Annotated in this window: 41 protein-coding genes, 11 pseudogenes and 2 other annotated features (1 of these 54 only partly in view); of the genes and pseudogenes, 29 read left to right on the forward strand and 23 right to left on the reverse strand. The window is 43.4% G+C overall.

Features of this window, described 5'->3' with window-relative positions:
• From O4M77_RS15220 to O4M77_RS15240, 5 genes are all read left to right on the forward strand, one after another.
• Positions 1-1,047: the 3' portion of an HNH endonuclease signature motif containing protein gene (locus tag O4M77_RS15220; RefSeq protein ID WP_168396477.1), read on the forward strand. It extends 609 nt beyond the left edge of the window; only the last 1,047 of its 1,656 coding nucleotides appear in the window; the start codon falls outside the window, past its left edge; the stop codon is at positions 1,045-1,047.
• Positions 1,048-1,597: 550 nt separating this feature from the next.
• Positions 1,598-2,830: an ATP-binding protein gene (locus tag O4M77_RS15225; RefSeq protein WP_004778435.1), complete on the forward strand. Its 1,233-nt coding sequence runs from the start codon at positions 1,598-1,600 to the stop codon at positions 2,828-2,830.
• Positions 2,831-3,223: 393 nt separating this feature from the next.
• On the forward strand, positions 3,224-3,790 hold the full coding sequence (locus O4M77_RS15230; RefSeq protein WP_004282172.1) for a recombinase family protein: 567 nt from the start codon (positions 3,224-3,226) through the stop codon (positions 3,788-3,790).
• A gap of 89 nt (positions 3,791-3,879) precedes the next feature.
• Positions 3,880-4,812: an IS5 family transposase gene (locus O4M77_RS15235; protein ID WP_166134749.1), complete on the forward strand. Its 933-nt coding sequence runs from the start codon at positions 3,880-3,882 to the stop codon at positions 4,810-4,812.
• Between the two features lie 222 nt (positions 4,813-5,034).
• The gene (locus tag O4M77_RS15240; protein ID WP_166134746.1) at positions 5,035-7,023 is read left to right on the forward strand and encodes an oleate hydratase; all 1,989 of its coding nucleotides are present in this window, start codon (positions 5,035-5,037) and stop codon (positions 7,021-7,023) included.
• A gap of 125 nt (positions 7,024-7,148) precedes the next feature.
• On the opposite strand, the gene O4M77_RS15245 is transcribed toward O4M77_RS15240, so the two are convergent.
• The 3 genes and pseudogenes from O4M77_RS15245 to O4M77_RS15255 all read right to left on the reverse strand — a co-directional run bounded on the left by O4M77_RS15245 (position 7,149) and on the right by O4M77_RS15255 (position 10,726).
• On the reverse strand, positions 7,149-7,853 hold the full coding sequence (locus O4M77_RS15245; RefSeq protein ID WP_200230923.1) for an IS6 family transposase: 705 nt from the start codon (positions 7,851-7,853) through the stop codon (positions 7,149-7,151).
• A 62-nt stretch (positions 7,854-7,915) separates the two neighbouring features.
• Positions 7,916-8,083, reverse strand: a pseudogene (locus tag O4M77_RS15250) (transposase); the annotation flags it as partial.
• Between the two features lie 231 nt (positions 8,084-8,314).
• Positions 8,315-10,726, reverse strand: a complete 2,412-nt coding sequence (locus tag O4M77_RS15255; RefSeq protein WP_032060263.1) for a membrane-bound PQQ-dependent dehydrogenase, glucose/quinate/shikimate family — start codon at positions 10,724-10,726, stop codon at positions 8,315-8,317.
• Between the two features lie 584 nt (positions 10,727-11,310).
• Here O4M77_RS15255 and O4M77_RS15260 point away from each other — a divergent pair.
• Together O4M77_RS15260 and O4M77_RS15265 are read left to right on the forward strand one after the other, a co-directional pair.
• Complete coding sequence (locus O4M77_RS15260; protein WP_323714118.1) at positions 11,311-11,598, forward strand: BrnT family toxin; 288 nt, start codon at positions 11,311-11,313, stop codon at positions 11,596-11,598.
• Entirely contained in the window at positions 11,585-11,899 is a 315-nt protein-coding gene (locus O4M77_RS15265) for a BrnA antitoxin family protein (protein ID WP_023274838.1), read from the forward strand. Before O4M77_RS15260 ends, O4M77_RS15265 begins: the two co-directional genes overlap by 14 nt.
• 127 nt (positions 11,900-12,026) lie before the next feature.
• Here O4M77_RS15265 and O4M77_RS15270 read toward each other — a convergent pair whose 3' ends face one another.
• Positions 12,027-12,590: a macro domain-containing protein gene (locus O4M77_RS15270; RefSeq protein ID WP_086384392.1), complete on the reverse strand. Its 564-nt coding sequence runs from the start codon at positions 12,588-12,590 to the stop codon at positions 12,027-12,029.
• A gap of 69 nt (positions 12,591-12,659) precedes the next feature.
• Here O4M77_RS15270 and O4M77_RS15275 point away from each other — a divergent pair, with 69 nt between their 5' ends.
• Positions 12,660-13,196, forward strand: coding sequence for a PD-(D/E)XK nuclease family protein (locus O4M77_RS15275; protein ID WP_166139238.1), 537 nt, complete (start codon positions 12,660-12,662; stop codon positions 13,194-13,196).
• Between the two features lies 1 nt (position 13,197).
• Here O4M77_RS15275 and O4M77_RS15280 read toward each other — a convergent pair.
• Positions 13,198-14,418 (reverse strand): annotated as a pseudogene (locus O4M77_RS15280) (IS3 family transposase).
• Positions 14,027-14,143 (reverse strand) — a sequence feature (AL1L pseudoknot). It overlaps the preceding pseudogene by 117 nt.
• A 184-nt stretch (positions 14,419-14,602) precedes the next feature.
• On the opposite strand from O4M77_RS15280, the pseudogene O4M77_RS15935 reads away from it, so the two are divergent.
• Both O4M77_RS15935 and tet(M) read left to right on the forward strand, forming a co-directional pair.
• A pseudogene (locus O4M77_RS15935) lies at positions 14,603-14,650 on the forward strand (hypothetical protein); the annotation flags it as partial.
• A gap of 15 nt (positions 14,651-14,665) precedes the next feature.
• Positions 14,666-16,585, forward strand: coding sequence for a tetracycline resistance ribosomal protection protein Tet(M) (gene tet(M) / locus O4M77_RS15290; protein ID WP_000691727.1), 1,920 nt, complete (start codon positions 14,666-14,668; stop codon positions 16,583-16,585).
• A gap of 39 nt (positions 16,586-16,624) precedes the next feature.
• Here tet(M) and O4M77_RS15295 read toward each other — a convergent pair.
• A protein-coding gene (locus tag O4M77_RS15295) for an IS3 family transposase (RefSeq protein ID WP_200230925.1) occupies positions 16,625-17,844 on the reverse strand; the annotation gives its coding sequence in 2 pieces (ribosomal slippage) (positions 16,625-17,568 and positions 17,568-17,844; 1,221 coding nt in all).
• Positions 17,453-17,569: a sequence feature (AL1L pseudoknot), on the reverse strand. It overlaps the preceding gene by 117 nt.
• A gap of 1,493 nt (positions 17,845-19,337) precedes the next feature.
• Between O4M77_RS15295 and brxL the strand changes: the two are divergent.
• Together brxL and O4M77_RS15305 are read left to right on the forward strand one after the other, a co-directional pair.
• Positions 19,338-20,741 (forward strand): annotated as a pseudogene (gene brxL, locus O4M77_RS15300) (protease Lon-related BREX system protein BrxL); the annotation flags it as partial.
• Between the two features lie 316 nt (positions 20,742-21,057).
• Positions 21,058-21,330: a hypothetical protein gene (locus O4M77_RS15305; RefSeq protein WP_225554357.1), complete on the forward strand. Its 273-nt coding sequence runs from the start codon at positions 21,058-21,060 to the stop codon at positions 21,328-21,330.
• Positions 21,331-21,487: 157 nt separating this feature from the next.
• Here O4M77_RS15305 and O4M77_RS15310 read toward each other — a convergent pair.
• The 5 genes and pseudogenes from O4M77_RS15310 to O4M77_RS15330 form a co-directional block, all read right to left on the reverse strand.
• Positions 21,488-21,592, reverse strand: a pseudogene (locus O4M77_RS15310) (transposase); the annotation flags it as partial.
• Positions 21,593-21,647: 55 nt separating this feature from the next.
• A complete protein-coding gene (locus O4M77_RS15315) occupies positions 21,648-21,962 on the reverse strand; it encodes a hypothetical protein (RefSeq protein ID WP_127800359.1) in 315 nt (104 codons plus the stop codon).
• Positions 21,963-22,185: 223 nt separating this feature from the next.
• Positions 22,186-22,736 (reverse strand): annotated as a pseudogene (locus O4M77_RS15320) (IS5 family transposase); the annotation flags it as partial.
• 351 nt (positions 22,737-23,087) lie between these two features.
• Positions 23,088-23,390 (reverse strand): I78 family peptidase inhibitor, encoded by a 303-nt coding sequence (locus tag O4M77_RS15325; protein WP_127800881.1) that lies wholly within the window; start codon positions 23,388-23,390, stop codon positions 23,088-23,090.
• Between the two features lie 219 nt (positions 23,391-23,609).
• A complete protein-coding gene (locus tag O4M77_RS15330; RefSeq protein ID WP_127800883.1) occupies positions 23,610-23,912 on the reverse strand; it encodes an I78 family peptidase inhibitor in 303 nt (100 codons plus the stop codon).
• A 292-nt stretch (positions 23,913-24,204) separates the two neighbouring features.
• Here O4M77_RS15330 and O4M77_RS15335 point away from each other — a divergent pair.
• Positions 24,205-24,444: pseudogene (locus O4M77_RS15335) on the forward strand (transposase); the annotation flags it as partial.
• 33 nt (positions 24,445-24,477) lie between these two features.
• On the opposite strand, the gene O4M77_RS15340 reads toward O4M77_RS15335, so the two are convergent.
• Together O4M77_RS15340 and O4M77_RS15345 are read right to left on the reverse strand one after the other, a co-directional pair.
• Complete coding sequence (locus O4M77_RS15340; protein ID WP_180025590.1) at positions 24,478-25,410, reverse strand: IS5 family transposase; 933 nt, start codon at positions 25,408-25,410, stop codon at positions 24,478-24,480.
• Positions 25,411-25,514: 104 nt separating this feature from the next.
• Positions 25,515-26,219: an IS6-like element IS1006 family transposase gene (locus O4M77_RS15345; RefSeq protein WP_004897650.1), complete on the reverse strand. Its 705-nt coding sequence runs from the start codon at positions 26,217-26,219 to the stop codon at positions 25,515-25,517.
• Positions 26,220-26,282: 63 nt separating this feature from the next.
• On the opposite strand from O4M77_RS15345, the pseudogene O4M77_RS15350 reads away from it, so the two are divergent.
• The 5 genes and pseudogenes from O4M77_RS15350 to O4M77_RS15370 all read left to right on the forward strand — a co-directional run.
• A pseudogene (locus tag O4M77_RS15350) lies at positions 26,283-27,113 on the forward strand (IS91-like element ISVsa3 family transposase); the annotation flags it as partial.
• Positions 27,114-27,143: 30 nt separating this feature from the next.
• Positions 27,144-28,028, forward strand: coding sequence for a DUF3363 domain-containing protein (locus O4M77_RS15355; RefSeq protein ID WP_001447541.1), 885 nt, complete (start codon positions 27,144-27,146; stop codon positions 28,026-28,028).
• A 216-nt stretch (positions 28,029-28,244) separates the two neighbouring features.
• On the forward strand, positions 28,245-29,459 hold the full coding sequence (gene floR, locus O4M77_RS15360) for a chloramphenicol/florfenicol efflux MFS transporter FloR (protein WP_059077757.1): 1,215 nt from the start codon (positions 28,245-28,247) through the stop codon (positions 29,457-29,459).
• Positions 29,460-29,486: 27 nt separating this feature from the next.
• A complete protein-coding gene (locus O4M77_RS15365; RefSeq protein ID WP_001255015.1) occupies positions 29,487-29,792 on the forward strand; it encodes a LysR family transcriptional regulator in 306 nt (101 codons plus the stop codon).
• 111 nt (positions 29,793-29,903) lie between these two features.
• On the forward strand, positions 29,904-31,397 hold the full coding sequence (locus tag O4M77_RS15370) for an IS91-like element ISVsa3 family transposase (protein ID WP_001120888.1): 1,494 nt from the start codon (positions 29,904-29,906) through the stop codon (positions 31,395-31,397).
• Between the two features lie 235 nt (positions 31,398-31,632).
• Here the strand turns inward: O4M77_RS15370 and glmM are convergent.
• Positions 31,633-31,875 (reverse strand): annotated as a pseudogene (glmM, locus tag O4M77_RS15375) (phosphoglucosamine mutase); the annotation flags it as partial.
• Positions 31,876-31,961: 86 nt separating this feature from the next.
• Complete coding sequence (sul2, locus tag O4M77_RS15380; protein WP_001043260.1) at positions 31,962-32,777, reverse strand: sulfonamide-resistant dihydropteroate synthase Sul2; 816 nt, start codon at positions 32,775-32,777, stop codon at positions 31,962-31,964.
• Positions 32,778-32,866: 89 nt separating this feature from the next.
• Here sul2 and O4M77_RS15385 point away from each other — a divergent pair.
• Positions 32,867-32,986 (forward strand): annotated as a pseudogene (locus O4M77_RS15385) (IS4 family transposase); the annotation flags it as partial.
• A gap of 53 nt (positions 32,987-33,039) precedes the next feature.
• On the opposite strand, the gene O4M77_RS15390 reads toward O4M77_RS15385, so the two are convergent.
• The 7 genes from O4M77_RS15390 to cadR all read right to left on the reverse strand — a co-directional run bounded on the left by O4M77_RS15390 (position 33,040) and on the right by cadR (position 41,635).
• Positions 33,040-33,744 carry an IS6-like element IS1006 family transposase gene (locus O4M77_RS15390; RefSeq protein WP_004897650.1) on the reverse strand — a complete coding sequence of 235 codons (705 nt, stop codon included), beginning with the start codon at positions 33,742-33,744 and terminating at the stop codon, positions 33,040-33,042.
• 157 nt (positions 33,745-33,901) lie between these two features.
• Positions 33,902-34,801, reverse strand: coding sequence for a cation diffusion facilitator family transporter (locus O4M77_RS15395; RefSeq protein WP_166139605.1), 900 nt, complete (start codon positions 34,799-34,801; stop codon positions 33,902-33,904).
• An 86-nt stretch (positions 34,802-34,887) separates the two neighbouring features.
• Positions 34,888-38,046: an efflux RND transporter permease subunit gene (locus tag O4M77_RS15400; RefSeq protein ID WP_166139607.1), complete on the reverse strand. Its 3,159-nt coding sequence runs from the start codon at positions 38,044-38,046 to the stop codon at positions 34,888-34,890.
• Positions 38,036-39,271: an efflux RND transporter periplasmic adaptor subunit gene (locus O4M77_RS15405; protein WP_004281853.1), complete on the reverse strand. Its 1,236-nt coding sequence runs from the start codon at positions 39,269-39,271 to the stop codon at positions 38,036-38,038. The genes O4M77_RS15400 and O4M77_RS15405 overlap by 11 nt, the downstream gene beginning before the upstream one ends.
• Before the next feature lies 1 nt (position 39,272).
• Positions 39,273-40,640 carry a TolC family protein gene (locus O4M77_RS15410; RefSeq protein ID WP_163170697.1) on the reverse strand — a complete coding sequence of 456 codons (1,368 nt, stop codon included), beginning with the start codon at positions 40,638-40,640 and terminating at the stop codon, positions 39,273-39,275.
• A gap of 49 nt (positions 40,641-40,689) precedes the next feature.
• A complete protein-coding gene (locus O4M77_RS15415) occupies positions 40,690-41,100 on the reverse strand; it encodes a hypothetical protein (RefSeq protein ID WP_005180699.1) in 411 nt (136 codons plus the stop codon).
• Between the two features lie 142 nt (positions 41,101-41,242).
• A complete protein-coding gene (gene cadR / locus O4M77_RS15420; RefSeq protein WP_004281856.1) occupies positions 41,243-41,635 on the reverse strand; it encodes a Cd(II)/Pb(II)-responsive transcriptional regulator in 393 nt (130 codons plus the stop codon).
• A gap of 90 nt (positions 41,636-41,725) precedes the next feature.
• On the opposite strand from cadR, the pseudogene O4M77_RS15425 reads away from it, so the two are divergent.
• The 3 genes and pseudogenes from O4M77_RS15425 to O4M77_RS15435 form a co-directional block, all read left to right on the forward strand.
• Positions 41,726-42,475 (forward strand): annotated as a pseudogene (locus tag O4M77_RS15425) (cation transporter); the annotation flags it as partial.
• Between the two features lie 64 nt (positions 42,476-42,539).
• Positions 42,540-43,244 (forward strand): IS6-like element IS26 family transposase, encoded by a 705-nt coding sequence (locus O4M77_RS15430; protein ID WP_057691283.1) that lies wholly within the window; start codon positions 42,540-42,542, stop codon positions 43,242-43,244.
• A gap of 91 nt (positions 43,245-43,335) precedes the next feature.
• Positions 43,336-43,515 carry a hypothetical protein gene (locus tag O4M77_RS15435; RefSeq protein WP_000902128.1) on the forward strand — a complete coding sequence of 60 codons (180 nt, stop codon included), beginning with the start codon at positions 43,336-43,338 and terminating at the stop codon, positions 43,513-43,515.
• A gap of 153 nt (positions 43,516-43,668) precedes the next feature.
• On the opposite strand, the gene O4M77_RS15440 is transcribed toward O4M77_RS15435, so the two are convergent.
• Positions 43,669-44,484 (reverse strand): aminoglycoside O-phosphotransferase APH(3')-Ia, encoded by an 816-nt coding sequence (locus O4M77_RS15440; RefSeq protein ID WP_000018326.1) that lies wholly within the window; start codon positions 44,482-44,484, stop codon positions 43,669-43,671.
• 129 nt (positions 44,485-44,613) lie between these two features.
• Here O4M77_RS15440 and O4M77_RS15445 point away from each other — a divergent pair, with 129 nt between their 5' ends.
• The 7 genes from O4M77_RS15445 (at position 44,614) to O4M77_RS15475 (ending at position 49,188) form a co-directional block, all read left to right on the forward strand.
• A complete protein-coding gene (locus tag O4M77_RS15445) occupies positions 44,614-45,318 on the forward strand; it encodes an IS6-like element IS26 family transposase (RefSeq protein ID WP_001067855.1) in 705 nt (234 codons plus the stop codon).
• Between the two features lie 247 nt (positions 45,319-45,565).
• On the forward strand, positions 45,566-46,123 hold the full coding sequence (locus O4M77_RS15450) for a recombinase family protein (protein WP_001235713.1): 558 nt from the start codon (positions 45,566-45,568) through the stop codon (positions 46,121-46,123).
• Positions 46,124-46,305: 182 nt separating this feature from the next.
• Positions 46,306-47,166: a broad-spectrum class A beta-lactamase TEM-1 gene (locus tag O4M77_RS15455; RefSeq protein ID WP_000027057.1), complete on the forward strand. Its 861-nt coding sequence runs from the start codon at positions 46,306-46,308 to the stop codon at positions 47,164-47,166.
• Positions 47,167-47,349: 183 nt separating this feature from the next.
• Positions 47,350-47,811, forward strand: a complete 462-nt coding sequence (locus O4M77_RS15460; protein ID WP_001233838.1) for a thermonuclease family protein — start codon at positions 47,350-47,352, stop codon at positions 47,809-47,811.
• A gap of 45 nt (positions 47,812-47,856) precedes the next feature.
• Positions 47,857-48,066: a hemolysin expression modulator Hha gene (gene hha, locus O4M77_RS15465; protein ID WP_001298565.1), complete on the forward strand. Its 210-nt coding sequence runs from the start codon at positions 47,857-47,859 to the stop codon at positions 48,064-48,066.
• A 37-nt stretch (positions 48,067-48,103) separates the two neighbouring features.
• A complete protein-coding gene (locus O4M77_RS15470) occupies positions 48,104-48,694 on the forward strand; it encodes a DUF2726 domain-containing protein (RefSeq protein ID WP_000766807.1) in 591 nt (196 codons plus the stop codon).
• 239 nt (positions 48,695-48,933) lie between these two features.
• On the forward strand, positions 48,934-49,188 hold the full coding sequence (locus tag O4M77_RS15475) for a replication regulatory protein RepA (protein ID WP_000083830.1): 255 nt from the start codon (positions 48,934-48,936) through the stop codon (positions 49,186-49,188).
• Positions 49,189-49,492: the final 304 nt, after the last annotated feature.

A 49,492-nucleotide genomic window follows, 5' to 3' on the forward strand; every position in this document is an offset into this window, starting at 1 on the left:
GCCTATTATGCGATCTATGCCTGTTGTTATATCAATGACAATAAATCTAACTTGGAAGAGCTCCAATATACACGTTTAAATGAGCTGATTGAGTTAGGGGAGAGGATCCATCAGCTCCTTTTTTCGACCATTTTATTAGACAATGAAATGAGTCATGGCAAAAAAATTGGCTTGGTCAATGAGTTGATGAATATCATTGCTGGTGATCAGATTCATAATATTATGAGTCTGAATCAGGGGGAACGCGTTGAAAACCTGATGTCGCATCTGTTGACCATTCTTTGCAGAATAGCGACGCCTGTAAAAAATACTGGGGTTCCGAGTTTGGGCTTTCATCCATACTTATATTTTTATAAGGACCAGCGTTTTCAGATTACTTCTTTTCTTGCATGGTTTTCAATTGTGTATGAAATTCATGAAAGCCGCATGCAGATTCATCATCGAAAGATTAGTTTCAAGGACTTCACCCGGGTACGCCGTAGTATTGAGTTCTTGATCGCCAATTTCCCCGTGGCGACCACCGAAACGGTCGGCAAGTTCGGCAGTGGTATCAAGGGCTATGATCGGCTACAAATTGTCTATAAAGCCTTTATTTGCTTAAGCTTGGAAATGGAGGTTGATTTTGATGATGAGGAATGCCTGAATACCTTTATTCTGTCCATGTCTAAGGCCTTCAAGTACATAAACTTTAACGAGTTTTATGTCGAAAGATTTTTGGGTGGTTATGATGATGCAGTCGTCAAGCATGTGGTGGGATATGTGGAGTCGATTAGTCCAATTTCTCGGTCAAAGCCCAAGGCCTTTTCGGCATTAACCAAGAGTCTGCTTAAGCACAATTTTGTGGTGGGTAATCATAACTTTTGCCTCATTTGTGATGGATTGATCTATCTTGATTCTACTGAATCGGATCATCGGATTGCCAAAGCCGTAGGTGGGCAAGGTGTTCTAGAGAATGGTCTGCTGGTTCATCCCATCTGTAATAGGATGAAATCAGATCTGAGCCTGGAAGAGATTAGAGCGGATTTGTTTGGTGAATTACTGTATTAATCAACAGAGCGATGAGCTCATTTTTGCAGATGTATCAATGATTAATCACATGATTTAACTTTTGATACATTCAGCCGATATGGTTATTTTTAATTCAGTCCAGAATCACAACCAGAAACTAGCTGTAGTTTCTGAATGACCGTCAAGGTCCTTAGTTTCGCCCATAGATTCCCTCTGTGGGCTTTTTTTTGATCAAAAATTGTATAGATGCTCTAAAATAAACCTTTTAGCATTTCATAAGCAATTAGGATTAAGGCTGAGACCATCAGCACAACAAAAATGAGTTCCACTCTGGTTAACATATTAATTCCTTTTACTTTTCACTTAATTTATATAGCAGTTAAGTCGCAGCATCAATGACATAACATGACATGGAAAATAATTAAAAAGACAGAATTTGGATTTTTATCAGATCTACTGTTTGCATACTTCAACAGTAGCTTTGAATGTTTCACTTAAACTTTAAACTTTTTTTAAAATTGAATATTTTTACATCTAGGTTCTAAACTTTGATAGAATTAATTAAAACTTTAGATTTCAAGTGTAAACAATGCGAAGCGCTAATATTCGACGTGATGGCTACTTAAAATTTCTGAATACATGGCAAGACCGTGATGTCATTAAAGTGCTTTCGGGTGTACGTCGCTCTGGAAAATCCACCTTGTTAGCGATGTTTCAACAAGACCTAAAAGCACAGGGTGTACAAGCCGAAAACATCATTGCTATCAATTTCGAATTTATGGAATTTGAAGAACTCACAGATTACCGTAAACTACATGATTATGTACTGTCTAAAGTTGATAAAAGCAAAAAAAACTATGTTTTTTTAGATGAAATACAACATGTTACAAATTTTGAGAAAGTAGTCGACTCTTTATATGTTCGGGATTATATCGATTTATATATTACAGGCTCAAATGCATTCTTTCTAAGTGGAGAACTTGCGACTTTACTTACAGGACGCTATATAGAGCAACACGTTCTACCTCTGTCATTCCAAGAATTTAAACAGTGGCATATTGAAAATAATCCGATCATCCAACAATTATCCAATCGTGATTTGTATGCCATGTATACGCGCAGTAGTTTCCCTTATACGCTTGCCATGACTAGCCAGCAGGAAACTTATGATTACTTGCAAGCGGTCTATGCCAGTGTAATGTTTAAAGATGTTATTCCCCGTTTGAATACGGCCGATATTAACTCTCTCGAGCGTGTCGCAAGATATTTAGCAAGCGTGACAGGCTCACCCATTTCCATCAATAAAATTAAAAATACCTTTGTTTCAAGTGGGGTTAAGATTTCATTTGAAACAGTAAAACGCTATATTCAGGGCTTACAGGACAGTTTGCTATTTTATAGTGCCGCACAGTTTAAAGTACGCGGGCGTGAGTTATTACAATCCTCTGAAAAATACTATTTAGTTGATGTCGGATTGCGCCGGATTATGTTGCCTGATGCTAATGCTGATCAAGGTCATATCCTAGAAAATGTGATTTATCTTGAGCTTGTCAGACGAGGTTATACGGTCTATGTAGGGCGGGTTGATGAATATGAAATTGATTTTGTTGCTGTCGATACTTTACAGAATTTAACTTATTATCAGGTGGCATTAGAAACGCTCAATGAGGAGACACTCAGCCGAGAGTTACGTCCATTACAGAAAATTTCTGATTCGTATCCCAAGTATTTGCTTACCTTAGACACGATAGGGGCTGAAGCAAATTATAATGGTATTGTAAAAATGAGTGCTCTCGATTGGTTGCTATCTGAAAATAAGTAAAGTTGAGGGTAGACATGAATACTCTTATTTATTGATTAAAACTCAAAGACTTTTCAGCATCATCCAAGAATGTATTCAAGCATAATTTCTGCTCCAATTGTGAACCGTACCGGGTTTGTCGGAGACCACTATTCTTTCAATATTTCATGAATTTAGTTAGATTCTTTACCTAATCCCAATTCTAGATAACTTACTTTTTATAAGCTTGTTTATAAAAGTAAGAAGTGTTATTTTTATATGTAAAAATAGGGTATACCCTAAAGTTACAATCTGAAAGTTCATGAAATTATGTATCATTTAAATGATTTTTAATCATAAATAACATGTAACTTTAGTATTAAAGATTTATAATTTACGAAATTGTTCATTTTTATCCAATTGGGGCGTGAAAAATTGAAAGGCCAAAAAGTAGGGTATATCCGGGTAAGTTCTGTCGAGCAAAACACTGGACGTCAACTTGAGGGAATTGAAGTCGACCGGATTTTTGTTGACCGTGCTTCAGGTAAAAATACTGACCGACCTAAATTTCAGGAAATGTTGAACTATGTCCGGGAAGGGGACAGGGTGATTGTACATTCCATGGATCGTTTTGCGCGAAGCCTGAAAGATTTGGTCACTGAAGTAGATAAACTGGTCAAACGAGGGATTGCCATCCAGTTTGTAAAAGAAAATATTACTTTTACGGCCGAATCCACCCCGATGGATAATTTGATGCTGCAATTGATGGGTGCTTTTGCACAGTTCGAACGTGAGATAATTTTAGAGCGGCAAAAGGAAGGAATAAAACTCGCCTCTGCTCAGGGGAAGTACAAAGGTCGGGTGCATAAACTAAAGCCTGACCAAGCTGAAGCTTTACGACAAGCATGGAGGGAAGGGAAGTATCCATCAAAAATGGCATTAGGAAAAGCTTTTGGGATTAGTCGTCAGGCGGTATACCGATATTTACAAGTTAGTGAATAGCTTATTGGGATTGGCAACTAAATTTAGTTTAACTTGGCTTTGTTGCACAAAGCTATTCTTGAAGGCTTCTTCAGCAATATAATTTCCAGATGAAGAAGCCTGCACCTAAAATCTACCGTACAACCAATTGGTCCTCGTATAACCAAGCTTTAATCAAGCGAGGAAATATTTCAATCTGGTTTGATCCTAAGACCCAATGGTATGCACAACCACAAGGCAAGCACGGACGAAATCAAACTTATTCCGATACAGCGATTCAATGCTGTTTAATGATCAAATCTCTATTCCGTCTTTCTTTACGTATGGTCACTGGCTTTGCTCAAAGCCTGATTAAACTCTGTGGCTTGAATTGGACAGCACCAGATTACTCCACCCTCTGTAGACGACAAAAGCATATTGATATTGCGATAAGCTATCAGAAAAGTCGTGATGGGTTACACCTACTCGCCGACTCTACGGGTTTAAAATTTTTAGGTGAAGGCGAATGGAAGCGTAAGAAACATCAGCCTGAATACCGTCGGCAATGGCGTAAACTGCATATTGGTATAGATGCTGAAACACTGCAAATACGTGCCGTTCAGCTTACGACAAATAATGTCAGTGATTCACAAGTACTAAGTGATTTACTTGATCAAATCCCACCAGATGAGCGAATAGATTCTGTCTATACCGATGGGGCGTACGACACGAAGTGCTGCAGACAAGTGATTTCAGATCGTCAAGCACATGCAGTAATTCCACCCAGAAAGAATGCCAAGCCCTGGAAAGATTCTAAAATCAGTTCAATAGAACGAAATGAGTTACTTCAAACAGTTAAACATTTGGGCAGAACCCTATGGAAAAAATGGTCGGGTTATCACCGTCGCAGTTTGGTGGAAACCAAGATGCATTGCATCAAATTATTAGGAGATAAGCTGACGGCAAGACATTTTCAAAGTCAGGTCAATGAAATTCATGCGCGTGTGGCAGTTCTGAATAGATTTACGGAATTAGGTAGACCTCACACCCAAGTTGTCACTTAAATTTGAATGGATTGGGGAAAACTCAGCTTTTGAATGTTTATGCAACAAAGCCGTTCTAGGATGATACTGTATTGTTCATCTACATTTTCTCAGAATTTTGAACACCCTCCATTAATTGACTAAGATGGCGATTCAACTAAACTGAAAGTGCTGTTCGCAATACCACTAAGGGTATCAGCGAGAACAGCAAGTATTTCTATTCAGTAAAGGAAGGAGTCCGTAATGGCTAAAAAGACAATTGCGAAATTTGATATCTCGGTAACCGCACCAGAGGGTTTTGAACATGAGCCTGACGCAACAGGCGGTTTTTGGTGCCATAAACCGCTTAACACTTTGCCACCGGGGGATTTTATATCGCCCTATTCGCGTCATAAAACCTTACCAACTCCAGGAGTCGAAAAGCGTAAAGCGTGGATAATTGGTGGTGGTATCGGGGGGCTTGCCGCGGCATTTTATTTAATTCGCGATGGTCATATGCCCGCCGAAAATATCACTATTTTAGAAGAAATGAGTGTAGAAGGCGGCTCTATGGATGGTGCGGGTAACCTCGAAGACGGTTACATCATTCGCGGTGGTCGTGAAATGAACTGGAACTACGACACCCTCTGGGATCTATTCCAGGACATTCCCGCCCTTGAACTTCCCGAAGAGTATTCTGTTCTCGATGAATACCGAATGATAAACGACAACGACCCAAATTACTCTAAGGCCCGTTTAATTAACAAGTCCGGCGAGATCCTTGACTCAGAAGACATGGGGCTGAGTAAATCTCAGCAATGGGAACTTATCCGCTTAATGCTGAAACGCAAGGAAGAGTTAGACGACATAAGCATTGAGGAATATTTCAGTGAAGGCTTTTTACAAAGCAACTTCTGGTTTTTATTCCGTACTATGTTTGCTTTTAAAAACTGCCACAGCGTGTTGGAAACCAAGCTCTATTTGCATCGTTTTCTGGACTCAATTGACGGCTTTGGTGACATGTCTGTTCTGCTTTTCCCTAAATACAATCAGTACGACACCTTTATAAAGCCACTGACCAATTTTCTGCGTGAAAAAGGAGTGAAATTTACCTTTGAAGCCAGAGTAGATGACCTTGATATGAGCATTACCGGAGACAACAAGACGGTAACCGGAATTCAGGCCGTTGTTAAAGGTGAAGAGCAATATATTGAAGTTGGCAAGAATGATTTAGTGTTCGCCCTCACCGGATCAATGACTGAACAGACGGCTTATGCCGGTATGGATGATGCCCCGGAGCTTAACTGTGAAAGGCATGACCCGGGTAGCGAAAGTGGCTGGAACTTATGGAAGAACCTCGCCAAGAAGTCTCCCGTTTTCGGTAAGCCAGAAAAATTTTATGGTGACGTAGACAAGTCTATATGGGAGTCGGCCACCCTTACCTGCAAGCCCTCACCCCTTGTCGATAAACTGAAAACCTTATCAGTAAACGACCCATACTCCGGTCGAACCGTAACCGGCGGCATAGTGACTTTTACTGACTCCAACTGGCTGTTAAGTGTTACCTGTAATCGCCAACCCCACTTCCCCGACCAGCCAGATGACACATTGGTGTTGTGGGTTTATGGCCTGTTGATGGATAAGCAAGGCAACCGTGTAAACAAAACCATGCCAGAATGCACCGGTAAAGAAATTCTGACCGAGCTTTGCCATCATCTGGGTATTGAAGACCAGTTAGATGAGGTTATAGCCAACACCAAAATACGCATTGCGCTTATGCCTTATATTACAGCTCAGTTTATGCCCAGAGCTGCAGGCGACAGGCCCAGAGTAGTTCCTGAAGGCTGCACGAATTTAGGCTTAGTGGGACAATTTGTAGAAACTCGCAATGACATAATATTCACCATGGAAGCCTCTATTCGCACCGCCCGTATTGGTGTGTATAAACTGCTGAATATTCCCAAACAGGTGCCTGATATAAGCCCGACACAATACGACATTCGTAACATCATAAAAGGTGCCAGAGCGCTCAATAGCAATAAGCCTTTTATTGGCGAGCGTATGCTGCACCGCTTACTCGACAAAACCTACTTTGCCCACATACTGCCGCCGCTGCCCGAACCGGAGGAGAAAAAGCAAACGCACTTCGAAGAAGAGCTAAGGGAACTGCTTGGTAAAGGCGGTGACTCAATACATAAATTCTCAAGCTGGGTTAACTCGCTGAGGGAGAATTTTTCGAGCAAAGATAAATAGCGGGTTAGGTTTTGTTTTTTGCACAAAAAAGCCGCTCGAATGAGCGGCTTCTTATATGGAATTGGTGGAGCTGGGCACTGTTGCAAATAGAGATTTGAGTCGATGAAGTTCCCTTTAAAAAGTGCTTAGAGACCGAAAACCCTGTTGATTAGACACACTTCACCCTGAGGCTGACCATAATAAAATGACGATGCTTGTCCTTTACGTAGTGCACGCATGACTTCAATACCTTTAATTGTGGCATAAGCCGTCTTCATAGATTTGAATCCTAATGTGGCCCTGATGATCCGCTTTAACTTACCATGATCACATTCAATGACATTATTTTTATACTTAATCTGCCTGTGCTCAAGGTCTGGTGGACATTTTCCTTCTCGCTTTAATCGTGATAAAGCATGGCCATAGGTCGCTGCTTTATCTGTATTGATGACCCGTGGAATTTGCCATTTTTTCACCGTATTGAATATCTTTCCTAGAAAACTATAGGCTGATTTACTGTTCCGCCTAGCGGAAAGGTAAAAGTCAATCGTATGACCACGTTGATCAACTGCACGATACAGATAAGACCATCGTCCATTCACTTTTACATAGGTTTCATCAATATGCCACGAGCTCAGATCTGTAGGATTACGCCAATACCAGCGTAAACGTTTTTCTATTTCAGGAGCATAACGTTGAACCCAACGGTAAATAGTCGTGTGATCAACATTCACACCCCGTTCGGCCAGCATTTCCTGCAGTTCACGATAGCTAATGCCATATTTACAATACCAGCGCACAGCCCAAAGAATGATTTCGCCCTGAAAATGCCGACCATGGAAAGGATTCATATGCTGCACCTTTAGCTAAAACAGTCTTCAGCTTACCATTCGTGGTTATTTGCAACAGTGCCAATCCATTTGGATACAAGATTTGTATTCAATCCATGTTGCAAAGCGACTGAAGCAATTGAAACGTCCGGTGCTTTACAAGCCTGAACGATTTGCTGTTTAAATTCAGCACTGTATGTTCTTCGTTTTTTCGCAAGAGATGTAATGGATGTCTGGTTATTTGTAGTCATAAATTTAAGTCCCCACTTGTTTTTAAGTGGGGACTAAATTAAGGCTTATAGGATGAATTCATAAGGTGTGTTCAGCGGACGCTTACCGTTTTATGAGGGTGGTGCCCACTAAAAAGCTGGCTTGATAACAAGCCAGCTTTTTAGTGTTTCGTACAAGGTAGAGGTTTCTAAATTACCCTTAAGCCAAAATTAGATTTCTAAAATTTAGACGACTATCTTGGCTAATTTCGGTTACTTCTGATCAGGAAGAGCAAACGCAATAATATAGTCACCTACATCTTTTGAGTGGCTCGCACCCCCTGCAGAAATAACTACATATTGCTTACCTGTTTTTGGTGATTTGTAAATTAGAGGTGCTGCAACAGCTGCAACGGGTAATTTAGCTTTCCATACTTCTTTACCAGTTTTGGAATCTAAAGCACGTAAATAATAATCTTGCGTACCTGCAAAGAATACCAAGCCAGAAGCTGTTGAAGTAGGACCACCTAGTGTTGGCATTCCTAATGGCATTGGGAGATGTGATTTAATACCTAATGGGCCAAGCTGTTCAGCTGTTCCCATTGGTACTTGCCATACCAACTTTTTGGTTTTTAAATCAATCGCAGACATCGTACCGAAAGGTGGTCGATTACAAGGTACCCCTAATGCTGATTGCATAATATCAATTTTTACTCCAGCGTACGGGCCTGCAAATTGTGGGCGTACTGTTCCCATAAATCCAGGAACTTCATCGGTAGATATTTTGTATTTCCCCATATCTTCTTTACGAACTAAAGACATCCGCAAAGGCATACGCATATCATTGACGAACATTAAACCTGTTGATTCATCAATTGAAATACCCCCCCAATTCATTCCGCCTAATAAACTTGGCCATTCAATATATGGTTTCTCACTAGGTGGTGTATATAACCCTTGATAAACCGAATCTTTAAACTGAATACGGCAATTGAGTTGATCAAAAGTTGAAATACCCCACATATCTTTTTCACGTAAAGTGTCATTACCAATTTGTGGCATACCTACAGAATATGGCTGAGTCGGAGATAGTTTTTCTCCTTCTGCTTGACCGGTAGTCGGTACGGGCTTTTCAATAACTTTAGTAACAGGTCGGCCTGTACGTCGATCTAATACAAAAATTTGTCCCATTTTTGTTGTTTGAATAAGGGCAGGAATTTGTTCTCCCTTATCATTGGTGACGTTGTAAAGAACTGGTTGAGAAGGTAAATCGTAGTCCCAAACGTCGTGATGAACAATTTGATATGACCATTTAGTCTTACCAGTCGTTGCATCTACAGCAACTACTGCTGAGCCAAATTTTTCTTTTGCTGCATTACGATCACCGCCCCAGTAATCAGGGGGGCCATTTCCAGTAGGTAGATATACTAGATTTAAATCTTTGTCGTAAGTTGGAATTGTCCACATATTTGGGGTTTCAAGAGTAAAGCCGTTTTTAGGTTGTCCAGATAATTCTGGATTACCTACATCCCAAGCCCAGGCTAGTTTACCAGTACGTACATCATAAGCACGAACTACGCCAGAAGGTTCACCATGAGTAATGTCTCGAACCCAACCGCCTAAGATGGCAACATGCCCTGCGATTAATGGGGTAGAGGTTGGATGGTAGCGTTTACTTTTTTCAGTAGGACCCATGTCATTTAACAGGTCAACTTGGCCATTTACTCCAAATTGAGGACATAAAGCACCAGTTTTTGCATTCAATGCAATTAAACGACCATCAACTGTAGATGTTAAAATTCGTTGTGGACAGGCTTGAATACTAGGAGTTTGTAAATCTGCTTTTGAAAGCGTTTTATCATGAGTCGCATCATAGTAACCAACACCACGACAGGTAATGTGTTCAGCTGTTTTTGCTTTTGGATCATATTTCCAAAGTGCTTTACCGCTATCACCATCAATCGCAGTAATAATATTAGTTGGAGTACATGAGTACAGTGTGCTACCAATTTGAATTGGAGTATTTTCATCGACTCCAATATTTTTTGGTCGGCCAGTATGGTAAGTCCATGCAACTTGTAAGTTTTTAACGTTATCAGGAGTAATGTCAGTATAAGGGGCAAAGCGGGTACCACTACCACTACGACCAAAATATTCCCAATTATCAGGATTTTCTGCTGTAGGTTTAGTTAAATTACGATCTTGAGCAATATTAACTTGATTTAGAGTTTTTCCATGGGGAAAAAAAGCTGAGATTAAAGCTATAACACAAGCAATAAAGCCAACTAAACCAACACGATTAGCAAAAGTCACTTTTTCTGTTGAAAGTGTTATTAAACTACGGCTTGCCCATAAGCTTAGTACAAATAAAACCGTTGGAACAACTAGACGGGGAATATACTGCCAGAAGTCAAAAACTTGTACTTCGGAAATAGCCCATATAACTGTTGCGATGAAAGTTAAAATGGATAGCCATAAGCTGATTACTTTTCTAAATGTATATAAAATAGCAATCAGTAGATAGGCAATACCAGCGATAAGGTAATAACTTGAGCCACCTAAGCTAACAAGCTTTCCACCTTGGATAATTAAGAATAATGCGATTAACACATGTAGAAGTATTACGAAAAAGCGATAAACTTTTGATCCTGCCCTTTCAGAAGGTGCAGTGTATTCGGTACTCATATATTGTCTCTTTGATGTGGGCTGTAATTAGCTTAGGCATTGCTACAGGAGGATTATTTCCTATAGCCCTTATTTTACCTATTGAGTTCGCATCTAGTACTCAATTAGCAACACGGCTAAGTGGAATAACCCAGTCCTTTGGATACTTATTGGCTGGGATCATGCCATGGGTTGGTGGAATTATAATAGATAAATTTTGTTCTATGGTGGGTCTAACTTCTCTAACCATGCTCATGGCTTTAGGTTTAGGAATTACTTCATATCATATGAAATATATGTTCAGTCAATATTCTAATGTATGAATAAAAAACATCTTATATCCGACTTTAAAATTACTAAAACTAATTCCATTTAACATAATGGTGGTTATACGAAGTACACTTGTATATTAATATAAATATCAACAACTTATTAATATCAGAAAAATCCCAAAATGCAAAAAAAGCCGACTTTGAAACAAGTCGGCTTTTTTATGAGCAGTTTTGGAATGTTTTGCCAATAAATTTGACTAAAAATTACGCTTCTCAGCTTGAGTGATACAATTTTATGATACATTATTGTATATACAAATTTGAATGTTTTTTATGAAACAGTATTTCGAATGGGATGAGGCAAAGAATCGAAAGAATCAGAAAAAGCACGATGTTTCTTTCGAAACGGCAAGCCTTGTTTTTGATGATCCATTAAGGATCTCAATCCAGGACAGACATACCGATGGTGAAGAACGTTGGCAAACCATTGGAAAAGTAAAAGGCGTACTAATGATGTTAGTAGCTCACACCATCTTTGATGAAGATGACTGTGAAATCATACGAATCATTAGTGCAAGACAAGTCACTAAGGCGGAGCGAGATAGATATGAGCATGGTTAGATACTCACGCAAAGAACTGAATGAAAAATTCAGCGACAAGCAAGATGCTGAAATTCAACGCTTGCTTGCTAAGGGAACGGTTCCTGACGATCAGCTAGATCTCTCAGATATGCCTGAAATTACCGACTGGAGCAATGCTGTACGCCATAATCGATTCTATCGCCCAGTGAAGCAACAGACTTCCATTCGTTTAGATGCTGATGTACTTGCATGGTTTAAAGCTCAAGGCAAAGGCTATCAAACTAGGATGAATGAAATTCTGCGAGATGCTATGCTGAAAGAATTAAAAAATCATCAATAAAAATGGGAGCTTACGCTCCCATTTTTGACTTCGTATAACATGTACTATGTTAATTTTAGCGAAACTCAATAATAAATTATTTCTTCTTTGGCTTCATACATGACTTGGAATTAATAGGTTGAAGACACTATTTGGCTATAGCTGTAATCTCTATCTGAATATTTTCATCATAGAGATTTTCTAGAATTTCCTTATATATTTCATAATTATCTTTCTCATAACATACAAAAAACACTTCATCTACGGCTTCACATGAGGGTAATGTCATCATGATAGATCCAATTGCAAATTCAGCTGCCTGCTGTAATGGATACTTATAAATCCCTGTTCCTAAATTTGGAAATGACACTGTTTTTGCTTGAACCTGATTAGCTTTCAAAAGTGCATTGCTATAAGCATTACATAAGAGTTGAGGTTCATTTTTTTCACCGCCTAACCATCTAGGTGGAACAGCATGAATCAGATATTTTGCAGGTAAATTTCCAGCTGTCGTTACTTCCGCATTTCCAACAGCACATCCACCTTTTTCTTGATTAATCTGAATGCACTCTGATTTCATTAAAGATCCTGCTTTTTTATGGATCTTTCCATCTAGTCCACCACCACCAAGTAATGATTTATTAGCTGGATTCACAATAGCATCTACAGATAAGGTAGTAATATCCCCATGTACTAATGTAATCCGATTCATATAAAATAGGTTCCAATTATTAATAAATTTTTGCAAATATTTTAATAAGTTAAATAACAAGGGGAAAGTATGCAATCAAAAGTTTTACTTAATTTATTAGATGAGGTTGTTCAAGAAAAAAAAGTAAATTCTTTATTTTTAAATCGATATAAAAATCTTCTAGCTCCAAAGTTTTCCATCTTTAGCTATTTTCGCACAGATGAATTAATACTAAGTAATATCCTAGCTGACCTACTAGATCCTCAAGGTAGTCACGGACAAGATTATCTTTTTATCAAAAAATGGATTGAACTTAGAAAAAATGGATTAGATGAATCTTGGCAAAAAATTAACTTAGACCAGTCTAAAATCACCGTTAAGTTGGAAGAAAAAAATTGGCGTTTAGATACTTTAAGAAGGATGGATATCCTAATTGAGATTTTTTGTCATGGTGAAAAATACGCATTATGTATTGAGAATAAGCCTTTTGCATCTGATCAAAAGAATCAACTTAAAGATTATGCTGACGAGTTGGAGCAACGCTACCCCAACCAATGGCAACTGATTTATTTATCTGGTTCTGGAAAAGTGAACCGTCCTGGTTTTATCGGAGACAGGTTTGCTTGAGTCAGGCAGCATAGCCTGACGGAATTAATGAACAATAGTAGATATTTTCCGCATCAACAGGCGATACATATCCATTGGTAGAATGCAATCGTTCATGGTTGTACCAGTGTACCCAATCAAGGGTTGCTAGCGCAACATCATTTACGCCATCCCATTCCTGTTTCAAATAATCAATCACCTCCGCTTTATATAGCCCATTCACACTTTCAGCTAGGGCATTATCATAAGAGTCACCTGTCGTGCCGACTGATGCGGCAAGCCCCGATTGTTTAAGCCGTTCACCGTACTTAATCGATAGATACTGACTACCTTTATCAGAATGATGAATTACTCCGCTTGGTCTGCCTCTAGCGTCTAATGCTTGATTTAGGGCATCTAGAACTAGCTGAGTGTCCATATGATTCGATACTTTCCAACCCACAATAACTCGCTTGAATACGTCGGTGACAAAGGCGGTATAGACCCAGCCTGTTTTGGTCTTGATATAGGTAAAGTCAGCCACCCACAGCTTGTTTGGGCTATCTGCAGTAAAGTTGCGTTTGACCAAATCATCGGGACTTTGTTGTCCTGGTCGCTGTTTGGTGGTGATTTTGCCTTTGCCTCGCCATACGCCTTGAATACCTAGCTGTTTCATAAGGCGTAACGGTACAGCGACCAAGCTTTGGCATGCCATCTTGCTTAAGCTTGTGCCAGACTTTACGAATGCCGTAACGACAGCCACTGTCTTGCCAAATCTGTTTGATTTGTGCCATGAGGTGTTTGTCGCTTTGTTTGCGTCGACTTTGCTTCTCTGGGTTTTCCTGTTCAGCTTTGACGCGATAGTAGCTAGATGGGGCAATTGGCAGTATTCTACAAATCGGCTCGACCCCATATTTTTCTTTTTCATCATCAATGAATTTGACCATCACTTGTGTGGGCGGCCGAGCTCCGCCTGGGCGAAAAAAGCGGCTGCCTTTCGAATAATTTCGTTCGCTTGTTTGAGTTCTCTGATTTCTCGCTCAAGCTCAGCGATACGAGCCGCTTGGCTTTCAGTGCTAACGGTCACAGGATTTTGCTTAGCTAGGTGCTTTTGATGCCATGAGCGTAGGGTTTCGGGTGTGCAGCCAAATTTGGGGGCGATGGCTTGGATAGCCGCCCATAATGAGGGATAATCTTTTTGTGATTCAATCAGTAATTCGACGGCTCTTTTCTTAACTTCTGTTGGGTATTGTTTGCTTTTCATAAGGGTATTGTCTCAGAGTTTTAGGTCTCCGACAATCCCGGGACGGTTCATAATTAGATGTCCTTTTTTAGGAGGGCTTAGTTTTTTGTACCCAGTTTAAGAATACCTTTATCATGTGATTCTAAAGTATCCAGAGAATATCTGTATGCTTTGTATACCTATGGTTATGCATAAAAATCCCAGTGATAAAAGTATTTATCACTGGGATTTTTATGCCCTTTTGGGTTTTTGAATGGAGGAAAATCACATGAAAATTATTAATATTGGAGTTTTAGCTCATGTTGATGCAGGAAAAACTACCTTAACAGAAAGCTTATTATATAACAGTGGAGCGATTACAGAATTAGGAAGCGTGGACAAAGGTACAACGAGGACGGATAATACGCTTTTAGAACGTCAGAGAGGAATTACAATTCAGACAGGAATAACCTCTTTTCAGTGGGAAAATACGAAGGTGAACATCATAGACACGCCAGGACATATGGATTTCTTAGCAGAAGTATATCGTTCATTATCAGTTTTAGATGGGGCAATTCTACTGATTTCTGCAAAAGATGGCGTACAAGCACAAACTCGTATATTATTTCATGCACTTAGGAAAATGGGGATTCCCACAATCTTTTTTATCAATAAGATTGACCAAAATGGAATTGATTTATCAACGGTTTATCAGGATATTAAAGAGAAACTTTCTGCCGAAATTGTAATCAAACAGAAGGTAGAACTGTATCCTAATATGTGTGTGACGAACTTTACCGAATCTGAACAATGGGATACGGTAATAGAGGGAAACGATGACCTTTTAGAGAAATATATGTCCGGTAAATCATTAGAAGCATTGGAACTCGAACAAGAGGAAAGCATAAGATTTCATAATTGTTCCCTGTTCCCTGTTTATCACGGAAGTGCAAAAAACAATATAGGGATTGATAACCTTATAGAAGTGATTACGAATAAATTTTATTCATCAACACATCGAGGTCCGTCTGAACTTTGCGGAAATGTTTTCAAAATTGAATATACAAAAAAAAGACAACGTCTTGCATATATACGCCTTTATAGTGGAGTACTACATTTACGAGATTCGGTTAGAGTATCAGAAAAAGAAAAAATAAAAGTTACAGAAATGTATACTTCAATAAATGGTGAATTATGTAAGATTGATAGAGCTTATTCTGGAGAAATTGTTATTTTGCAAAATGAGTTTTTGAAGTTAAATAGTGTTCTTGGAGATACAAAACTATTGCCACAGAGAAAAAAGATTGAAAATCCGCACCCTCTACTACAAACAACTGTTGAACCGAGTAAACCTGAACAGAGAGAAATGTTGCTTGATGCCCTTTTGGAAATCTCAGATAGTGATCCGCTTCTACGATATTACGTGGATTCTACGACACATGAAATTATACTTTCTTTCTTAGGGAAAGTACAAATGGAAGTGATTAGTGCACTGTTGCAAGAAAAGTATCATGTGGAGATAGAACTAAAAGAGCCTACAGTCATTTATATGGAGAGACCGTTAAAAAATGCAGAATATACCATTCACATCGAAGTGCCGCCAAATCCTTTCTGGGCTTCCATTGGTTTATCTGTATCACCGCTTCCGTTGGGAAGTGGAATGCAGTATGAGAGCTCGGTTTCTCTTGGATACTTAAATCAATCATTTCAAAATGCAGTTATGGAAGGGATACGCTATGGTTGCGAACAAGGATTATATGGTTGGAATGTGACGGATTGTAAAATCTGTTTTAAGTATGGCTTATACTATAGCCCTGTTAGTACCCCAGCAGATTTTCGGATGCTTGCTCCTATTGTATTGGAACAAGTCTTAAAAAAAGCTGGAACAGAATTGTTAGAGCCATATCTTAGTTTTAAAATTTATGCGCCACAGGAATATCTTTCACGAGCATACAACGATGCTCCTAAATATTGTGCGAACATCGTAGACACTCAATTGAAAAATAATGAGGTCATTCTTAGTGGAGAAATCCCTGCTCGGTGTATTCAAGAATATCGTAGTGATTTAACTTTCTTTACAAATGGACGTAGTGTTTGTTTAACAGAGTTAAAAGGGTACCATGTTACTACCGGTGAACCTGTTTGCCAGCCCCGTCGTCCAAATAGTCGGATAGATAAAGTACGATATATGTTCAATAAAATAACTTAGTGAACCGTACCGGGTTTGTCGGAGACTTTTTTATTTAAGTTAGGCCACCTGACCTAACGGGTTAATCTTATCATAGTACATTGCTTCAAACTCAAAAGGCGATACATAACCCAGTGCACTGTGTACACGCTTTTTATTGAACCAATCTACCCAGTTTAGTGTCGCAAGTTGTACATCTGCTAAACCTTGCCAATCTGCTTTTAGATATTCAATTACCTCTGTTTTGTATAAGCCATTCACCGTTTCAGCCAAAGCATTATCGTATGAATCACCAGTCGTACCGACTGATGCTCGTAAATTTGCTGCTTCTAAACGATTGGTATAGCGAATGGAAAGATATTGCACACCTCTGTCGGAATGATGAATCACATTCTTTGGCATGCCGCGATCATGCAATGCTTGCTCCAATGCATCGAGCACCATATCTGTATTCATCCGTGTAGATACTTTCCATCCAACAATTGCTCGTGAAAACACATCAATAATAAAGGCGGTATAGACCCAGCCTGAATGAGTTTGAATATACGTAAAGTCACCGACCCATAGTTGGTTTGGATGATCAGCACTAAAATTACGTTTCACTAAATCATCTGCCCGTTTTTGGTCATCCCGGCTACGGGTAGTTTGTTTATTCTTACCGCGCCAAACACCTTGTATACCTAGCTTCTGCATCAATCGAGCAACTGTACAACGTGCAATCACATAGCCTTCACGTTTCAGTTGTTGCCAGACCTTACGCACACCGTATCGACCTGAACTTTCTTTCCAAATTCGTTTAATCTCCTCAGCATGATGCAAGTCATGTAAATCTCGCTTTGCTCGATGTTCTGGATTTTCGCAGAGATCTAGAGTCCGGTAATAGGTTGAAGGTGCGATCGGTAAAATTCTACAAATCGCCTCGACTCCGTACAGCTCTTTATTATTATGGATAAAATCCACCATTATTTGTGTGGGCGGTCGAGCTCCGCCTGGGCGAAAAAAGCGGCTGCTTTACGTAGAATTTCATTGGCGCGTTGCAGTTCTTTATTTTCGCGTTCGAGTTGTTTGATACGTTCTTGGTCTGAAAGCTGCTGTACTTTAACTGGATTTTGTTTATCTAAATATTTTTGATACCAAACACGTAGTGTTTCAGGAGTACAACCTATCTTGGGAGCAATAGCGGTGATCGCAGCCCAATTCGATGGATAATCTTTTTCAGATTCAATCAATAATTGAACCGCTCTTTCTCTGATTTCAGGGGTATATTTTAATTTTGTCATCGGGATAGTCTCTCAGAATATTGACTCTCCGACAAACCCGGTACGGTTCAGAATGATGGAGGGCGCATAAAATGACTAATAATGCTTTTAAATTCGTTTCCTCTGCCCTTAATGACAATATTGAAAGAGTTGTTTCTCATTTATTCCCAAATGGGAAAAGAGAAGGAAATTATTGGGTAACTGGTGATGTACATGATACTCCTGCAGCTGGTGGGGGAAGTTTTAAGGTCGGCCTGAGTGGAAAATATTTAGGTATTTGTCGCGATTTTAATGGCGATGATAAGAGTTATGACTTACTTGATGCTTGGTCGCTGCGCTTCTCTATAACAAAATTAGAAGCCTTGAATGAGGCTACTAAATTTTTATCTATAGAAGTTCCGGTAAATAAAGTAAGTGTTACTCCTGAAATAAAAACAATCCTTGAGAAATCAAAAAAAGCTCCTAGCCAAAATTGGAATCAAAAATTAGTCAGCCGCTTGAAGTCTAACTTACAGGCTTTGGAATATCTGTATAAGAGATCTTTGACTGATGAAACCATTCAAGAATTTAGACTGGGTTTAACGTACCCTTATAATCGTGATGGTGTCATTTCTAGTGATGCCCTGGCTTTCCCTATACGCAATATGGATGGTAGTTTTTCAAGCCATCATGCCTTTTATGCAATTGATAGCGTGACTCAAAATCCGATCGATAAGAATGGTTGGATGAAAGGTAAACCGCAAATTTATTTCACTCATGCATTTCGTAAACAAAAGAATTTGTTTGTTTGTGAGGGGATTAAGGATGCATGGGTTGTATATCAAAATCTAAAAAAACATGACCTACTTTCTCAGTTTTTAATCTGTTCAAGCACACATGGTTCTTCTATTCCTGATGAAATGAAGAATGCAGATTTTTGGACAAAATTTGAGAAAATTTATCTTGGTCATGACCATGATTCAGCGGGTAATAAGATCGCTGAGAAGCTCTCTGAATTCATCCCTTTAGAGTGTTACAGAATACTTTGCCCCTCTCACTATGCGCCAATTAAATACAATAGTGATGGTTCTGAGAAGCCTGAAAATGAATGGGGTGCTGACTGGACAGATTTCTTCAAACTGGATGGTTGTATAGAAGAATTTCTGTCTTTATTGGAAGAAGCTGAGCCTATTTCCCTTGATGTTAAAGAGGAAGATAACTTATCAGAAGGACGTTTTAACGTAGCACCTGTTGATATTAATGGGGCTTACCTCAATAAGAAAATGTATTACCCGGTTCAAACCTTAGTTCGTCAAAAAGAAACTGATGACTATCAAAATACATACTATGTAGAAAGGTATGAAACTGTTGTCGTGAGATCAGATGCTACAGTTCATAAAGCTGTAATATCTCCGGCACCAAAAGGAACACCTGAGTCTGAACGGGTTATTCGATTATCGGATGGAACTCTTATTAGATCAGCGCCTAAACCTAATGAATTTGGTACATGGAATTGGTCTAGCATTAATGACTACCGTATGGTTCCGTTCGTTGAAAATAACTATAACATCTGTGAACTGGGACCACGCGGTACCGGTAAAAGCCATATTTACAAAGAGTGTTCACCGAATAGTATTCTAGTTTCAGGTGGGCAAACCACTGTCGCTAATCTGTTCTATAACATGAGTAGCCGCCGTATTGGTCTGGTGGGGTTGTGGGATGTGGTGGCCTTTGATGAAGTTGCCGGTATTTCCTTTAAGGACAAAGATGGCGTTCAGATCATGAAAGACTACATGGCCTCAGGATCTTTTGCCCGTGGCCGTGAACAGATGGAAGCCTCAGCTTCGATGGTTTTTGTGGGTAATATTAACCAAAGTGTTGAATCCTTGGTGAAGACTAGCCACTTATTGGCTCCTTTTCCTGAAGCAATGATCGATTCAGCATTCTTTGATCGCTTTCATGCCTATATCCCGGGTTGGGAAATTCCAAAAATGCGTCCGGAATTCTTTACTAACCGTTATGGTCTAATCGTTGATTATCTGGCTGAATTCTTCAGGGAAATGCGTAAGCGTAGTTTTGCGGATGCCATTGAGAAGTACTTTAAGCTCGGCAACAACCTGAATCAGCGCGATGTGATTGCCGTTCGCAAGACGGTTTCCGGATTGATGAAGCTGCTCTACCCACATGGTCAGTTTAACAAAGAAGATGTACGGCAATGCCTGGAATATGCACTGCAGGTGCGCCGTCGGGTCAAAGAACAGCTGAAGAAAATTGGAGGGATGGAATTCTATGATGTGCATTTCAGCTATATCGACAATGACACCTTAGAAGAGCATTTTGTTTCAGTCAAAGAGCAGGGGGGTGGCGGACTTATTCCCGAAGGTCCTGCTAAACCAGGTTTTTTGTATACCATCGGACTCAGTAATAAGGGCATGCCAGGTTTATACCGCTTAGAACTGCAAGTCACTAAAGGTTCAGGAAAATTGGCGACATCTGGCTTATGGAATTCAAGTAGTGCCAAAGAACAGGTCAAGATTGCTTTTGATTACTTCAAGGCCAATGCATCCCGGATCTCGGGGGGCAGTAAGGTGCTGGAACATGATTTCCATTTACATGTGGTGGAATTACAGAATACCGGCCCGCTCAGCCATCTTGCTCTGCCAAGTTTAGTGGCTTTTGCTTCTGGCCTGTTAGGACGATCGGTACAAAGTCAGATGGTGGTACTGGGTGATATGAGCTTGGGTGGTTCTGTGACACCGGTGGAAAGTATTGCCGAATGTCTGCAAGTTGCTTTTGATGCGGGTGCCAAGAAGGTTGCTTTGCCAATGAGTAGTGCGGCAGATATCCCAACGATTCCTGTGGAACTGTTTACCAAGTTCCAGACCAGCTTTTATGCAGATCCGGTAGATGCTGTGTTTAAGGGGCTAGGGGTGGATTAATTTCATATCTGTCTGGAAGAGTTACAGTAGATTGTTTTAAATTCAGTTTCTCAAGTTAAACATCATGTTGTAAAAGCATACTGCCTCTTTAAAAGAGGCAGTATTTTTTCTAGTCCGTGATCATTAAACAAAAAGCAATGAACTGTACTGCTGAACCAAGAGATTAATGAAAGACTCAAAAGAGAGAATTATCATATTTATAGTCATTCTTGATTGCTTTCTATTCTGGGCTGACTATTGTGGGCAGGACATTACCTCACTATTGTAAAATATTGAGATAATCATTATTTCAAGCAACTCGAGAGGCTTAAATCTCATGACTAAAAAATCTTCTGAACCTCACGCGAAAATGTCGGCAGAATCTCAAGAAAAAGTACAAGAACCCGCTAGAGAAATGAAGGATGAAAAAATCCCTTTACCCGAATTGCATCAGACCAGGGATGTTTCTGAAAAAGTAACTGAATCCAGAGAATTATTGGGCAAGCAAATGTCAGCGAACCTGATTGCGATCGCAGAACTTATCAATAAACCCATTCCTCAAATGCAGGTGGATGAACATGGTGTTTTTCACGAGGTTAAAAGTAACTGATATGTATAGCTAAATTCCAAATAAATCACCGCAGTAATCTTGAAATAAGATATCAATATCTTTAACCCTAAACTTTTCCTAACTGATTTTACTTGAGCCCACATTTTTTCACTTCGTCTTGCACTTCGCCTCAAGCAGCGCTTGAGACTAGCTCAGGATTTAAGTCAGGGCTATATTTAGGTAGCCATACAAGGTAATGACCTGCTTTCTGAAGTAATTCTTGCAGTCTTTTACCTTTATGGAACGTCGCATTATCTATGATTGGCTGCTTAACCTCTGCTTTTAACTTTGGTTATTTATGGGAGGATTACCCTAAGCTATTGCTGGTTTAATAGATGATGGGGAGCAAAAAAGATAAAACTGCGTGCGCCAAAAGAAGAATTATTGTAATTTTCTGGACCAAACTTTTGAAGCAAAGTTTGAAATTCATCTTGTTCAATATTGATAATCGAAATTGATTTAAATGCGAATCCTGGTATGAGAATACATTTTAGGCCAAGATCATTTCTAAGCTTCTGTAATTTTATGAAAATTTTTCCTAGAGGTCTATTTTTTTCATCTGGACTTAAGTCCTCAGGGTGAAAGCCAAAAAAATTTTCTGGAAAGTCAGTAACGTTCTTGATAATAGTCATTAATTTCAGAGTAATAATTCGTTAAATAAAACTTTAATTCAAAAATTAAAAAAGCTCAAGCTATTGTTTTTTATCAACATAAAACATTGACCGAAAAATATTAGAGTTAATTGTCCAAAATTATATTTCTATTTTGGATTTACACCCGATGTTGTTGTTGTTATTCCCAAGGGCTTTGTTGCACAAAGATTTGAAATGCAAAGCGCCCCTAATTGAGCCAAATTTAAGGCGTAACTTGGGTAAGTGGTCGACCTAATTCCGTAAATCTGTTGAGGACTGCTACACGTGCATGGATCTCATTCACTTGGCTATCAAAACTCCTTGCACTGAGTTTATCTCCTAATAATTTGATGCAATGCATCTTAGTTTCAACCAACTTCGCCGATGATAGCCTGACCATTTTTTCCATAGTGTCCTGCCTAAACGTTTAATTGTTCGAAGTAATTCATTTCGCTCTAGCGAGCTACTCTTTGTATCTTTCCATGGTTTCGCATTTTTTCTAGGTGGAATCACCGCATGTGCTTGCCGATCTGCAATGACCTGACGGCATTGCTTGGTGTCATAAGCTCCATCGGTATAAACAGAGTCAATCTGCTCATCTTGTGGAATCTGATTAAGTAAATCACCAAGCACCTGTGAATCACTGACATTATTGGTTGTGAGCTGAATAGCGCGTATTTGTAGGGTTTTGGCATCTATACCAATATGTAGTTTACGCCATTGGCGACGATATTCAGCTCCATGTTTCTTGCGTTTCCATTTGCCCTCACCTAGCTTTACTGGTGACTAAATTATAAGTGCTCCCATTCTTCACCATTATAACCATCAAGCAGTCACCCTGCCGATCTTCTTCATGCAAACACTGCATGATGACAATAGTCGGTGTGTCCGGTGAGTTAGTACGAGACTCAAGCGTATTCTGGAGCTACTTGATTACCCTCGCCTTCCTTAATGGGACAACTTCTTTCAAACAATCCCGACAAACCTTGATTCCTCCATCATTAATTATGTAATCGATTTCAGTCATACCATGCAGGCCGAATAAACAGCATAGGAATTGAGACATTACTCTTTTCCAAATAATAAAAAACCATCCGAAGATGGTTTTTGTTTAGTCTTTAGCTATTAGCCGCAGGAAACTTGAACGATAATTTTAGTTTGTGGATCGGTGACTACCGTAACTCTATTTGAGCGGTAATCTAAAGTTACTGGTTGACCTGGCGCAACCATTCGTACAATTTCAGCTTTAGTCTTAGCTTTAATTACTGCTTCAGATAAACCAGTTTGTCCCACAAGCTTTGTTGCTTCATCAGTTATACAGCTAGTCATCGTATTTGGTTGTTGAGAAGGCATCTGTTCAGGATTATTTGCACATGCTGTCAATGCAACTGCCGCTAGAATTAAAGATAAATTCTGGATAATTTTCATAAGCTTTTGTCTTATCAGGATTAAAAAGGTAACCATACCAAATACGATAACCTCGACTGTAGGCTTAACTACAATCTCTATACATTCTATTTAAACCGAATATTTAATAAGAAAAGTATTGCTCTCTTAAAGTTAAGGTTTAAAAAATTCCATACAGATTTAATGCTCACAACTAAAAACCTCCCGAAGGAGGTTTTGTACACTATAGCATTTAAGTTTTTAACCACAAAATGCCTTAAGAATAGTTTTAGTTTGTGGATCAGCAATTACTGTTACTCGTCCTGGATGATAATCTTTAGTTATAGGTTGACCAGGTGCAACAAGTCTTACGACCTTAGCATTTGTTTTTGATTTGATGTCAGCTTCACTCGATAGTGTTGTACGGGCTAATGCTGCTGCACTTTCAGGTACGCATTTGTTCATCATTTCAGGCTTCTGAACAACGTCTGTATTAGGAGTGCCGGCACAAGCAGTCAAAGTCACTGCTGCAATAATAAGCGATACATGATAAATAATTTTCATAAGCTTCTATCTTTAACATATAAAAGCAGGATCATACCTAGGAAGGCTTAGAGCAGCCTAGTCATATCAACAATGTTAATACACTTCTTTAAATATTGAGATTTAAAAAAAACCACTTAACTCTCCCAAGTTAAGCAGGCACATGTCAGGTCATCAATCTTTTTTGCTCTTTTTCTCCACAAGCATCCTAACAAATAACTTATCTAGCCAAATAGAATTATTCCGCTTTGAATAGCCACTAATTTTGTAGACACCTTTTAGTTAGATAAAATGGCTAATTAACGAGGTGCTTATGAGCAGTAAACGATATCCTGAAGAATTCAAAATTGAAGCAGTAAAGCAAGTTACCGAGAAAGGTTATAGTGTGGCCGAGGTTGCTGCGCGTTTAGGTACAACTACACATAGTTTATATGCCTGGATTAAACGCTATGATCCTCAACAACCCAAAGTTACTCAATCAGCAGATCCAACTGCAGAGCTAGCAAAGCTCAGAAAAGAACTGCAAAGAGTAACGGCTTTGTTGCATAAAGGTTTGAAAGGCTGAGTTCCCTTAAGCTACTCAAACTTAAGAGACAACTTGGGTATGAGGGCGACCTAATTCTGTGAATTTATTCAAGACTGCCATGCGTGCATGGATCTCATTCACCTGACTTGGAAAACTCCGCGCTGTTAATTTATCGCCTAATAATTTGATGCAATGCATCTTGGTTTCAACCAAACTTCGACGGTGATAACCAGACCACTTTTTCCAAAGCGATCTGCCTAGCCGTTTGACTGTCTTTAATAATTCGTTCCGCTCTATAGACCTCGCTTGCTGATCCTTCCAAGGCTTTGCATTCTTTCTAGGTGGAATGATCGCATGTGCATCTCGATCTAAAATGACTTGTCGGCAGTGCTTTGTGTCATAAGCACCATCTGTATAAACAGAATCAATTGGTTCATCCAAGGGAATTTGAGCAAGTAAATCTTCGAGTACTTGAGAATCACTGACATTATTTGTGGTGAGTTGTACTGCACGTATTTGCAGGGTTTTAGCATCTATAGCAATGTGAAGCTTACGCCATTGGCGACGATATTCAGCCCCATGTTTCTTGCGTTTCCATTCACCTTCACCAAGAAACTTCAAACCAGTAGAGTCTATGAGTAGATGCAGTCCATCACTACTTTTTTGATAGCTAATCGCAATATCAATATGCTTTTGTCTACGACAAAGGGTGGAATAATCCGGAGCTGTCCAATCTAATCCAGAGAGTTTAATCAGACTTTGAACAAAACCTGTGACCATACGTAAAGAGAGTCGGAATAGTAATTTGATCATTAAGCAGCATTGAATCGCTGTATCGGAGTAGGTTTGATTTCGACCTTGCTTGCCTTGTGATTGTGCATACCACTGAGTCTTTGGATCAAACCAAATGGAAATATTACCTCGGTTAATTAAGGCTCGGTTATAGGATGACCAATTGGTTGTACGGTAGATTTTAGAGGCAGGCTTATTCATTTTGAAATCATATTGCTGAATAAGCTTTTGATGCTAGGTTTGTGCAACAAAGGGCACTGTTGCAAATAGAGATTTGAGTCGATGATGTTCCCTTTAAAAAGTACTTAGAGACCGAAAACCCTGTTGATTAGACACACTTCACCCTGAGGCTGACCATAATAAAATGACGATGCTTGTCCTTTACGTAGTGCACGCATGACTTCAATACCTTTAATTGTGGCATAAGCCGTCTTCATAGATTTGAATCCTAATGTGGCCCTGATGATCCGCTTTAGCTTGCCATGATCACATTCAATCACGTTATTTTTAAACTTAATCTGCCTGTGCTCAAGGTCTGGTGGACATTTACCTTCCCGTTTTAACCGTGATAAAGCACGTCCATATGTGGGTGCTTTATCCGTGTTGATCACTTGTGGAATTTGCCACTTCTTCACATTATTTAAAATTTTTCCAAGAAAACAATATGCTGATTTGGTATTACGTCTAGAAGAAAGATAAAAATCAATGGTATCGCCACGTTGATCGACTGCACGATACAGATAAGACCATCGTCCATTCACTTTTACATAGGTTTCATCAATATGCCACGAGCTCAGATCTGTAGGATTACGCCAATACCAGCGTAAACGTTTTTCTATTTCAGGAGCATAACGTTGAACCCAACGGTAAATAGTCGTGTGATCAACATTCACACCCCGTTCGGCCAGCATTTCCTGCAGTTCACGATAGCTAATGCCATATTTACAATACCAGCGCACAGCCCAAAGAATGATTTCGCCCTGAAAATGCCGACCATGGAAAGGATTCATATGCTGCACCTTTAGCTAAAACAGTCTTCAGCTTACCATTCGTGGTTATTTGCAACAGTGCCGCTGACGCACACCATCGCCCACCGGGTGGGTCGCTATCTGGAACGGCAAGGCCTGCTGGAACGGGATGTCGAAAACAGCTATCTGGCCTCGGATGCGGTGGATGACGACCCGATGACACCCCTGCTGGGGCACTCGATCACTTACCGTATCGCTGTCGGTTCACAGGCGGGGCGAAAGGTGTTCACTTTGCAAACTCTGCCGACCAGTGGTGATCCGTTCGGTGACGGGATTGGCAAGGTAGCCGGGTCCAGCCTGCACGCCGGCGTGGCGGCCAGGGCCGATGAACGCAAGAAGCTCGAACGGCTGTGCCGGTACATCAGCCGCCCGGCGGTATCCGAGAAGCGGCTGTCGTTAACACGAGGCGGCAACGTGCGCTACCAGCTCAAGACGCCGTACCGGGACGGCACCACGCACGTCATTTTCGAACCATTGGATTTCATTGCAAGGCTGGCCGCCCTGGTACCGAAGCCCAGAGTCAACCTAACCCGCTTCCACGGGGTGTTCGCACCCAACAGTCGGCACCGGGCGTTGGTCACGCCGGCAAAACGGGGCAGGGGCAACAAGGTCAGGGTGGCTGATGAACCGGCAACACCAGCACAACGGCGAGCGTCGATGACATGGGCGCAACGGCTCAAGCGTGTTTTCAATATCGACATCGAGACCTGCAGCGGCTGCGGCGGCGCCATGAAAGTCATCGCCTGCATTGAAGACCCTATAGTGATCAAGCAGATCCTTGATCACCTGAAGCACAAAGCCGAAACCAGCGGGACCAGGGCGTTACCCGAAAGCCGGGCGCCACCGGCTGAGCTGCTCCTGGGTCTGTTTGACTGACGAGCCTGAAGGCCAACGATACCAATCAAAATGCTGCGTTCACAGCGCCGCGGCAGGGATCCGCCGTGCTGGTTGTCGGAAAAGGAGCCGCTAGTGGGAAAGAGGAGGGTAAATTTTCAGCGTTGCTGGCTCCCCGTCAGCCGGATTGGGTTGCATCGCAGGGGTGTCGAAAGAGTCAACTGCGGTCCAAAGCTGTTGGACTTGGGTGAAAAGGGCGTTTATTCTTCCTATACGTGCCGCGTTCCAGGCGGCGACTATGAGGGCTATGTCGATGCCCATGTGCGCCGGCTGGAGGCGCTACGCCGGGCCGGTATCGTCGAGCGGATCGACGCCGACCAATGGCGCATCCCCGATGATCTGGTCAGCCGTGCCGCCGCCCATGACGCCGGCCGAGACAGTCAGGCCAGCGTTCGCGTCCTTTCCCCGGTCGATCTGAACAAACAGATCGGATCGGACGGCGCGACCTGGCTGGACCGGCGGCTGATCCACGGCGAGACGGCCGACCTTGCGCCAACCGGCTTCGGGCAACAAGTCCGCGAAGCCATGGACCAGCGCCGCGAGCACCATATCGAACAGGGCGACGCCACCCGCAGCCGGGACAGCCGCGTCTTCTACCGGCGCAACCTTCTCGCCATCCTGCGGGAGCGCGAGGTAGCCGGCGTCGGATCGGATATGGCTTTGAGTAAGGGCCTGCCGTTCCGCGCCGCCACGGACGGCGAGAGCGTCAGCGGCAAGTTTACCGGAACCGTGCATCTATCGAGCGGCAAGTTCGCCGTGGTCGAGAAATCCCATGAGTTCACCCTTGTCCCGTGGCGGCCGATCATCGACCGCCAACTCGGCCGCGAGGTTATGGGCATCGTGCAGGGCGGGTCGGTGTCGTGGCAGTTAGGGCGGCAGAGGGGGCTGGAACGCTGAGTGCGCCCATGCCGCATTGCGAAGCAAAAGATAATCGGATAAAATGTAGCAATTCATATTCGTAAGCGTGGAGTAATCAGATGGGAAATTCCAAGTCATCAGACAAGTAAGCCGCAACAACCAGTATTGTTGTTGCGGCGCTCTGTAAGGCTAGTCTCATCTGATTGCTGACGAGCAGACGTCGCCCGGTATTCCTTAATCGAGGGTTGATTCGTCATGACCACCACACGCCCCGCGTGGGCCTATACGCTGCCGGCAGCACTGCTGCTGATGGCTCCTTTCGACATCCTCGCTTCACTGGCGATGGATATTTATCTCCCTGTCGTTCCAGCGATGCCCGGCATCCTGAACACGACGCCCGCTATGATCCAACTCACGTTGAGCCTCTATATGGTGATGCTCGGCGTGGGCCAGGTGATTTTTGGTCCGCTCTCAGACAGAATCGGGCGACGGCCAATTCTACTTGCGGGCGCAACGGCTTTCGTCATTGCGTCTCTGGGAGCAGCTTGGTCTTCAACTGCACCGGCCTTTGTCGCTTTCCGTCTACTTCAAGCAGTGGGCGCGTCGGCCATGCTGGTGGCGACGTTCGCGACGGTTCGCGACGTTTATGCCAACCGTCCTGAGGGTGTCGTCATCTACGGCCTTTTCACTTCGATACTGGCGTTCGTGCCTGCGCTCGGCCCTATCGCCGGAGCATTGATCGGCGAGTTCTTGGGATGGCAGGCGATATTCATTACTTTGGCTATACTGGCGATGCTCGCACTCCTAAATGCGGGTTTCAGGTGGCACGAAACCCGCCCTCTGGATCAAGTCAAGACGCGCCGATCTGTCTTGCCGATCTTCGCGAGTCCGGCTTTTTGGGTTTACACTGTCGGCTTTAGCGCCGGTATGGGCACCTTCTTCGTCTTCTTCTCGACGGCTCCCCGTGTGCTCATAGGCCAAGCGGAATATTCCGAGATCGGATTCAGCTTTGCCTTCGCCACTGTCGCGCTTGTAATGATCGTGACAACCCGTTTCGCGAAGTCCTTTGTCGCCAGATGGGGCATCGCAGGATGCGTGGCGCGTGGGATGGCGTTGCTTGTTTGCGGAGCGGTCCTGTTGGGGATCGGCGAACTTTACGGCTCGCCGTCATTCCTCACCTTCATCCTACCGATGTGGGTTGTCGCGGTCGGTATTGTCTTCACGGTGTCCGTTACCGCGAACGGCGCTTTGGCAGAGTTCGACGACATCGCGGGATCAGCGGTCGCGTTCTACTTCTGCGTTCAAAGCCTGATAGTCAGCATTGTCGGGACATTGGCGGTGGCACTTTTAAACGGTGACACAGCGTGGCCCGTGATCTGTTACGCCACGGCGATGGCGGTACTGGTTTCGTTGGGGCTGGTGCTCCTTCGGCTCCGTGGGGCTGCCACCGAGAAGTCGCCAGTCGTCTAACCGACGACTGGTAGCAGGCCCGCTCCGATGCGGCGCACTAACCATCGAAACCTCGTGAATGTCGGTATCCTGTCTGGCAGGATACCGCTCATTTCCCTTGTTCAGTTCATCGCCGTCGCCGAGCATCTGAATTTTCGGCATGCGGCCAAGGCACTTGGTATCAGCCAGTCGAGCGTCAGCGCGCGTGTGAAAGCGCTGGAGGATAACCTTGGTGTCCTGCTATTTGAGCGCCATGCGCGGGGCGTTCGGCTAACAGACGCAGGCAGGCACTTCATGGAGCGTGTCACGGCGGGTGTCGATCAACTCGATCACGCAGTGAAGACCGCGGAGTGACGGGCACTGGCTGGCAATGTCTAGCAACGGCAGGCATTTCGGCTGAGGGTAAAAGAACTTTCCGCTAAGCGATAGACTGTATGTAAACACAGTATTGCAAGGACGCGGAACATGCCTCATGTGGCGGCCAGGACGGCCAGCCGGGATCGGGATACTGGTCGTTACCAGAGCCACCGACCCGAGCAAACCCTTCTCTATCAGATCGTTGACGAGTATTACCCGGCATTCGCTGCGCTTATGGCAGAGCAGGGAAAGGAATTGCCGGGCTATGTGCAACGGGAATTTGAAGAATTTCTCCAATGCGGGCGGCTGGAGCATGGCTTTCTACGGGTTCGCTGCGAGTCTTGCCACGCCGAGCACCTGGTCGCTTTCAGCTGTAAGCGTCGCGGTTTCTGCCCGAGCTGTGGGGCGCGGCGGATGGCCGAAAGTGCCGCCTTGCTGGTTGATGAAGTACTGCCTGAACAACCCATGCGTCAGTGGGTGTTGAGCTTCCCGTTTCAGCTGCGTTTCCTGTTTGCCAGCCGGCCCGAGATCATGGGGTGGGTGCTGGGCATCGTTTACCGCGTCATTGCCACGCACCTGGTCAAGAAAGCGGGCCATACCCACCAAGTGGCCAAGACGGGCGCGGTCACCCTGATCCAGCGTTTTGGATCGGCGCTCAATCTGAATGTTCACTTCCACATGCTGTTTCTCGACGGTGTGTATGTCGAGCAATCCCACGGCTCAGCGCGTTTCCGCTGGGTCAAGGCGCCGACCAGCCCAGAGCTCACCCAGCTGACGCACACCATCGCCCACCGGGTGGGTCGCTATCTGGAACGGCAAGGCCTGCTGGAACGGGATGTCGAAAACAGCTATCTGGCCTCGGATGCGGTGGATGACGACCCGATGACACCCCTGCTGGGGCACTCGATCACTTACCGTATCGCTGTCGGTTCACAGGCGGGGCGAAAGGTGTTCACTTTGCAAACTCTGCCGACCAGTGGTGATCCGTTCGGTGACGGGATTGGCAAGGTAGCCGGGTCCAGCCTGCACGCCGGCGTGGCGGCCAGGGCCGATGAACGCAAGAAGCTCGAACGGCTGTGCCGGTACATCAGCCGCCCGGCGGTATCCGAGAAGCGGCTGTCGTTAACACGAGGCGGCAACGTGCGCTACCAGCTCAAGACGCCGTACCGGGACGGCACCACGCACGTCATTTTCGAACCATTGGATTTCATTGCAAGGCTGGCCGCCCTGGTACCGAAGCCCAGAGTCAACCTAACCCGCTTCCACGGGGTGTTCGCACCCAACAGTCGGCACCGGGCGTTGGTCACGCCGGCAAAACGGGGCAGGGGCAACAAGGTCAGGGTGGCTGATGAACCGGCAACACCAGCACAACGGCGAGCGTCGATGACATGGGCGCAACGGCTCAAGCGTGTTTTCAATATCGACATCGAGACCTGCAGCGGCTGCGGCGGCGCCATGAAAGTCATCGCCTGCATTGAAGACCCTATAGTGATCAAGCAGATCCTTGATCACCTGAAGCACAAAGCCGAAACCAGCGGGACCAGGGCGTTACCCGAAAGCCGGGCGCCACCGGCTGAGCTGCTCCTGGGTCTGTTTGACTGACGAGCCTGAAGGCCAACGATACCAATCAAAATGCTGCGTTCACAGCGCCGCGGCAGGGATCCGCCGTGCTGGTTGTCGGAAAAGGAGCCGCTAGTGGGAAAGAGGAGGGTAAATTTTCAGCGTTGCTGGCTCCCCGTCAGCCGGATTGGGTTGCATCGCAGGGGTGTCGAAAGAGTCAACTGCGGTCCAAAGCTGTTGGACTTGGGTGAAAAGGGCGTTTATTCTTCCTATACGTTGTCGGCAGCGGGCCAAAAAGGAATACGTCCATGCCCATCGAGGTGAAACCGGCTGTGAGCGCGGGTTCAAGCATATAGCCCGACAGGCGCGTATCCTTGCCGATCACGACACGATGGCGGTGGTCACCGCGACGAAAGACACGGCCAGCCGCCATGCCGACGCGCAAGGCGGTTTCCGCCGTCATCGCGCCTTCGTTGGCTTTGCCACGAATACCGTCTGTGCCGAAATATTTGCGCACCATAAGGTCGATTATCCTGTCGTCGGGTCGCCCTCAAAGGGGACATGCCTGCTGAACCGCGAATATAGAGAAATATCCCGAATGTGCAGTTAACGAATTCTTGCGGTTTCTTTCAGCGCCGCCAATACCGCCAGCCCGTCGCGCAAGGGGCGCGGCTCGTGTGTGCGGATGAAGTCAGCTCCACCTGCGGCGGCGGCAAGCTCTGCAGCGAGTGTCGCGGCCCCGACATCCCCCGGACCACGGCCTGTGAGCGCGCGCAGAAAGGATTTGCGCGAAACAGACAGAAGCACCGGCAAATCGAAGCGCAGCCGCAATTCATCGAACCGCGCCAGCACCGAGAGCGAGGTTTCGGGAGCAGCCCCCAGAAAAAACCCCATGCCGGGATCAAGGACAAGGCGGTTGCGTTTGATACCGGCACCCGTCAGCGCCGCGATGCGCGCGTCAAAGAACGCCGCAATGTGATCCATGATGTCGCCAGCGGGTGCCTCGCGCCGATCTGCCTGCCCGTCTTGCACCGAATGCATAACGACGAGTTTGGCAGATGATTTCGCCAATTGCGGATAGAACGCAGCGTCTGGAAAACCGCGAATATCATTGAGATAGGCCACACCACGCGACAAGGCATAGGCTTGCGTCGCGGGTTGATAACTGTCGAGCGAGACGGGAATGCCATCTGCCTTGAGCGCGTCCAGCACCGGCGCGATACGCGCGATTTCTGTGTCGGACGAAACAGGCGCGGCGTCGGGATTGCTGGATGCCGGACCGAGGTCGATCACATCTGCCCCCTCGGCCATCAGCTTACGCGCCTGCGCAATGGCTGCGTCTGGCGCCAGATACCGGCCTCCATCGGAGAAACTGTCCGAGGTTATGTTGACGATGCCGAAAATGATGAGCGATTTATTCATGGGGGCTTCTATAATAATCTCTGTACACGACAAAAATAGATAACTCATTGAAATAATGTCACAATAATTGTTTTCTAACGACGAATACTATGACACATCTCAATGAGTTATATCTTATCTTAAACAAATCTCTAAAATGGAACAAGTCACATTTAAAGTACTTTGCGCTCATCATGCTTGTGATTATTTTAAAGCAAACATGTAATCTTTGGCACTGTTGCAAATAGAGATTTGAGTCGATGATGTTCCCTTTAAAAAGTACTTAGAGACCGAAAACCCTGTTGATTAGACATACTTCACCCTGAGGCTGACCATAATAAAATGACGATGCTTGTCCTTTACGTAGTGCACGCATGACTTCAATACCTTTAATTGTGGCATAAGCCGTCTTCATAGATTTGAATCCTAATGTGGCCCTGATGATCCGCTTTAGCTTGCCATGATCACATTCAATCACGTTATTTTTAAACTTAATCTGCCTGTGCTCAAGGTCTGGTGGACATTTACCTTCCCGTTTTAACCGTGATAAAGCACGTCCATATGTGGGTGCTTTATCCGTGTTGATCACTTGTGGAATTTGCCACTTCTTCACATTATTTAAAATTTTTCCAAGAAAACAATATGCTGATTTGGTATTACGTCTAGAAGAAAGATAAAAATCAATGGTATCGCCACGTTGATCGACTGCACGATACAGATAAGACCATCGTCCATTCACTTTTACATAGGTTTCATCAATATGCCACGAGCTCAGATCTGTAGGATTACGCCAATACCAGCGTAAACGTTTTTCTATTTCAGGAGCATAACGTTGAACCCAACGGTAAATAGTCGTGTGATCAACATTCACACCCCGTTCGGCCAGCATTTCCTGCAGTTCACGATAGCTAATGCCATATTTACAATACCAGCGCACAGCCCAAAGAATGATTTCGCCCTGAAAATGCCGACCATGGAAAGGATTCATATGCTGCACCTTTAGCTAAAACAGTCTTCAGCTTACCATTCGTGGTTATTTGCAACAGTGCCGTTTAAAGTGCGTGTGATAAATAGAAGTGTAATACAGGAAAATGGTAAGGTTTATCAGCCTAGTCATCTGTCCATTATGTAGAAAGAGCAGCACTTTAATGTTTATGCTGTTCCAATGTATTACATTCCTTACTTTCTATTTGTAACGTAATTTCAGTAATACTATGATTATGTTTTAGAACTTCTAAGGCCTTTTGATAGAGTTGATCTGTATTGCTATTCGGAGCAACCAAATGAGCAGTTAAATGAATATTTTTTGAGGATATAGCCCAGACTTTCAACTGATGAATCCCTTCAACGCCCTCTAGCTTCAATAAATCATTTCTTAACGACTCAATATCAATCTCATCAGGAACTCCTTCAAGCAGAATATTAATACTTTGTTTTAATAAAATCCAAGTTCGAGGTAAGACCCAGAAGCCAATTAACACAGCGATTACGGTATCAACCCACATCCACTGGGTAAAATAAATAACTATTCCTCCGATAATCACGCCTATCGATCCTAGAGCATCACTAAGAACTTCTAAATATGCACCTTTTATATTTAGACTTCCTTCAGCACTAGCAGAAAGGATTTTCATTGAAATCAAATTTACGACCAAACCAATGACCGCGACAATCATCATTTCAACACTTTGAATTTCAGCAGGGTTCGTAAAACGTTGATAAGCTTCATATACAATATATATTGCTACCACAAAAAGCATCACCGCATTAAACAGAGCCGCTAAAATTTCAAATCGCTGATAGCCAAAAGTTCTTTTATCATCTGCGGCTTTTTTACCAATTTTGATAGCGGCAAGAGCAATAGCTAAAGCGGCTACATCAGTAAACATATGAGCTGCATCAGATAACAAAGCCAAACTTTGGGTAATAAAAGCAGCGACAACTTCTACTATTAAAAAAGTAGTCGTTAAACCTAAGGCAACCATTAACTTCTTACTATTTTCTTCAGTAACAACCGCATGGCTATGATCATGATGTTCTGACATAAAATATTTTCCTTATTCTATTTATGATGAGCAGAGATATTGGATAACAGCCAATATCTCTGCTGTAAATCGACTAATCTATTGGATTAAGAAACTTTCTTTTCATTCATCCAGCGGTACAGTACGGGCAATAAAACCAATGTAAGCAGGGTAGAGGAGATAATTCCTCCAATAACCACTGTTGCTAAAGGTCTCTGTACTTCTGCCCCAGTTCCGGTTGCCAAAGCCATCGGGACAAACCCAAGGGACGCCACACAAGCGGTCATCAGCACAGGTCTAAGACGCAAAATTGCACCCTGCCACGTTGCATAATAAAGGTCATATTGCTGTCGCAACTCTTTGATAAAGGTGAGCATGACTAAGCCATTCAGTACAGCCACCCCCGATAGTGCAATGAAGCCAACCCCTGCTGACATGGATAATGGAATGTCACGCAACCACAACGCGATTAAGCCTCCACATAAGGCAAACGGGACACCACTAAAGACCAGTAAGCTTTCTTTGATATTATGGAATACAGCCATCAATAAAATAAAGATCGTCAACAATGCGAGCGGAACCACCAATTGCATACGCGCTTTTGCAGACATCAGATTTTGAAATTGACCGCCATAATCTATCCAATAACCGCTTGGTAATTCCTGTTTGGATAACGTGCTCTGAAGTTCTGTTACGAATGAGCCTAAATCGCGTCCTTCTACATTTGCAGTAATAACCACCCGACGTTTACCATTTTCACGGCTGACCTGATTAATACCCAGGATATTTTCAACGCGTGCAACATCTTGCAGTTGGACTAAACCACCATTTGGCAATTGAACAGGAAGTAGCGCTAACTGCTCGGGACTACGCTGGGATTCATCTAGACGGATAACAAAATCAAAACGCTTGTCTCCCTGTAGAATGGTTCCAACATTTTGACCACCGACACTTGTCGCCACCAGATCCTGAATTGCTCTTACCGACAAGCCGTATTGTGCTGCTCTGGACTTATCAACTTCTACATTCAACAAGGGTAAGCCGCTGGTTTGCTCTACATTAACGGCTGTCGCGCCTGAAATTGATTTAATTTTCTGAGAAATCTTATTCGCTTCACGATTCAGAATTTCCATATCATCGCCAAATAACTTGACACCCACATCACTTCGCACCCCTGAAATTAACTCGTTAAAACGCAGTTCAATGGGTTGCGAGAACTCACTGTTATTTCCCGGCAATGTCGCTAAGAAAGTAATCATTCTTTGGCGAAGCTCATCAATCGTTTGTTTTGGATCAGGCCATTCATCATGAGGTTTTAACAGTACCACGCCATCTGAAATGTTGGGTGGCATGACATCTGTGGCCACTTCTGCTGTACCGGTACGGGCAAAGATTGCTTTAATTTCAGGAAATTCTTTCAACAGTAACTTTTCAGTATTTTCCTGCATTCTCAGTGACTGTTCTAACCCTGTACTTGGGGAACGCATTTGCTGAACAGCAAAATCACCTTCACCCAGTTGAGGTGCAAACTCGCTACCTGTTTGAGTAGCTAGCACACCCGTAAGCACTAAAATACAGGCAGCCACAATAGTCACAAATAAACGAAGCTCATAGGCTCTATCTAAAAGCAATTCATATTTAGTTTTAAGCCAATGCATCCAGCGACTTTCGGTTTCCTTGACTTCTCCAGTGACAAATAGGGCAACTGCGGCTGGCACAAAAGTGACAGATAAAATCATGGCCCCAATTAAAGCCAGTACAACCGTCATTGCCATAGGATGGAAAAGTTTGGCTTCTACACCCGTCAGGGTAAAGATAGGTAGATAAACTACCAAAATAATTAACTGTCCAAAGATGAGAGGACGACGCGCCTGTTTTGCAGCCAAGAAGACTTCTTTAAATCTTTCAGAACGGCTAAGTAAACCACCTTTCAGCTTCTGAGCTTCTGCTAGCCGACGGATACAGTTTTCTACAATAACCACTGCACCATCAATAATAATACCGAAGTCCAGTGCCCCTAAACTCATCAGATTTGCACTAATCTTCTGCTCTGCCATTCCCGTCAAGGTAAACAGCATTGACAGTGGAATAACGCAAGCCGTGATCAGCGCAGCACGGAAATTACCTAGAAAGAGAAATAAAATAACAATGACGAGGATTGCACCCTCAATCAAATTTTTCTGAACGGTTTTGATCGCCCGATCAACCAAATGCGTACGGTCATACACAGTCTCAATCACCACACCTTTAGGTAGCGATTGCTGGATCGATTGCACCTTTTCATCAATGGCTTGAGCAACGGTACGGCTATTTTCTCCCATCATCATCATGGCAATACCCAATACAGTTTCTTCACCATTATAGGTTGCAGCCCCTGTTCTTAAGTCATGACCAATTGAGACATTGGCGACATCTGCCACCCGAATAGGATAGCCGTTTTTATTGGTAATACTGATGTTCTGGATATCTTCAATCGTGTTTAAAGTGCCGGGAACACGAACCGTTAGCTGTTGTCCATTTTTCTCAATATAGCCAGCACCACGGTTTTCATTATTCTCTGTTAAGGCAGTTTGTAAATCAGACAAAGGAATTTGCAATTGTTGCAATCGGTTCAGATCAGGGGCAACCACATAGGTTTTATTAAAGCCACCGATACTGTTGATCTCCGCAACGCCTTTTACGCGCTGTAATTGCGGTCTTACAATCCAATCCTGAATTTCACGTAAATCCATCGCCGAATAAGGGGTTCCATCCGGCTTTTTAGCATTTGGTTCGGCTTTAATCACCCATTGATAGATTTCACCTAAACCTGTCGAAATAGGCGACATGTTAGGTTGCACATCTTCAGGCATTTCTCCCATTGCTTCTTGCAAGCGCTGGTTGATAAGCTGTCTGGCCCAGTAAATATCCGTGCCATCTTCAAAAATGATGGTCACTTGCGATAAGCCGTAGCGTGAAATAGAACGGGTTTGTTCCATTTTCGGCATGCCTGACATGGCATTCTCGATTGGATATGTAATCCGCTGTTCCATTTCTAAAGCCGTAAAACCATTGGCTGAAGTGTTAATCTGCACCTGAGTATTGGTAATATCTGGTACAGCATCAATCGGTAACTTTTGATAACTATAAATACCAATAGCAATCCAAGCCGCAATAAACAGCATGACCCAGATTGCGTTATGGATAGAAAACTGGATCAGTCGATCAAACAGTCCTTCAGGTTTTACCGATTCGTGGTCTGGAATTTGAGGAGTTTCAGTGCTCATGTGAAGCCTCTCCTTTTTCCAGCTCGGATTTCAGTAAAAAACTGCCTTGAGCGGCATATTTTTGTCCCTGACTAAGCCCACTCACCACTTCAATCCATTGGCTCTCCCCAGATGATTGCCCTAATTTCACAGGTTGCGGACTGAATTCAACTTTTTGTCCATGCTGAGTGGCGACAAAAACCACATCTTTTCCATCGACATTCTGAACTGCGGACTTAAGTACCCGTAATGCGGTACTTTCACTCCGTTGTTGCAACTGTACGTTCACCATCAAGTTTGGACGTAATTCGGTTGCATTCGATTCAACTTTTGCTCGCACCTGAAGACGACCTGTTTGAATATCCGCTTCAGTATTTAAAGTCTGAATAACAGCTTGATAAACCTTTTCTGTTTGCAAGGATTTAAATTCGATCTTTTGATTCGGGGCTAAGCCCATAATTTCAGAATTTGGAACAATAAACTCAAGCCAGAGTTGATCTAACCGGTCTATCGTAAAGAGTTGATCGGCTAACTGAACATTTTCCCCGAGAACCAAATCCTTTTTACTGATCACGCCAGAAATGGGAGCTTTCAAAATATAGCGTCCGTTACTGGCATTCACTGCACCAAATGCACTTAAACGTGATTGGGCCGCTTGAACCTGAATTTGTGCCCGTTTATAGCTGTTATAAGCACGTTGATAGTCCTGTTTTGCTGAAATGCCCTGTGACCAAAGCTGACGCTCACGATCATAGTCTTGTTTCGCCAGTTCAAGGTTGGTTTGTTCAATTTTAAGATTGGCCTGCTGATCAACTAGATCAGGAACAAGCAACGCAGCCAAAGGCTGTCCTTTCTGAACTTTTTGACCGAGTTCTACATAGACATTTTCTACATGACCACTAAAACTCGGTGAGACGTGCGCTTGCTGATCCGTATTCACATTGAGTTTGGCAGGATAAGAACTTAATTTAACCACCGGGCCTTGATCGACCGCTGATAATTGTATGCCCTGTTCCACCAGTTGCTTGGCAGTCAGGCTCACACCTTCTGCATGCTCTTCGGTTTCACCGCCATGTTCTTCTCCGCTTTCTTCCTCTGCATGTTCATCTGATGTTTCCGATTTATTCTTACCAGTTAAGATCAAAAAAATACTGAGGAGTACGGTAGCGCCGATAACCAAACTAATCAGTAGAGGTTGAGAGATTTTTCCGCTCTGTTTTTTTAAGCTGTTTTTAAGATCGAACATGTTAATTTCCCCCACCAATGACAGGCATGGCCTGTATGTCTTGCCATAAGTTTTGATTGATTTGTGCAATAGCATCTTTCGACATGACTTCACTTGGGCTAATGCCTAAGCTCAAACTTTCTGCTTCAATGGCCTTTTGCCAGCCATCCCGTAACAACTGGACTTTACGCAGACGGATGTCTTGTAATTGAAGCGTGGCTTGCTGAACATCGGTTAAAGCAAACTTGCCTGCCAAGAAACCTTGTAGCGTCTTACTTTGAACTTGAGTCGCCAAAGGAATTTGAGTCTCGTCAACGACTTTGAATTGCAGCTCTAAACCCTGCAACTCGGTTAAAATTGTGCCTATTTGCAGCGCATTTTGCTTCAGATAAAACTCTTTCTGACGCTCTAATAAGTTCATTTTTTCTTGCGCGATTTTTATGCCATTTTGCTGACGATCGAAAATATTAAGCGGTACACTGACTCCGACTACTAATTGATTTTGTGTGGAGTTTTCCAAGGATTGGGTGCGGTTGACACCTAGGTTTAAAGTGGGGTTAGGACGTGCCTTTGCCCTTAGTTGATCAACCGTTGCTTGAGACTCTAATACCAGTAAAGCTCGATATTTCTCAACGTAGTTTTCCGCTAAATATTCTTGAACCTGTTCATGAGTCGATTTTGGCCAGAGCTTTTGTGAAGAGAGGTTTACCTGCAATGACTTATCAGACGTACCCCATAAATTTGATAATTGTTGGGTGGCCACTTGTACCTGTAAGTCTGCCTGTCTAAAAAGACGGATATTTTCAGCATGGCTTAAACGTGCGCGATTTACATCTACTTGGGCAATACTGCCTGCATTAAAGCGCTTTTCGATTGCTTGAAGGTTTTCTTGGCTCACCCGAAGTTGTTCATTGACAATGTTTTTTTCAAGTTCAGCAATGGCCAGTTGTGACCATACATATTTCACTGCAAGCTCAATTTGTGCTTGATAAATCTTCTGTTTCAGCGCTGTTTTATCTGTAGAGAGACTGGCTAATTTTTGGTTTGCTCTTCGCTCACCAAAAATATCCAAAGGTTGTGATATACCGATGGCAAGCTCTTTTTCATTATTTGAACCAAAGCCCGTTTGTTCAACTGACAATTCAGGATTTTTAAACAGCTTACTTTGCTGAAGATTCGTGGCATTAATACTATTTTGCGTTTCCCAGAAATTTTGGGACGCTTGATATTGGTTAACCTGCTCAATAGCTTGCTGCAGCGTTAAATCTTGAGTACTGGCGACTACGGAAGTACTGAAGCTGATCATTACAGATAGCAAGATACCGCTACCTAAGGCTGACCAGGATAAATTCAGGATGGAGGTATCCTGATGTAATTTGTTTTTTGACATGAAAATGCCCCACGCATAATGAAATTAGGAGTGGTGGGCTTTTATAAGACTACCCCACCAATAGTAGGGGCAAATCGGGAGGCGGGGTTAATTGATTCAGATAAGGGGGTTTATAAAAAGTTATTCCCAAATAAGTTGGGGTAATGCCGGTCTCAAAATTAGCTTTAAGCTTCAGATCATCGGGTGGGTCAATCTGAATCACGATTGTATTTGAGAAATGACTGCACTTTTCGTTAAAACAAACCTTCTGACAATAGTCATAGATTTCTTTATAGTTTTCTAGGGAATAAAGTGCTTGACGAGGACTATCACTCTTTTCGTCTAAATCGATTGGATTAGAGAGTATTGAATTGGGTATGTTTGGCATTTCATGCAGACACGCAGCCTCTGCCACACTCCAAATATTCTGGAATGTGAATAAGAGTACCAATATCTGGATTAGAAATGTTTTTCTCTTCATACACAAATCTGTATTTAAAACACCAATAAGAAGCTGTCCAGATCTATCAAAGATCTGATCACAGAATTTGAGTAACCTTAAACTTTTTGCAGCCTTAAGTAAAGATATACAGAATTTTTGAAAAAAGCATAGGTCTAGATAATCAAGCTAGATTTTTTAGAACTCCACATTGGTCAATTGTACATAAGCCATCACAAGTACCCCTTAAATCAGATAATTGTTCAATAAGCTTTTGTTGCTTGATTATATTTTCTCTGATAGCACTGACATGTAAGTCAATTAATTCATTCACATCTGAACAATTTTTCTTGGGATTATCTTTATAGGTGAGTAATTGACGAATTTCATTCAAACTCATATTTAAAGTTCGGCAATTCAAAATAAACTTAATTCGCTCAACATAGCCTATATCGTAAAGGCGGTAATTTCCTTCCGTTCTTTCGGGTTCCGGAATTAAACCTTCCTTTTCATAAAACCTAATTGTTAATACTGAACATGAGGTTTTTTTAGAGAGTTCACCAATTTTTAAATGCATTGAGTTGGTATTTCCAAAAAATCTTGACTCTATAGTAACTATAGGGATTCTAATATTCAAAGTTTATAAATTTTTTTAATGGGTATAACTATGAGTGGCTGTGGATGTAGTAAAGAAACACCATGCGAAGATAAGAAATCTCAACAAGAAAATCATCCATCAATTGCAGAAGCAAGCAATTCAAAGAATTGTGATAATACGCCTAGCTGTTGTGGTGAAGAGGAAGAAAAAAAATCTTCATCTCCTTGCTGTAACACTTCAAACAGTTGTGAAGATACCGCTCAATCCTGTTGTGGTTCTGATCCCAAAGAAAATTTAAGCACTGAAGACGTTTTAAAAGATTCGCACTACATGAGTGAATACTTAGTTCCCAAAATGGATTGTTCTGCGGAAGAACAGATGGTTCGTATGGCGCTATCTTCAATTGATGGTGTTCAAAAACTCATCTTTGATTTACCTAACCGGTCTTTAAAGGTTCTACATAATCAAAAAGATGAAAATATAACTACCAAACTTGAAGCTTTGGGTTTTGGTGCAAAGCTTGTGAAGACTGAAACTTATATAAGCAATCAACAGGCTAAGCAAACAAGTACCTACACCATTCCTAAAATGGATTGCTCTGCTGAAGAGCAAATGGTCCGTATGGCTCTTGCAGATATTGAAGCAGTTAAAGGTCTTACTTTTGATCTTCCCAATCGAAAACTGAAAGTCTTCCATAATGAAGGGATTCAGCAAATTACGGCTAAACTCGAAGGACTGGGTTTTGGGGCGAAACTTGATGAAACACAGCTTTCCTCAGGCGATATACCTAATGAACCTGATCCTGTGAGACAAGCTAAAGGGCACTGTTGCAAATAGTCGGTGGTGATAAACTTATCATCCCCTTTTGCTGATGGAGCTGCACATGAACCCATTCAAAGGCCGGCATTTTCAGCGTGACATCATTCTGTGGGCCGTACGCTGGTACTGCAAATACGGCATCAGTTACCGTGAGCTGCAGGAGATGCTGGCTGAACGCGGAGTGAATGTCGATCACTCCACGATTTACCGCTGGGTTCAGCGTTATGCGCCTGAAATGGAAAAACGGCTGCGCTGGTACTGGCGTAACCCTTCCGATCTTTGCCCGTGGCACATGGATGAAACCTACGTGAAGGTCAATGGCCGCTGGGCGTATCTGTACCGGGCCGTCGACAGCCGGGGCCGCACTGTCGATTTTTATCTCTCCTCCCGTCGTAACAGCAAAGCTGCATACCGGTTTCTGGGTAAAATCCTCAACAACGTGAAGAAGTGGCAGATCCCACGATTCATCAACACGGATAAAGCGCCCGCCTATGGTCGCGCGCTTGCTCTGCTCAAACGCGAAGGCCGGTGCCCGTCTGACGTTGAACACCGACAGATTAAGTACCGGAACAACGTGATTGAATGCGATCATGGCAAACTGAAACGGATAATCAACGCCACGCTGGGATTTAAATCCATGAAGACGGCTTACGCCACCATCAAAGGTATTGAGGTGATGCGTGCACTACGCAAAGGCCAGGCCTCAGCATTTTATTATGGTGATCCCCTGGGCGAAATGCGCCTGGTAAGCAGAGTTTTTGAAACGTAAGGCCTTTGAATAAGACAAAAGGCTGCCTCATCGCTAACTTTGCAACAGTGCCGAATTTAGCGCGGTCGCTAAACATTTCGGCACCACCCAGGTGCTGCACGATATCAATCTGAAAATTGATGCCGGTGAATACCGGCTGGCTGCCGACGATCCGGATGAGGAGAACACCCTCGCCACGGCAGTTTTCACCCTCGATGCCAACCACGTCAGGTGGCAAATTTTCGACATTAACCGCGACGATGCTAAATTTCAGGGAGAAGTGCGTGGGTGAGATAGCCGGTCGTCAGTCATAAAGGGCAGGGTAGTACCGTTGGCCCGGCGTTCGATAGTACCGTCCGGATACTGCCAGATATCGGCGTCCAGGGAGATGTCCTGAAGCGCGGTGTCCGGAATTTCAGGTTTGTGTCTCTACAAAGACTAACTATCAGAAAAACTCATCGAGCATCAAATGAAACTGCAATTTATTCATATCAGGATTATCAATACCATATTTTTGAAAAAGCCGTTTCTGTAATGAAGGAGAAAACTCACCGAGGCAGTTCCATAGGATGGCAAGATCCTGGTATCGGTCTGCGATTCCGACTCGTCCAACATCAATACAACCTATTAATTTCCCCTCGTCAAAAATAAGGTTATCAAGTGAGAAATCACCATGAGTGACGACTGAATCCGGTGAGAATGGCAAAAGCTTATGCATTTCTTTCCAGACTTGTTCAACAGGCCAGCCATTACGCTCGTCATCAAAATCACTAGCATCAACCAAACCGTTATTCATTCGTGATTGCGCCTGAGCGAGACGAAATACGCGATCGCTGTTAAAAGGACAATTACAAACAGGAATCGAATGCAACCGGCGCAGGAACACTGCCAGCGCATCAACAATATTTTCACCTGAATCAGGATATTCTTCTAATACCTGGAATGCTGTTTTCCCGGGGATCGCAGTGGTGAGTAACCATGCATCATCAGGAGTACGGATAAAATGCTTGATGGTCGGAAGAGGCATAAATGCCGTCAGCCAGTTTAGTCTGACCATCTCATCTGTAACATCATTGGCAACGCTACCTTTGCCATGTTTCAGAAACAACTCTGGCGCATTGGGCTTCCCATACAATCGATAGATTGTCGCACCTGATTGCCCGACATTATCGCGAGCCCATCTATACCCATATAAATCAGCATCCAGGTTGGAATTTAATCGCGGCCTCGAGCAAGACGTTTCCCGTTGAATATGGCTCATAACACCCCTTGTATTACTGTTTATGTAAGCAGACAGTTTTATTGTTCATGATGATATATTTTTATCGGCACTGTTGCAAATAGTCGGTGGTGATAAACTTATCATCCCCTTTTGCTGATGGAGCTGCACATGAACCCATTCAAAGGCCGGCATTTTCAGCGTGACATCATTCTGTGGGCCGTACGCTGGTACTGCAAATACGGCATCAGTTACCGTGAGCTGCAGGAGATGCTGGCTGAACGCGGAGTGAATGTCGATCACTCCACGATTTACCGCTGGGTTCAGCGTTATGCGCCTGAAATGGAAAAACGGCTGCGCTGGTACTGGCGTAACCCTTCCGATCTTTGCCCGTGGCACATGGATGAAACCTACGTGAAGGTCAATGGCCGCTGGGCGTATCTGTACCGGGCCGTCGACAGCCGGGGCCGCACTGTCGATTTTTATCTCTCCTCCCGTCGTAACAGCAAAGCTGCATACCGGTTTCTGGGTAAAATCCTCAACAACGTGAAGAAGTGGCAGATCCCGCGATTCATCAACACGGATAAAGCGCCCGCCTATGGTCGCGCGCTTGCTCTGCTCAAACGCGAAGGCCGGTGCCCGTCTGACGTTGAACACCGACAGATTAAGTACCGGAACAACGTGATTGAATGCGATCATGGCAAACTGAAACGGATAATCGGCGCCACGCTGGGATTTAAATCCATGAAGACGGCTTACGCCACCATCAAAGGTATTGAGGTGATGCGTGCACTACGCAAAGGCCAGGCCTCAGCATTTTATTATGGTGATCCCCTGGGCGAAATGCGCCTGGTAAGCAGAGTTTTTGAAATGTAAGGCCTTTGAATAAGACAAAAGGCTGCCTCATCGCTAACTTTGCAACAGTGCCGTCTGCTCAGTGGTCAGAAAGTCAACGGGCATATCGGCCTCCCTGCCTGACGGGCATTTAGTAACATTTTTCCAACCGTACGAAATGTTATAAATTATCGGACATCGTAAAACTGTTACATTAATATGTCTATTAAATCGTAAATTTGTAATAATAGACATGAGTTGTCCGATATTCGATTTAAGGTACATTTTTATGCGACTTTTTGGTTACGCTCGGGTCTCAACCAGTCAGCAGTCTCTTGATCTTCAGGTCAGAGCACTCAAAGACGCAGGTGTGAAAGCAAACCGTATATTTACCGATAAGGCATCCGGCAGTTCAACAGATCGGGAAGGGCTGGATTTGCTGAGGATGAAGGTGGAGGAAGGTGATGTCATTCTGGTTAAGAAGCTCGACCGTCTTGGCCGCGACACTGCCGATATGATCCAACTGATAAAGGAATTTGACGCTCAGGGCGTGGCAGTCCGGTTCATTGATGACGGGATCAGTACCGACGGTGATATGGGGCAAATGGTGGTCACCATCCTGTCGGCTGTGGCACAGGCTGAACGCCGGAGGATCCTAGAGCGCACGAATGAGGGCCGACAGGAAGCAAAGCTGAAAGGAATCAAATTTGGCCGCAGGCGTACCGTGGACAGGAACGTCGTGCTGACGCTTCATCAGAAGGGCACTGGTGCAACGGAAATTGCTCATCAGCTCAGTATTGCCCGCTCCACGGTTTATAAAATTCTTGAAGACGAAAGGGCCTCGTGATACGCCTATTTTTATAGGTTAATGTCATGATAATAATGGTTTCTTAGACGTCAGGTGGCACTTTTCGGGGAAATGTGCGCGGAACCCCTATTTGTTTATTTTTCTAAATACATTCAAATATGTATCCGCTCATGAGACAATAACCCTGATAAATGCTTCAATAATATTGAAAAAGGAAGAGTATGAGTATTCAACATTTCCGTGTCGCCCTTATTCCCTTTTTTGCGGCATTTTGCCTTCCTGTTTTTGCTCACCCAGAAACGCTGGTGAAAGTAAAAGATGCTGAAGATCAGTTGGGTGCACGAGTGGGTTACATCGAACTGGATCTCAACAGCGGTAAGATCCTTGAGAGTTTTCGCCCCGAAGAACGTTTTCCAATGATGAGCACTTTTAAAGTTCTGCTATGTGGTGCGGTATTATCCCGTGTTGACGCCGGGCAAGAGCAACTCGGTCGCCGCATACACTATTCTCAGAATGACTTGGTTGAGTACTCACCAGTCACAGAAAAGCATCTTACGGATGGCATGACAGTAAGAGAATTATGCAGTGCTGCCATAACCATGAGTGATAACACTGCGGCCAACTTACTTCTGACAACGATCGGAGGACCGAAGGAGCTAACCGCTTTTTTGCACAACATGGGGGATCATGTAACTCGCCTTGATCGTTGGGAACCGGAGCTGAATGAAGCCATACCAAACGACGAGCGTGACACCACGATGCCTGCAGCAATGGCAACAACGTTGCGCAAACTATTAACTGGCGAACTACTTACTCTAGCTTCCCGGCAACAATTAATAGACTGGATGGAGGCGGATAAAGTTGCAGGACCACTTCTGCGCTCGGCCCTTCCGGCTGGCTGGTTTATTGCTGATAAATCTGGAGCCGGTGAGCGTGGGTCTCGCGGTATCATTGCAGCACTGGGGCCAGATGGTAAGCCCTCCCGTATCGTAGTTATCTACACGACGGGGAGTCAGGCAACTATGGATGAACGAAATAGACAGATCGCTGAGATAGGTGCCTCACTGATTAAGCATTGGTAACTGTCAGACCAAGTTTACTCATATATACTTTAGATTGATTTAAAACTTCATTTTTAATTTAAAAGGATCTAGGTGAAGATCCTTTTTGATAATCTCATGACCAAAATCCCTTAACGTGAGTTTTCGTTCCACTGAGCGTCAGACCCCAAATACAGGTGCCATTTATCTGATATGGAGAATAACATGAGGAAATATATTCCACTGGTATTATTTATCTTTTCATGGCCGGTATTGTGTGCAGATATTCATGGACGGGTTGTTCGTGTACTGGACGGTGATACCATCGAGGTCATGGACTCACGGAAGGCAGTGCGGATCAGGCTGATAAATATTGATGCACCGGAAAAGAAACAGGATTATGGCCGGTGGTCAACGGACATGATGAAATCACTGGTTGCAGGAAAAACGGTTACCGTCACATATTTTCAGCGAGATCGTTATGGTCGTATTCTCGGGCAGGTTTATGCACCAGACGGAATGAATGTTAATCAGTTTATGGTCCGGGCCGGGGCTGCCTGGGTATATGAGCAGTACAACACAGATCCCGTGCTGCCTGTCCTTCAGAACGAAGCCAGACAACAAAAACGTGGGCTCTGGTCAGATGCTGATCCGGTTCCCCCCTGGATATGGAGACACCGTAAATAAAGCGATGGCAATCTTATCATTCATCTGTTCTCAGCGGGAATAAAAATGGCGAAAACAAAACAGGAATGGCTGTATCAGTTACGGCGATGTTCATCAGTCAATACGCTGGAAAAAATTATTCATAAAAACAGAGACAGTTTATTAAACAGTGAACGTGAATCATTTAATTCAGCAGCAGACCACCGGTTAGCGGAATTAATCACCGGAAAGTTATATGACAGGATACCAAAAGAGATATGGAAATATGTAAGGTAATAATTCAGCATAATTAATTACCAGGAGCAGATAAACAATGAAGCTGATTATTTTTATTCTTATTGTTCTGATTATTGCAGCGTTACTTATCCGGATTATCCTCAGAAGTGTAAATCAGCATTCTCCTTTGCTGATGCAATTGCATGCGGCAGGTATACGGACCGGTGATGCAGAGCGAATACTGTCCGGCGGTGAATACTGGCAACGTCAGAAGACGCTGCTGACAGAAAGGGAAGTCAGTTTTATGAAAGGACTGTTCAGAATTGTGGATATGAAGCGGTGGTATCTGTGTCCGCAGGTACGGGTCGCGGATATCGTCCAGCTGAACGGGAATATCCGGCCACGATCACGCCAGTGGTGGCAGTTATTCAGGATGGTGTCTCAGTGGCATGTTGATGTGGTTATCGTTGAGCGGCGTTCGTTCAGTATTGTTGCAGCAGTAGAGCTGGATGATGCCAGCCATTTACGACCGGAACGCAGACGCCGGGATATTCTTCTGGAAGAGGTTCTGAGGCAGGCTGGTATTCCGTTGCTCAGAAGCCACGATGCCAGAAAACTGCTGCAGATGACCGGAGAATGGCTGAATACAACAGGGGCTGATCAGCAGTCCCCGGAACATCGTAGCTGACGCCTTCGCGTTGCTCAGTTGTCCAACCCCGGAAACGGGAAAAAGCAAGTTTTCCCCGCTCCCGGCGTTTCAATAACTGAAAACCATACTATTTCACAGTTTAAATCACATTAAACGACAGTAATCCCCGTTGATTTGTGCGCCAACACAGATCTTCGTCACAATTCTCAAGTCGCTGATTTCAAAAAACTGTAGTATCCTCTGCGAAACGATCCCTGTTTGAGTATTGAGGAGGCGAGATGTCGCAGACAGAAAATGCAGTGACTTCCTCATCTGGCGCAAAACGAGCATACAGAAAGGGGAATCCGCTTTCTGATGCAGAGAAACAAAGATTATCAGTGGCCCGTAAAAGAGCTTCGTTCAAGGAAGTAAAAGTATTTCTTGAACCAAAGTATAAGGCCATGCTCATGCAAATGTGTCATGAAGATGGTCTGACTCAGGCTGAAGTTCTGACCGCACTGATAAAAAGTGAAGCGCAAAAACGATGCATGTGATGATGGGCTTACATTCTTGAGTGTTCAGAAGATTAGTGCTAGATTACTGATCGTTTAAGGAATTTTGTGGCTGGCCACGCCGTAAGGTGGCAAGGAACTGGTTCTGATGTGGATTTACAGGAGCCAGAAAAGCAAAAACCCCGATAATCTTCTTCAACTTTGGCGAGTACGAAAAGATTACCGGGGCCCACTTAAACCGTATAGCCAACAATTCAGCTATGCGGGGAGTATAGTTATATGCCCGGAAAAGTTCAAGACTTCTTTCTGTGCTCGCTCCTTCTGCGCATTGTAAGTGCAGGATGGT

The sequence above is a fragment of the Acinetobacter sp. YWS30-1 genome (assembly GCF_033558715.1).
GTDB lineage: Bacteria > Pseudomonadota > Gammaproteobacteria > Pseudomonadales > Moraxellaceae > Acinetobacter.

Excerpts from the sequence above, each read along its gene's own strand:
- O4M77_RS15225 (WP_004778435.1), top strand. The coding sequence starts at position 1,598 with ATGCGAAGCGCTAATATTCGACGTGATGGCTACTTAAAATTTCTGAAT.
- O4M77_RS15235 (WP_166134749.1), top strand. The coding sequence starts at position 3,880 with ATGAAGAAGCCTGCACCTAAAATCTACCGTACAACCAATTGGTCCTCG.
- O4M77_RS15240 (WP_166134746.1), top strand. The coding sequence starts at position 5,035 with ATGGCTAAAAAGACAATTGCGAAATTTGATATCTCGGTAACCGCACCA.
- O4M77_RS15245 (WP_200230923.1), bottom strand. The coding sequence starts at position 7,853 with ATGAATCCTTTCCATGGTCGGCATTTTCAGGGCGAAATCATTCTTTGG.
- O4M77_RS15255 (WP_032060263.1), bottom strand. The coding sequence starts at position 10,726 with ATGAGTACCGAATACACTGCACCTTCTGAAAGGGCAGGATCAAAAGTT.
- O4M77_RS15260 (WP_323714118.1), top strand. The coding sequence starts at position 11,311 with ATGAAACAGTATTTCGAATGGGATGAGGCAAAGAATCGAAAGAATCAG.
- O4M77_RS15265 (WP_023274838.1), top strand. The coding sequence starts at position 11,585 with ATGAGCATGGTTAGATACTCACGCAAAGAACTGAATGAAAAATTCAGC.
- O4M77_RS15270 (WP_086384392.1), bottom strand. The coding sequence starts at position 12,590 with ATGAATCGGATTACATTAGTACATGGGGATATTACTACCTTATCTGTA.
- O4M77_RS15275 (WP_166139238.1), top strand. The coding sequence starts at position 12,660 with ATGCAATCAAAAGTTTTACTTAATTTATTAGATGAGGTTGTTCAAGAA.
- O4M77_RS15305 (WP_225554357.1), top strand. The coding sequence starts at position 21,058 with ATGACTAAAAAATCTTCTGAACCTCACGCGAAAATGTCGGCAGAATCT.
- O4M77_RS15315 (WP_127800359.1), bottom strand. The coding sequence starts at position 21,962 with ATGACTATTATCAAGAACGTTACTGACTTTCCAGAAAATTTTTTTGGC.
- O4M77_RS15325 (WP_127800881.1), bottom strand. The coding sequence starts at position 23,390 with ATGAAAATTATCCAGAATTTATCTTTAATTCTAGCGGCAGTTGCATTG.
- O4M77_RS15330 (WP_127800883.1), bottom strand. The coding sequence starts at position 23,912 with ATGAAAATTATTTATCATGTATCGCTTATTATTGCAGCAGTGACTTTG.
- O4M77_RS15340 (WP_180025590.1), bottom strand. The coding sequence starts at position 25,410 with ATGAATAAGCCTGCCTCTAAAATCTACCGTACAACCAATTGGTCATCC.
- O4M77_RS15345 (WP_004897650.1), bottom strand. The coding sequence starts at position 26,219 with ATGAATCCTTTCCATGGTCGGCATTTTCAGGGCGAAATCATTCTTTGG.
- O4M77_RS15355 (WP_001447541.1), top strand. The coding sequence starts at position 27,144 with ATGCTGCGTTCACAGCGCCGCGGCAGGGATCCGCCGTGCTGGTTGTCG.
- floR (WP_059077757.1), top strand. The coding sequence starts at position 28,245 with ATGACCACCACACGCCCCGCGTGGGCCTATACGCTGCCGGCAGCACTG.
- O4M77_RS15365 (WP_001255015.1), top strand. The coding sequence starts at position 29,487 with ATGCGGCGCACTAACCATCGAAACCTCGTGAATGTCGGTATCCTGTCT.
- O4M77_RS15370 (WP_001120888.1), top strand. The coding sequence starts at position 29,904 with ATGCCTCATGTGGCGGCCAGGACGGCCAGCCGGGATCGGGATACTGGT.
- sul2 (WP_001043260.1), bottom strand. The coding sequence starts at position 32,777 with ATGAATAAATCGCTCATCATTTTCGGCATCGTCAACATAACCTCGGAC.
- O4M77_RS15390 (WP_004897650.1), bottom strand. The coding sequence starts at position 33,744 with ATGAATCCTTTCCATGGTCGGCATTTTCAGGGCGAAATCATTCTTTGG.
- O4M77_RS15395 (WP_166139605.1), bottom strand. The coding sequence starts at position 34,801 with ATGTCAGAACATCATGATCATAGCCATGCGGTTGTTACTGAAGAAAAT.
- O4M77_RS15400 (WP_166139607.1), bottom strand. The coding sequence starts at position 38,046 with ATGAGCACTGAAACTCCTCAAATTCCAGACCACGAATCGGTAAAACCT.
- O4M77_RS15405 (WP_004281853.1), bottom strand. The coding sequence starts at position 39,271 with ATGTTCGATCTTAAAAACAGCTTAAAAAAACAGAGCGGAAAAATCTCT.
- O4M77_RS15410 (WP_163170697.1), bottom strand. The coding sequence starts at position 40,640 with ATGTCAAAAAACAAATTACATCAGGATACCTCCATCCTGAATTTATCC.
- O4M77_RS15415 (WP_005180699.1), bottom strand. The coding sequence starts at position 41,100 with ATGAAGAGAAAAACATTTCTAATCCAGATATTGGTACTCTTATTCACA.
- cadR (WP_004281856.1), bottom strand. The coding sequence starts at position 41,635 with ATGCATTTAAAAATTGGTGAACTCTCTAAAAAAACCTCATGTTCAGTA.
- O4M77_RS15430 (WP_057691283.1), top strand. The coding sequence starts at position 42,540 with ATGAACCCATTCAAAGGCCGGCATTTTCAGCGTGACATCATTCTGTGG.
- O4M77_RS15440 (WP_000018326.1), bottom strand. The coding sequence starts at position 44,484 with ATGAGCCATATTCAACGGGAAACGTCTTGCTCGAGGCCGCGATTAAAT.
- O4M77_RS15445 (WP_001067855.1), top strand. The coding sequence starts at position 44,614 with ATGAACCCATTCAAAGGCCGGCATTTTCAGCGTGACATCATTCTGTGG.
- O4M77_RS15450 (WP_001235713.1), top strand. The coding sequence starts at position 45,566 with ATGCGACTTTTTGGTTACGCTCGGGTCTCAACCAGTCAGCAGTCTCTT.
- O4M77_RS15455 (WP_000027057.1), top strand. The coding sequence starts at position 46,306 with ATGAGTATTCAACATTTCCGTGTCGCCCTTATTCCCTTTTTTGCGGCA.
- O4M77_RS15460 (WP_001233838.1), top strand. The coding sequence starts at position 47,350 with ATGAGGAAATATATTCCACTGGTATTATTTATCTTTTCATGGCCGGTA.
- hha (WP_001298565.1), top strand. The coding sequence starts at position 47,857 with ATGGCGAAAACAAAACAGGAATGGCTGTATCAGTTACGGCGATGTTCA.
- O4M77_RS15470 (WP_000766807.1), top strand. The coding sequence starts at position 48,104 with ATGAAGCTGATTATTTTTATTCTTATTGTTCTGATTATTGCAGCGTTA.
- O4M77_RS15475 (WP_000083830.1), top strand. The coding sequence starts at position 48,934 with ATGTCGCAGACAGAAAATGCAGTGACTTCCTCATCTGGCGCAAAACGA.